At 69.8% G+C, this 56,455-nt stretch carries 48 protein-coding genes (1 of these 48 cut by a window edge); 20 read left to right on the top strand and 28 right to left on the bottom strand.

Going from position 1 to position 56,455, the window contains the following annotated elements; genetic code table 11:
- A protein-coding gene (gene murJ, locus ACT53U_RS15245) for a murein biosynthesis integral membrane protein MurJ (RefSeq protein ID WP_476156464.1) crosses the window boundary here: on the bottom strand, window positions 1-821 show its 5' portion. It extends 790 nt beyond the left edge of the window; only the first 821 of its 1,611 coding nucleotides appear in the window; it begins with the start codon at window positions 819-821; the stop codon falls past the left edge of the window.
- A 23-nt stretch (window positions 822-844) separates the two neighbouring features.
- On the bottom strand, window positions 845-3,634 hold the full coding sequence (locus ACT53U_RS15240; protein ID WP_476156462.1) for a [protein-PII] uridylyltransferase: 2,790 nt from the start codon (window positions 3,632-3,634) through the stop codon (window positions 845-847).
- A gap of 281 nt (window positions 3,635-3,915) precedes the next feature.
- Between ACT53U_RS15240 and ACT53U_RS15235 the strand changes: the two genes are divergently transcribed.
- Entirely contained in the window at window positions 3,916-4,098 is a 183-nt protein-coding gene (locus tag ACT53U_RS15235) for a hypothetical protein (RefSeq protein WP_476156461.1), read from the top strand.
- 60 nt (window positions 4,099-4,158) lie between these two features.
- Here ACT53U_RS15235 and ACT53U_RS15230 read toward each other — a convergent pair whose 3' ends face one another.
- A complete protein-coding gene (locus ACT53U_RS15230) occupies window positions 4,159-5,085 on the bottom strand; it encodes a hypothetical protein (RefSeq protein WP_476156460.1) in 927 nt (308 codons plus the stop codon).
- Between the two features lie 178 nt (window positions 5,086-5,263).
- Complete coding sequence (locus ACT53U_RS15225) at window positions 5,264-7,549, bottom strand: NADP-dependent malic enzyme (RefSeq protein WP_476156458.1); 2,286 nt, start codon at window positions 7,547-7,549, stop codon at window positions 5,264-5,266.
- A gap of 325 nt (window positions 7,550-7,874) precedes the next feature.
- Between ACT53U_RS15225 and mutS the strand changes: the two genes are divergently transcribed.
- Window positions 7,875-10,607, top strand: a complete 2,733-nt coding sequence (gene mutS / locus ACT53U_RS15220; protein ID WP_476156456.1) for a DNA mismatch repair protein MutS — start codon at window positions 7,875-7,877, stop codon at window positions 10,605-10,607.
- A gap of 246 nt (window positions 10,608-10,853) precedes the next feature.
- On the opposite strand, the gene olsB is transcribed toward mutS, so the two are convergent.
- The 7 genes from olsB to rsmI form a co-directional block, all read right to left on the bottom strand.
- Window positions 10,854-11,810, bottom strand: a complete 957-nt coding sequence (gene olsB, locus ACT53U_RS15215) for a l-ornithine N(alpha)-acyltransferase (RefSeq protein WP_476156455.1) — start codon at window positions 11,808-11,810, stop codon at window positions 10,854-10,856.
- Between the two features lie 130 nt (window positions 11,811-11,940).
- Window positions 11,941-13,719 (bottom strand): ATP-binding protein, encoded by a 1,779-nt coding sequence (locus tag ACT53U_RS15210; RefSeq protein WP_476156453.1) that lies wholly within the window; start codon window positions 13,717-13,719, stop codon window positions 11,941-11,943.
- Window positions 13,720-13,996: 277 nt separating this feature from the next.
- Window positions 13,997-15,529 (bottom strand): YifB family Mg chelatase-like AAA ATPase, encoded by a 1,533-nt coding sequence (locus ACT53U_RS15205; RefSeq protein WP_476156451.1) that lies wholly within the window; start codon window positions 15,527-15,529, stop codon window positions 13,997-13,999.
- 114 nt (window positions 15,530-15,643) lie between these two features.
- The gene (locus ACT53U_RS15200; RefSeq protein ID WP_476156449.1) at window positions 15,644-16,597 is read right to left on the bottom strand and encodes a substrate-binding domain-containing protein; all 954 of its coding nucleotides are present in this window, start codon (window positions 16,595-16,597) and stop codon (window positions 15,644-15,646) included.
- A gap of 10 nt (window positions 16,598-16,607) precedes the next feature.
- Complete coding sequence (gshB, locus tag ACT53U_RS15195) at window positions 16,608-17,561, bottom strand: glutathione synthase (RefSeq protein ID WP_476156447.1); 954 nt, start codon at window positions 17,559-17,561, stop codon at window positions 16,608-16,610.
- Window positions 17,562-17,626: 65 nt separating this feature from the next.
- On the bottom strand, window positions 17,627-18,028 hold the full coding sequence (locus ACT53U_RS15190; RefSeq protein ID WP_476156445.1) for a YraN family protein: 402 nt from the start codon (window positions 18,026-18,028) through the stop codon (window positions 17,627-17,629).
- A gap of 5 nt (window positions 18,029-18,033) precedes the next feature.
- A complete protein-coding gene (gene rsmI, locus ACT53U_RS15185; protein ID WP_476156444.1) occupies window positions 18,034-18,963 on the bottom strand; it encodes a 16S rRNA (cytidine(1402)-2'-O)-methyltransferase in 930 nt (309 codons plus the stop codon).
- Window positions 18,964-19,137: 174 nt separating this feature from the next.
- On the opposite strand from rsmI, the gene ACT53U_RS15180 reads away from it, so the two are divergent.
- Window positions 19,138-20,349 carry a penicillin-binding protein activator gene (locus tag ACT53U_RS15180; protein WP_476156442.1) on the top strand — a complete coding sequence of 404 codons (1,212 nt, stop codon included), beginning with the start codon at window positions 19,138-19,140 and terminating at the stop codon, window positions 20,347-20,349.
- A gap of 34 nt (window positions 20,350-20,383) precedes the next feature.
- Here the strand turns inward: ACT53U_RS15180 and hemW are convergent, their stop codons facing one another.
- From hemW to rph, 3 genes are all read right to left on the bottom strand, one after another.
- Window positions 20,384-21,547: a radical SAM family heme chaperone HemW gene (gene hemW, locus ACT53U_RS15175; protein ID WP_476156440.1), complete on the bottom strand. Its 1,164-nt coding sequence runs from the start codon at window positions 21,545-21,547 to the stop codon at window positions 20,384-20,386.
- A 79-nt stretch (window positions 21,548-21,626) separates the two neighbouring features.
- Window positions 21,627-22,250, bottom strand: coding sequence for an RdgB/HAM1 family non-canonical purine NTP pyrophosphatase (gene rdgB, locus ACT53U_RS15170; RefSeq protein WP_476156438.1), 624 nt, complete (start codon window positions 22,248-22,250; stop codon window positions 21,627-21,629).
- A gap of 35 nt (window positions 22,251-22,285) precedes the next feature.
- Entirely contained in the window at window positions 22,286-22,999 is a 714-nt protein-coding gene (gene rph, locus ACT53U_RS15165) for a ribonuclease PH (protein WP_476156436.1), read from the bottom strand.
- A gap of 153 nt (window positions 23,000-23,152) precedes the next feature.
- On the opposite strand from rph, the gene hrcA reads away from it, so the two are divergent.
- The 4 genes from hrcA to hslU all read left to right on the top strand — a co-directional run bounded on the left by hrcA (window position 23,153) and on the right by hslU (window position 27,414).
- On the top strand, window positions 23,153-24,244 hold the full coding sequence (hrcA, locus tag ACT53U_RS15160) for a heat-inducible transcriptional repressor HrcA (RefSeq protein ID WP_476133883.1): 1,092 nt from the start codon (window positions 23,153-23,155) through the stop codon (window positions 24,242-24,244).
- A gap of 242 nt (window positions 24,245-24,486) precedes the next feature.
- Window positions 24,487-25,041, top strand: a complete 555-nt coding sequence (gene hslV / locus ACT53U_RS15155; protein ID WP_476156434.1) for an ATP-dependent protease subunit HslV — start codon at window positions 24,487-24,489, stop codon at window positions 25,039-25,041.
- 1 nt (window position 25,042) lies between these two features.
- Window positions 25,043-26,107, top strand: coding sequence for a hypothetical protein (locus ACT53U_RS15150; protein WP_476156432.1), 1,065 nt, complete (start codon window positions 25,043-25,045; stop codon window positions 26,105-26,107).
- Entirely contained in the window at window positions 26,104-27,414 is a 1,311-nt protein-coding gene (gene hslU / locus ACT53U_RS15145; protein ID WP_476156429.1) for an ATP-dependent protease ATPase subunit HslU, read from the top strand. The genes ACT53U_RS15150 and hslU overlap by 4 nt, the downstream gene beginning before the upstream one ends.
- A 52-nt stretch (window positions 27,415-27,466) precedes the next feature.
- Here hslU and ACT53U_RS15140 read toward each other — a convergent pair whose 3' ends face one another.
- The 4 genes from ACT53U_RS15140 to ACT53U_RS15125 are packed head-to-tail and all read right to left on the bottom strand — an operon-like array spanning window position 27,467 to window position 30,388.
- Entirely contained in the window at window positions 27,467-27,838 is a 372-nt protein-coding gene (locus tag ACT53U_RS15140) for a helix-turn-helix domain-containing protein (protein WP_476156428.1), read from the bottom strand.
- Window positions 27,835-28,524, bottom strand: coding sequence for a Smr/MutS family protein (locus ACT53U_RS15135; RefSeq protein ID WP_476156426.1), 690 nt, complete (start codon window positions 28,522-28,524; stop codon window positions 27,835-27,837). The genes ACT53U_RS15140 and ACT53U_RS15135 overlap by 4 nt, the downstream gene beginning before the upstream one ends.
- Entirely contained in the window at window positions 28,521-29,636 is a 1,116-nt protein-coding gene (mltA, locus tag ACT53U_RS15130; RefSeq protein ID WP_476156424.1) for a murein transglycosylase A, read from the bottom strand. The genes ACT53U_RS15135 and mltA overlap by 4 nt, the downstream gene beginning before the upstream one ends.
- 44 nt (window positions 29,637-29,680) lie before the next feature.
- Window positions 29,681-30,388 (bottom strand): Tim44/TimA family putative adaptor protein, encoded by a 708-nt coding sequence (locus tag ACT53U_RS15125; protein ID WP_476156422.1) that lies wholly within the window; start codon window positions 30,386-30,388, stop codon window positions 29,681-29,683.
- Between the two features lie 209 nt (window positions 30,389-30,597).
- Here ACT53U_RS15125 and secB point away from each other — a divergent pair, with 209 nt between their 5' ends.
- Window positions 30,598-31,065, top strand: a complete 468-nt coding sequence (gene secB / locus ACT53U_RS15120) for a protein-export chaperone SecB (RefSeq protein WP_476156420.1) — start codon at window positions 30,598-30,600, stop codon at window positions 31,063-31,065.
- Between the two features lie 84 nt (window positions 31,066-31,149).
- Here secB and dnaQ read toward each other — a convergent pair whose 3' ends face one another.
- From dnaQ to ACT53U_RS15095, 5 genes are read right to left on the bottom strand one after another with little or no spacing between them, the layout of a single operon-like run.
- On the bottom strand, window positions 31,150-31,881 hold the full coding sequence (dnaQ, locus tag ACT53U_RS15115) for a DNA polymerase III subunit epsilon (RefSeq protein ID WP_476156419.1): 732 nt from the start codon (window positions 31,879-31,881) through the stop codon (window positions 31,150-31,152).
- A gap of 30 nt (window positions 31,882-31,911) precedes the next feature.
- A complete protein-coding gene (gene coaE / locus ACT53U_RS15110) occupies window positions 31,912-32,541 on the bottom strand; it encodes a dephospho-CoA kinase (RefSeq protein WP_476156417.1) in 630 nt (209 codons plus the stop codon).
- Complete coding sequence (locus tag ACT53U_RS15105) at window positions 32,538-33,383, bottom strand: shikimate dehydrogenase (protein WP_476156415.1); 846 nt, start codon at window positions 33,381-33,383, stop codon at window positions 32,538-32,540. Before ACT53U_RS15105 ends, coaE begins: the two co-directional genes overlap by 4 nt.
- Entirely contained in the window at window positions 33,380-33,979 is a 600-nt protein-coding gene (locus tag ACT53U_RS15100; protein ID WP_476156413.1) for a Maf family protein, read from the bottom strand. Before ACT53U_RS15100 ends, ACT53U_RS15105 begins: the two co-directional genes overlap by 4 nt.
- A gap of 11 nt (window positions 33,980-33,990) precedes the next feature.
- Window positions 33,991-34,818 carry a pyruvate, water dikinase regulatory protein gene (locus tag ACT53U_RS15095; protein WP_476156411.1) on the bottom strand — a complete coding sequence of 276 codons (828 nt, stop codon included), beginning with the start codon at window positions 34,816-34,818 and terminating at the stop codon, window positions 33,991-33,993.
- 419 nt (window positions 34,819-35,237) lie between these two features.
- Here ACT53U_RS15095 and hemE point away from each other — a divergent pair, with 419 nt between their 5' ends.
- The 3 genes from hemE to rho all read left to right on the top strand — a co-directional run bounded on the left by hemE (window position 35,238) and on the right by rho (window position 38,358).
- On the top strand, window positions 35,238-36,269 hold the full coding sequence (gene hemE, locus ACT53U_RS15090; protein ID WP_476156409.1) for a uroporphyrinogen decarboxylase: 1,032 nt from the start codon (window positions 35,238-35,240) through the stop codon (window positions 36,267-36,269).
- A gap of 9 nt (window positions 36,270-36,278) precedes the next feature.
- Entirely contained in the window at window positions 36,279-36,809 is a 531-nt protein-coding gene (gene hemJ / locus ACT53U_RS15085) for a protoporphyrinogen oxidase HemJ (RefSeq protein ID WP_476156407.1), read from the top strand.
- Between the two features lie 283 nt (window positions 36,810-37,092).
- Window positions 37,093-38,358, top strand: a complete 1,266-nt coding sequence (gene rho / locus ACT53U_RS15080) for a transcription termination factor Rho (protein WP_476156405.1) — start codon at window positions 37,093-37,095, stop codon at window positions 38,356-38,358.
- Window positions 38,359-38,482: 124 nt separating this feature from the next.
- Here the strand turns inward: rho and ACT53U_RS15075 are convergent, their stop codons facing one another.
- Window positions 38,483-40,513 carry a thioredoxin domain-containing protein gene (locus ACT53U_RS15075; protein ID WP_476156403.1) on the bottom strand — a complete coding sequence of 677 codons (2,031 nt, stop codon included), beginning with the start codon at window positions 40,511-40,513 and terminating at the stop codon, window positions 38,483-38,485.
- A 74-nt stretch (window positions 40,514-40,587) separates the two neighbouring features.
- Between ACT53U_RS15075 and mnmE the strand changes: the two genes are divergently transcribed.
- The 5 genes from mnmE to ACT53U_RS15050 all read left to right on the top strand — a co-directional run bounded on the left by mnmE (window position 40,588) and on the right by ACT53U_RS15050 (window position 46,279).
- Entirely contained in the window at window positions 40,588-41,907 is a 1,320-nt protein-coding gene (gene mnmE, locus ACT53U_RS15070) for a tRNA uridine-5-carboxymethylaminomethyl(34) synthesis GTPase MnmE (RefSeq protein ID WP_476156401.1), read from the top strand.
- Between the two features lie 71 nt (window positions 41,908-41,978).
- Window positions 41,979-43,841 (top strand): tRNA uridine-5-carboxymethylaminomethyl(34) synthesis enzyme MnmG, encoded by a 1,863-nt coding sequence (mnmG, locus tag ACT53U_RS15065; RefSeq protein WP_476156399.1) that lies wholly within the window; start codon window positions 41,979-41,981, stop codon window positions 43,839-43,841.
- A 37-nt stretch (window positions 43,842-43,878) separates the two neighbouring features.
- Window positions 43,879-44,538 carry a 16S rRNA (guanine(527)-N(7))-methyltransferase RsmG gene (gene rsmG, locus ACT53U_RS15060; RefSeq protein WP_476156397.1) on the top strand — a complete coding sequence of 220 codons (660 nt, stop codon included), beginning with the start codon at window positions 43,879-43,881 and terminating at the stop codon, window positions 44,536-44,538.
- Window positions 44,535-45,362 carry a ParA family protein gene (locus ACT53U_RS15055; protein WP_476156395.1) on the top strand — a complete coding sequence of 276 codons (828 nt, stop codon included), beginning with the start codon at window positions 44,535-44,537 and terminating at the stop codon, window positions 45,360-45,362. The genes rsmG and ACT53U_RS15055 overlap by 4 nt, the downstream gene beginning before the upstream one ends.
- Window positions 45,363-45,409: 47 nt before the next feature.
- Window positions 45,410-46,279: a ParB/RepB/Spo0J family partition protein gene (locus ACT53U_RS15050; protein WP_476156393.1), complete on the top strand. Its 870-nt coding sequence runs from the start codon at window positions 45,410-45,412 to the stop codon at window positions 46,277-46,279.
- Window positions 46,280-46,353: 74 nt separating this feature from the next.
- Here the strand turns inward: ACT53U_RS15050 and holA are convergent, their stop codons facing one another.
- From holA to leuS, 3 genes are read right to left on the bottom strand one after another with little or no spacing between them, the layout of a single operon-like run.
- Window positions 46,354-47,388 (bottom strand): DNA polymerase III subunit delta, encoded by a 1,035-nt coding sequence (gene holA / locus ACT53U_RS15045; protein WP_476156391.1) that lies wholly within the window; start codon window positions 47,386-47,388, stop codon window positions 46,354-46,356.
- A gap of 28 nt (window positions 47,389-47,416) precedes the next feature.
- Window positions 47,417-47,950, bottom strand: a complete 534-nt coding sequence (lptE, locus tag ACT53U_RS15040; RefSeq protein ID WP_476156389.1) for an LPS assembly lipoprotein LptE — start codon at window positions 47,948-47,950, stop codon at window positions 47,417-47,419.
- The gene (leuS, locus tag ACT53U_RS15035; RefSeq protein WP_476156387.1) at window positions 47,937-50,555 is read right to left on the bottom strand and encodes a leucine--tRNA ligase; all 2,619 of its coding nucleotides are present in this window, start codon (window positions 50,553-50,555) and stop codon (window positions 47,937-47,939) included. Before leuS ends, lptE begins: the two co-directional genes overlap by 14 nt.
- 261 nt (window positions 50,556-50,816) lie before the next feature.
- On the opposite strand from leuS, the gene ACT53U_RS15030 reads away from it, so the two are divergent.
- Complete coding sequence (locus ACT53U_RS15030; RefSeq protein ID WP_476156385.1) at window positions 50,817-51,488, top strand: YggS family pyridoxal phosphate-dependent enzyme; 672 nt, start codon at window positions 50,817-50,819, stop codon at window positions 51,486-51,488.
- A gap of 279 nt (window positions 51,489-51,767) precedes the next feature.
- Here the strand turns inward: ACT53U_RS15030 and ACT53U_RS15025 are convergent, their stop codons facing one another.
- Window positions 51,768-52,316, bottom strand: coding sequence for a L,D-transpeptidase family protein (locus ACT53U_RS15025; protein WP_476156383.1), 549 nt, complete (start codon window positions 52,314-52,316; stop codon window positions 51,768-51,770).
- Window positions 52,317-52,503: 187 nt separating this feature from the next.
- Between ACT53U_RS15025 and ACT53U_RS15020 the strand changes: the two genes are divergently transcribed.
- The 3 genes from ACT53U_RS15020 (at window position 52,504) to ACT53U_RS15010 (ending at window position 56,314) form a co-directional block, all read left to right on the top strand.
- A complete protein-coding gene (locus ACT53U_RS15020; RefSeq protein WP_476156381.1) occupies window positions 52,504-53,004 on the top strand; it encodes a rubrerythrin family protein in 501 nt (166 codons plus the stop codon).
- A gap of 83 nt (window positions 53,005-53,087) precedes the next feature.
- Entirely contained in the window at window positions 53,088-54,020 is a 933-nt protein-coding gene (locus ACT53U_RS15015; RefSeq protein ID WP_476156379.1) for a malate dehydrogenase, read from the top strand.
- A 209-nt stretch (window positions 54,021-54,229) separates the two neighbouring features.
- Window positions 54,230-56,314: a methyl-accepting chemotaxis protein gene (locus tag ACT53U_RS15010; RefSeq protein ID WP_476156377.1), complete on the top strand. Its 2,085-nt coding sequence runs from the start codon at window positions 54,230-54,232 to the stop codon at window positions 56,312-56,314.
- The last annotated feature ends 141 nt before the right edge of the window (window positions 56,315-56,455 follow it).

Raw genomic sequence — 56,455 nt, 5'->3', positions numbered from 1 at the left:
AGCCGATCGGCATAGTAGAGCCAAGAGACGGCGCCGGGTTCGCCCGAGGCGATCATCGTGCCGACGACGATGCCGATCTCGGCGAAGCCGCCGGCGACGAGGCCCGGCGCGAAGGCGCGGGCGAGCCGTCGCATCGCCGGATCGGCCCGCGGCCGCGCCGGCAGCGGCAGGGCCCCGGCCCGTGCGGCGGCGGTGACGAGGAATGCCGCCTGGGCGAGGCCGGCGACCGCCACCGTGGCGGCGAGCAGCCGGCCGGCGAAGACGGCATCGTTGCGGCCGACCACCAGCACGACGATCATCGCGACGAGCAGCAGCAGGTTGAAGAGGATCGGCGCGAAGGCCGCCGCCATGAAGCGCCGGTCGGCCGCCAGAATGCCGCCGAGCAGGGCGACGACGGTGATGCCGACGAGATAGGGGAAGGCGAGGCGGGTCAGCGTCACCGTCAGGGCGAGCTTGTCGGCATCGGCGCCGTAGCCGGGGGCGAGCAGCCGCACCACCGGTTCGGTGAAGACCCAGACCACGACGGTGATCGCCGCCACGGTGGCGACCAGCAGGAGCGCCGCGGCGCCGGCGAAGCGGCGGGCGGCCTCGCGGCCCTCGGCCTCGCGCACGGCGATGTAGCCCGGCACGAAGGCGGCGGCGAAGGCGCCTTCGGCGAAGAGCCGGCGGAAGAGATTGGGCAGGCGCAGCGCCACCACGAAGGCGTCGGCGACCGGCCCGGAGCCGAGCACCGCCGCCAACATCCCGTCGCGCAGGAAGCCGAGGATCCGGCTCGCCAGCGTCGCGGCGCCGACGCCGAGGGCATTGCGCAGCAGTCTCATGCTCGGCACCCCGGATGCCGACGTCAGGCGGCGGGCTTGCGGCTGGTCTCCCGGGGCGTACCGTCGAAGGCGCGCACGAGGTGTTCGCGGATGGTCTTCTCGCGCGACCGGTTCTCGACCTTGTGGCCGAAGAGGTCGGTCACGTAGAAGACGTCGACCGCGCGCTCGCCGAAGGTCGCCACATGCGCCGAGGCGATGTTGAGATTGAGATCCGAGATCGCCCGCGTCAGGTCGAAGAGCAGGCCCGGCCGGTCGAGGCCGGAGACCTCGATGACGGTGAAGCGGTCCGACCAGGCGTTGTTGACCATGACGTCGGTCGGGATCTGGAAGGCCTTGAGGCGACCCTTGGCGGCGCCCTTCTTCTGCTCGACCTGTTCGGGCAGGCGCTCGGCGCCGGTCAGCGTCTTCTCGATCAGCGCGGTGATGCGCTGGCCGCGGCGGCGCTCGTCGACGTCGTCGGTGAACTCGCGGCCGACGAAGATCGTGTCGAGCGCCAGACCGTCGGTCGTCGTGTAGATCTGCGCGTCGACGATGTTGGCGCCGGCGACCGCGCAGGCGCCGGCGATGGCCGAGAGCAGGCGGGGATGGTCGTCGGCGAGCACGGTGATCTCGGTGACGCCCTCGAAGACGTGCGGCATGACCGAGGTGGCGAGGTGCTTGCGCCCCTGCGTCGCCTCGCGGATGAAGTTGGCGTGCTCGACCTTGCGGGAGACGTCGACGCGCAGCCAGTAGGGCGCGTAGTGGCGCTCGACATAGGCCTGTTTCTCGACCTCGCTCCAGCCGACGAGACGGTCGCAGAGCTCGCGCTTGGCGGCGGCGACGCGCTGGTCGCGGGTGATCTGCGAATGGCCGCCGGCGAGATAGGGCTCGGTCTCGTAGTAGAGCGTCCTGAGGAGCTGCCCCTTCCAGCCGTTGAAGACGCCCGGGCCGACGGCGCGGATGTCGGCGACGGTCAGGCACAGGAGCAGCCGCAGGCGCTCGGGGCTCTGGACGATCTCGGCGAAGGTCTCGATGGTGCGGCGATCGTTGAGATCGCGCCCCTGCGCGACCGAGCTCATCACCAGATGGTTCTCGACCAGCCAGGCGACGGTCTCGGTCTCCGCGGCGGAGAGGCCGAAGCGCGGGCCGACCTTGCGGGCGATCTTGGCGCCGTAGAGCGAGTGGTCTTCCGGCCGACCCTTGGCGATGTCGTGCAGAAAGGTCGCGAGGTAGATCACCTTGCGGTTCTGGATGCCGGGGAAGAGCTCGGTGGCGAGCGGGCATTCCTCGGCCAGCGTGCCGTTCTCCAGCGACGAGAGCTCGCCCAGCGTCCGCAGCAGGTGCTCGTCGACGGTATAGTGGTGATACATGTTGAACTGCATCATCGCCACGACCTTGCCGAACTCCGGCACGAAGCGGCCGAGCACGCCGGTCTCGTTCATCCGCCGCAGAATGCGTTCGGGCGAATGGCGCGAGGCGACGATGTCGATGAAGAGGCGATTGGCGGTCTCGTCGGCGCGGACGGCCTCGTCGATCAGCGTCAGCGACCGCGTCAGCAGGCGCAGCGCGTCCGGATGGAAGTCGAGGTTGTTGCGGTCGGCCTCGTGGAAGATGCGGATCAGGTTGACCGGATCGCGGGCGAAGACGCCGTCGTCGGCGACGTTGATGCGGCGGTTGTCGACCGCGAAGGGCTCGCCGTCGCCGGTCTTGGGCTTGCGGCGGCGGGTGAAGCGGCCGAGCAGGCGGTTGAGCGCCGGGGTCTGCTTGACGTGTTCCTCCTCCAGCGCCGAACAGAAGATCAGCGTCAGGTCGCCGACGTCCTTGGCCACCAGGAAGTAGTGCTTCATGAAGCGCTCGACGGCGCGCATGCCGCCCTTGTCGACATAGCCGAGGCGGCCGGCGATCTCGCGCTGGAGGTCGAAGGAGAGGCGCTCCTCGGCCCGGTTGGTGGCGAAGTGCATGTGGCAGCGGATGCCCCACAGAAAGTCGTCGCAGCGCTCGAAGCGGCGGTACTCCGACTGCGAGAAGACGCCCTCGCCGACCAGTTCGCGGGCGTCCTTGACGCGGTAGAAGTACTTGGCGATCCAGAACAGCGTCTGCAGATCGCGCAGCCCCCCCTTGCCTTCCTTGATGTTGGGCTCGACGAGATAGCGGCTCATGCCCTGGCGCTTGTGGCGGTCGTCGCGCTCGGCGAGCTTCGCCGCGATGTAGTCGCGGCCGGTGCCCTGCACCACCTCGGCATCGAAGCGCTTCTCGAGATCGTCGTAGAGCGGCCGGTCACCCCAGATCCAGCGCGCCTCGAGGATCGCCGTGCGGATCGTCAGGTCGGAGCGCGAAAGGCGGATGCATTCGTCGACGTTGCGGGTGGCGTGGCCGACCTTCAGGCCGAGATCCCACAGCATGTAGAGGATGTATTCGACGACGCTCTCGCCCCAGGGCGTCTGCTTGTAGGGCAGCAGGAACAGGAGATCGATGTCGGAGCCCGGCGCCAGCGTGGCGCGGCCGTAGCCGCCGACCGCGGCGACCGACAGGCGCTCGGCCGAGGACGGGTTCTTGACCGGATAGACGTGGGTGACGGCGAAGTCGTAGACGACGCGGATCAGTTCGTCCTGGACGTGCGAGATCCGCTCGGCGCAGAGCACGCCGCGGCGGTCCTCCATCAGCAGCGTCTGGATCTTCGCGCGCGACTCGAGCCGCGCCTCCTTGAGGATCGCCAGGACCTTGGAACGGACCTGCGGATTGCCGCCGTCGGCGCCGTCGGCGACCAGCGCGGTGAGACGGCGGCGCAGGTCGGCGGAATCGATCAGGCCCTCGAACATCCTCGATGCGGTCATCGGCAGGCGGCGCTCCTCGTGTCGACGCGAAGCGACCGCCTCGCGGCCCTCGTCGATGTGACACCTTTGCCACGGCGCGCGAGGCATTTCCATCGCCGATCACACCGGAATGCCTCGTTGCGCGGCATGCGACATCGGAAGGGGTTTACGTCCAACTACGTATTACTCTATCTAGGCGCGCCCTACGGGTTTCCACCGAGGGCGCGAGACGGGGACCGGGCGCGATCGTCCGAATGGTCTACCCGCTCTCGCCCATCGTCGCATCCCGTGGAGGATTTTTCGTGCTTCAGCTCTTCATCGGCGCCGTCGTCGCCGTGCTCGTCTGGATCGTCGCCACCGCGATCTTCGGTTATCCGGCCCTCATCATCGGCGCGCTCTCCGGCGTCGCCGTCATGTTCGCCTTCGTGATCGGGCTGACCAGCAGCGGCCTGTTCGGCTCGAAGAGCAGCTCGGCCGGTCACTGAGCGGCGCGACGCACGATCGTTTCGAGAGGCGGCCTTCGGGTCGCCTCTTTCGTTTTCGGCTCACCCCCCGCGGCGAACCGCCGCGAGGGCGTCCTCGAGCTCCGGATCGCCGAGCGGGCGCGTCGTGTCGGAGACCGTCAGCATGAAGGCGAAGAAGATCGCCGCCCAGCGGTCGTAGGCGGCGGTGAGGGCGGGCGTGACCGTCGCACGGCCGGCGGTGTCGCGAACGAGGAAGCCGTTCTCGACGGCCAGCGTCACGACGTTGGCGACCTGCGACTTGGTCAGGCCGTAGGTCTCGGCGAGGACGCCGAGGGTCGGCAGCGGCTGATCTTCGCGGGCATGGGCGACGACCGTGTTGAGGACCGGCCAGCCGCATTCGTGGTGGAAGAAGCAGGCGAGTTCCGGCACCCGGCCGGTCAGCGGTTCGCCGGCGAGGAAGGCCTCGCCCATGGCGACGGCGACGTGTTCGACGAAACCGGGTTCGCCGGCGAAGCGCTCGGCGCGACGCGCGCCCGGCTCGAGCCGGTCGAGATGGGTCATCACCCCGGCGAGCCAGGCCCGCACCGTCGCCATCAGCAGCGGGGTCGGCACGAAGATCGAGACGCGGCGATCGGCGCGACCGGCCTCGACGTCGACGAGGCCCATTCGGCGCATCATGTCGAGCGTGGTGCGCACCACGCGCGGGCTGCCGCCGAGGGTGCGGCGGGTGGCCTCGACCATCTCGCCGAAGGAGGCGCCGCGTTCCGACCCGGCGAGGATGCCGCGGACGTGGAGGCAGAAGCAGAGGTTGACCACCCGAAACCGGATGTCGCGGCCGAGCAGCTTGTTGAGCGGCCCCCGACCTTCGCGGCGGAAGCGGTTCATCGAGACGGTGAAGGCGGCGACGGCTTCGGGGAAGGCCGGGTCGGCGAGAAGCGCGTGCGCCCGTTCCGCCAAATGATCTTCGCCGGCGATCGCCACGTCGGCGCAAACGACCGATCGGTCCATGTCGAAACCCGTCCCCGTCCGACCGGCCTCGGCCGGATGCACCGGTAGACATCCGTCACGGCCGGCGTCGGCGACGTTATCAACGCCGATTTCGAACCGTCAAGGCGAATGGATACAGATCGGACACAATAATGGATACGACGGACGTCCCGGCGCGTCACCGCGCCGGGACCGTCTCTCACCCATTGATGTCGTACGCCGCGAGCGCCGCCATGTTGACGAGGTCGCTGTCGCGGGCGCCCAGCGGCACGATCTGCACCGACTTGTCGAGACCGACCAGCAGCGGGCCGATCACCGTCGAGCCGCCGAGGATGCGCAGCATGCCGGTGACGATGGTCGCGGCATGGATCGCCGGCATGACCAGCACGTTGGCCGGGCCCTTCAGGCGACAGAAGGGATAGGCCGCCATCTTGGCCGGGTCGAGCGCCACGTCGGCCGACATCTCGCCCTCGTACTCGAAGTCGACGCGGCGGCGATCGAGGATCTCGACCGCCCCCTTGACCGACGCCGTGCGCACGCCCGGCGGCTGGCCGAAGTTCGAATAGGCGAGGAAGGCGACGCGCGGCTCGTAGCCGAGACGACGGGCGGCACCCGCCGCCTCCTCGGCGATGTCCGCCAGTTCCTCGCCGGTCGGCAGCTCGGTGATCGAGGTGTCGGCGATCATCACGGTGCGGCCGCGGGCGAGCACCAGCGACAGGCCGATGGCGCGATGGTTCGGCCGCGCGTCGATGACGCGGCGGACGTCGTTGAGCACCGTGGTGAAGTGGCGCGTCGTGCCCGACACCATGGCGTCGGCATCGCCCAGCGCCACCATCGACGAGGCGAAGTAGTTGCGGTCGAGGATGACCCGGGCGCAGTCGCGCTGGAGGAAGCCCGAGCGCTGCTGCCGCTCGTAGAGGTGATCGGTATAGGCCTTGATGCGCGGCGAGGTCGCGACGTTGACGATCTCGACGCCGTCCGGCAGTTCGAGGCCGGCGGTCGCCGCCGTCTCGGCGATGCGGTCCTCGCGGCCGACCAGGATGGCGGTGCCGAGACCCTGGTTGACGAAGGAGGCGGCGGCGCGGATCACCGGCTCCTCCTCGCCCTCGGCAAAGACCACCCGCTTCGGCTTGGCCTTGATCTTCGAGAAGATGCGCTGGAGCGTGCCGGCGACCGGGTCGCGGCGCGCCGAGAGCTGCTGGCGATAGGCGACCATGTCGACGATCGGCCGACGGGCGACGCCCGATTCCATCGCCGCCTGCGCCACCGCCACCGGGATCTCGGAGATCAGGCGCGGGTCGAAGGGCACCGGGATGATGTACTGCGGGCCGAACTTCGGTCGCACGCCGCGATAGGCGGCGGCCACCTCGTCCGGCACGTCCTCGCGGGCGAGCTGGGCGATCGCCTTGGCGGCGGCGATCTTCATCTCCTCGTTGATCGTCCGCGCCCGCACGTCGAGGGCGCCGCGGAAGATGTAGGGGAAGCCGAGGACGTTGTTGACCTGGTTGGGATAGTCCGACCGGCCGGTGGCGACGATCGCGTCGTCGCGCACCGCCGCCACCTCTTCCGGGGTGATCTCCGGGTCGGGGTTGGCCATGGCGAAGATGATCGGGTTCGGCGCCATCGAGGCGACCATCTCGGGGGTCAGCGCGCCCTTGGCGGACAGGCCGAAGAAGATGTCGGCACCGGCGACCGCCTCGGCGAGCGACCGCTTGTCGGTCTCCACCGCATGGGCCGACTTCCACTGGTTCATGCCCTCGGTGCGGCCCTTCCAGACCACACCCTTGGTGTCGCAGAGGATGACGTTCTCGTGGCGGAAGCCCATCGCCTTGATCAGCTCGATGCAGGCAATGCCGGCGGCGCCGGCGCCGTTGCAGACGAGGACCGCTTCGGAAATGTCGCGACCGGTCAGGTGCAGGGCGTTGATGATGCCCGCGGACGAGATGATCGCCGTGCCGTGCTGGTCGTCGTGGAAGACCGGGATGTCCATCAGCTCGCGCAGACGGCTCTCGATCATGAAGCACTCGGGCGCCTTGATGTCCTCGAGGTTGATGCCGCCGAAGGAGGGGCCGAGGTAGCGCACCGCGGCGATGAATTCCTCGACGTCTTCGGTCGCCACCTCGAGGTCGATCGAATCGACGTCGGCGAAGCGCTTGAACAGGACCGCCTTGCCCTCCATCACCGGCTTCGACGCCAGCGCGCCGAGATTGCCGAGGCCGAGGATCGCCGTGCCGTTGGAGATGACGGCGACGAGATTGCCCTTGGAGGTGTAGTCGTAGGCCTTGGAGGGATCGTCGGCGATGGCGCGCACCGGCACCGCGACGCCGGGCGAGTAGGCGAGCGCGAGGTCGCGCTGGGTCGCCATCGGCTTGGTGGGTACGATCTCGAGCTTGCCCGGCTTGCCCTGTGCGTGGAACTGCAGGGCTTCCTGATCGGTGACGGCGAGGCGACCGGTCTTGGTCGCGGGCTTCTCGTTCGAGTCCATCTGTCACTCCGGGGGCGGGTCGAGGCGCCGCCTCTTGCTTCGGTGCGGGTTCCACGTGAAACCCTCGGGACGACCGGTCCCGTCGGGCTCCGCGCAAAAGTCGGGGGACGGCGACCTTATCCCCCGACGGAACCGCGTCAAGGCGGCGCAGGGGCGAAAACACCCCGCTTTTCGTCGTGATCGCCGCAAAAATCGGTTGTTTTCGCGATGCGGCGGTGGACAGCCTCGGCCGGCGGCGGCGAAGCGGTCGCGGCGAGGGATCGCATCGGCTATCTTCGCCCGATCCTCGCCCGTCGCCCTCCCCTGCCGCCGAGCTCTCAGCGCCATGACCGACACCTCGTCCCGCGATGCCGACCAGCGCCCGACGCCCGTCATGGAGCAGTTTCTGGAGATCAAGGCGGCCAATCCGGACAGCCTGCTGTTCTACCGGATGGGCGACTTCTACGAGCTGTTCTTCGGCGACGCCGAGGAGGCCTCCCGCGCGCTCGGCATCGTGCTGACCAAGCGCGGCAAGCACCTCGGCGAGGACATCCCGATGTGCGGCGTGCCGATCCACCGCGCCGACGAGTATCTCCAGCGCCTGATCGCGCTCGGCTTCCGCGTCGCGGTCTGCGAGCAGCTCGAGGACCCGGCGGAGGCGAAGAAGCGCGGCGCCAAGTCGGTCGTCCGGCGCGACGTCGTCCGCCTCGTGACCCCCGGCACGATCACCGAGGACAGCCTGCTCGACGCCGGCACCGCCAACCATCTCCTCGCCATCGCCCGCACCGGCGGCGACGCCGAGACCGCGCGTTGGGGGCTCGCCCGCGTCGACATCTCGTCGGGCTCGTTCCGCGTGACCTGCGTCGACACCGGCCGGCTCGCCGCCGAGATCGCCCGCATCGACCCGCGCGAGATCGTGCTGGCCGAGAAGCTGTTCGAGGACGAGACGCTGAAGCCGCTGATCCGGCGCGAGAAGATCGCGCTGACGCCGGTCTCGGCGGCGCTCTTCGACGCGGCGACGGCGGAGGCGCGCATCGCCGCCTATTTCGAGGTCGCCGCCCTCGACGGTTTCGGCCGGTTCGAACGCGCCGAACTCTCGGCCGTTTCCGGCGTCGTCGCCTATGTCGAGAAGACCCAGGTCGGCATGAAGGCGCGGCTCGAGCCGCCGCGGCGCGAGGAGGATGCCGGCGGGATCCTCGCGATCGACCCCGGCACGCGGGCCAATCTCGAGATCATGCGCACGCTTGCGGGCGAGCGGCGCGGCTCGCTCATCGCCGCCATCGACCGCACCGTGACGCCGAACGGCCAGCGCCTCCTCGCCGAACGGCTGGCGGGTCCCTCGACCGCAGTCGCCGTCATCGGCCGGCGGGCCGACGCGGTCGCCTTCCTGGTCGACGACGCGACCTTCCGCCGCCAGCTGCGCGAAGCGCTCGCGACCGCCCCCGACATGCTGCGGCCGCTCGGCCGGCTGGCCCTGCAGCGCGGCGGTCCGCGCGACCTCGCCGCCATCGGCCGCGGCCTCGTCGCCGCCGGAACGATCGGCGGGGCGCTCGCCCGGCTCGCCGTTCTGCCCGAGGAACTCGCCCGCGCCCGCGACGCCGCCCTCGAGGCGCCGCAGGATCTCGCCGACGTGCTGGCGACGGCGCTGTTCGACGAGCCGCCGCTGCTGAAGCGCGACGGCGGCTTCGTGCGGACCGGCTGGTCGATCCCGCTCGACGAGGCGCGCGAACTCTCCGCCGACAGCCGGCGGCTGATCGCCCGCCTCGAGGGCGACTACGTCGCCTCGACCGGCATCAAGTCCCTGAAGATCCGCCACAACAACGTCCTCGGCTTCTTCGTCGACACCACCCCCGCCCATGCCGAGAAGCTGACGCAGCCGCCGCATGTCGAGCGCTTCGTCCATCGCCAGACGCTGGCCAACGCGGTGCGCTTCTCGACCGTCGAACTCTCCGGCCTCGAGGCGAAGATCGCGTCGGCCGGCGAGCGGGCGCTCGGCATCGAGGGCGAGATCTTCGAGGACCTGACGCGGCGGGTGCTCGCCGCCGAGCCGGCGATCCGCGCGGCGGCGGAAGCGCTGGCGATCCTCGACGTCGCGGCCGGTCTCGCCGAGATCGCCGATGCCGAAGGCTGGGTGCGGCCGGTGGTCGAGGAGAGCCTCGCCTTCCGCATCGAGGGCGGCCGCCATCCGGTGGTCGAACAGGCACTCAGGGCGACGACCGGCGAGCCCTTCGTCGCCAACGATTGCGACCTCGGCCCGCGCGCCTCCGAGGGCGAGGGGCGGCTGACGATCGTCACCGGCCCCAACATGGGCGGCAAGTCGACCTTCCTGCGCCAGAACGCGCTGATCGTGCTGCTCGCCCAGATCGGTGCCTTCGTGCCGGCACGGGCCGCGCGGATCGGCGTCGTCGACAAGCTCTTCAGCCGCGTCGGCGCCGCCGACGACCTGGCGCGCGGTCGTTCGACCTTCATGGTCGAGATGGTCGAGACCGCCGCGATCCTCAATCAGGCCGGCCGCAACGCCCTCGTCATCCTCGACGAGATCGGCCGCGGCACCGCCACCTTCGACGGCCTGTCGATCGCCTGGGCGACGATCGAGCATCTGAACGCGGTCAACCGCTGCCGCGCCCTCTTCGCCACCCACTATCACGAGCTGACGACCCTGGCCGAGCGCCTGCCGCGCATCGCCAACGTCACCTCGGCAGTGCGCGAGTGGAAAGGCGACGTCGTCTTCCTGCACGAGATCGTCGCCGGCGCCGCCGATCGCTCCTACGGCATCCAGGTGGCGCGGCTCGCCGGCCTGCCGCCGAAGGTGATCGAGCGCGCCAAGGCGGTGCTGCGTCAGCTGGAGGAGCAGGATCGCCGCGGAAGGCGCGACGCCTTTGTCGACGAGTTGCCGCTGTTCTCGGCGATGAAGCCGGCCCTCGCGCCGGAACCCGAACCCGCGCCGGACGACGGGCGGCTCGCGGCGCTGCTCGAGGCGATCGCCGCGATCGATCCCGACGACCTCACCCCGCGCGCCGCGCTCGACGCGCTCTATCGGCTGAAGGCGCGGGCGAAGGAGATCGAGGCCGAGGGCTGAGCGCCCTCGCCTTTCCCAGGCGGTGCCGATGTTTCACGTCGAACACGCCGAATGGCAGCTCAGCCCCTTGCGGAGGCCCTTCATCCTGAGGTGCTCGGCAAAGCCGAGCCTCGAAGGGCGAAGGGCCGAGTAGTACGGCCCGTCGTGGCTTCGTGTTTCGAGGCCCGACCTCCGGTCGGGCACCTCAACATGAAGCCGAACGATGGATCACGAGACGAAACGGCCGCCGTTCGATCCGCAAAGGTCTCACGCCGCCGGCTGGGCGACGTCGAAGAAGTCGACCCAGCGCTTGGCGATCTCGGCCACCGGCATGATGACGAAGACGTCCGTCGTGCCGAACTGGTGGTCGATCACCGCGCCCTCGCCGATCTTGGCGCCGAGCTTGAGGTAGCCCTTGAGCAGCGGCGGCAGCGAGCGCATGGCGCCGCGCGGGTCGATCGCCTCCTTCGACAGGCGGTCCATCGTCACGTAGCGCTCGGGCAGGGCGCGGACGGCCCAGTCGGCGCCGGCTGCGAAGTGGTGATGCAGGAAGGACAGCGGCAGGGCGAGGCGCGACGGGTCGGTGCCCTCGAGGCTGGCACAACCGATCATCGCGTCGATGCGGTGACGGCGGACATAGACCCAGATCGCCTGCCACAGCAGTTCGAGCGTCCGCTTGGCGCGCCACTGCGGCAGCACGCAGGAGCGGCCGAGCTCCAGGAACTCGAGATCGGCACGGGCGTCGAGCAGCGGCTGAACGTCGAATTCGCCGGCCGAATAGAAGCCGTCGTGGCGCTCGGCGACCGAGCGGCGCAGGACGCGGTAGGTGCCGACGATGCGCGGGCGGGTCTTGCCGAAGGGCTTGGATTCCGGCGCGTCGTGGTCGAGCACCAGGATGTGGTCGCAGATCGCGTCGAAGTCGTCGGCATCGCGGCGGGTCATCGACGTCCACATGTCGGGCACCGCCGACATTTCTTCGTAGAAGACGCGGTAGCGCAGTTCCTGCGCCCGCTTGACCTCGCCGACGGTGCGGGCGAGGCGCGCCTCGAGGCTGCCGATACGACCGAGCGGCGCCTGGCCGCGCATGCCGCCGAGAGGGCCGACCGGCAGCCGCAGACCGATGCCCGGCAGCACGTCGATGCGACCGGCGGGCAGGCGGCGGGGAGCGCCGATGCGGCCGAGCAGCGGAATGGGCGAAGCCGTGGAGGCGGAGGCGCGGAACATGGGCGACCCTATCGAGACGGAGCATGCCCGACGTCGACCGGCGCGCGCCGGTCCGTCGGCATGTTGTCGTCTGACCACGCCGGGGCAACACCGGCGTGACGGTTCCGCGAAGGATCGATGACGGTCCGGCTCAGCCGGCGGCGCGACGGCCGGCGAGGCAGTCGGCGCGACGGGCGAACAGGGCGGCGAGCCGATCGCGATCGATCGGCTTGACCATGGTGGCGTCGGCGCCGGCGGCGGCGGCGCGTTCGGCGGCGGCCGGGGTGGCGTCGGCGGTCAGCGCCACGACGAGGGCGCGCGGGCCCTCCTCCGGTTCGCCGGCGCGCAGCGCGCGGATGGCGGCGAAACCGTCGAGGCCGGGCATGTGGAGGTCCATCAGCACGACGTCGAAGGGGTGCCCCTCGGCGCGGGCGCGTTCGGCCCGCTCGACGGCGGCGGCACCCTCGCCGGCGACGGCGACGCGGTGGCCGGCGTGTTCGAGCGCGGCGCGACCGAGCAGCGCGTTGATCTCGTTGTCGTCGACCAGCAGCACGTCGAAGCCGGAGGTCGCTGGCGCGGCCGGACGCACGATCGTGCGGCCGCGGTCCTCGACGGCGAGGGCGACGACGCGGACGAGCGAGGCGGCGCGGACCGGGCGGACGAGATGGGCGGCGAAGCCGGCGGCCCGAAGCGAGGGCAGCGCCGAACGACCGGTCGGCGGCACCATGACCACCGCGGGAGCGGCGATGCCGCTCGCCCGCAGGTCGTCCAGCACGGCGGCGGGATCGACCCCGCCGTGGCCATCGATCAGCACGACGTCGAAACCGTCGCGACCGCCGAGCGCGGCGACGTCCTCGACCAGCCAGGCCTCGGCGCCGAGCGCATGGAGCCGGCGCACCAGCAGCGGCGGCTCGACGCCGGCGCGCGAGACGAGGGCGACGCGGCGGCCGCGCAGCGGTCGTTCGGGCTCGGCGGCGGGACCGACGGCGGGGAGATCGAGTACGAAGGAGAAGGTCGAGCCTTCGCCGGGTCTGGAAGCGAGCGCGATGCGGCCGCCCATGCCGTCGACGATGCCGCGGGCGATGGCGAGACCGAGACCGGTGCCGCCGCGGGCGGGTTCGCCCTCGGCCTCGACCCGGGCCCAGGCGTCGAAGATGCGCGAGGCCTCGGCCGGATCGATGCCGATGCCGGTGTCGCGGACGCGGAACAGCACGCCTTTCTCGACCCGTTCGACCTCGATGGCGACGCCGCCGGTCTCGGTGAACTTCACCGCGTTGCCGGCGAGGTTGATCAGCACCTGGCGCAGCAGCAGCGGATCGACGGCGACGGGGGCGGAGGCGGAAGACGCGACATGGCCGACCAGTTCCAGCCCCTTGGCCTGACAGGGCGGCGCCAGCAGCTCGACCACCTCCTCGACCACCGCCTCGAGCGCGGTCGGCACCGGGCGCGGCTCGACATGGCCGGCCTCGAGACGGGAGAGGTCGAGATAGCCGTCGACGAGCCCGAGCAGCGCGGTGCCGGAGGAGCGCAGCGCACGGACATAGGCCGTCTGTTCGGCGGTGAGGCTCGTCTCGCCGAGCAGGTCGGCGAGACCGAGGATGCCGGTCAGCGGCGTGCGGATCTCGTGGGCGGCGAGCGTCAGGAAATGGGCGCGGGCGTCGGCATCGACCGGGTCGGCGGACGGCGTCGCGGGCGCGGCGGCACCCTCGGCAGGCGTCTCGGCGACCGGGTTGAGGCGGTCGACGATCACCGCCAGTGCCGCGGCGACGGCGGCGACGATGACCAGATCGCGGGCGAATTCGGCATCGGCGACGGCGGCGACGGTCGCCAGCGCGATCGCCAGGAGCACGAAGCCGGCGTGACGGAGATGGCCGTGGCGGAATTTCGGCGAGGCGTCGGCTCGGGCCGATCCGGGAGGGGTGTCGATCATCGCTGGTCCGCCGCGAAGAGGGTCGAGGTCGGGTCCCACACGACCGCGGAAGAGAACCGCGGGCGCGTCGTCGCGCGACGGGCGCGCCGCCGTCTTCGGCGTGCCTGCCGCGATCATCGCCGGCAGGCGTTGCGAAAGGTTTGACGCGCGGGCGGGCGCGGCGGTTTTCCACCGGCGGCGGGGGTTTTCCACGAGCAAATCGGCCCCGGCGCGGCGGGGAGCCGAGTCGAGGGGCCGATCCGATCGATCGGCGGCGGCTTCGTCGTGCGGCGGCGCCTCAGGCGGCGCCGGCCAGACGCTCGCCGGCGCGGCGATAGGCGAAGCCTTCGGCGAGATGCAGCCGGGTGACGCGCGGCGCGTCCTCGAGATCGGCGAGGGTGCGAGCGACCTTGAGGACGCGATGACAGGCGCGGGCCGAGAGCCGCAGACCGTCCGTCGCCTCGGTCAGCAGCCGACGGGCGCCGGGTTCGAGATCGACCAGCTCTTCCACCAGGGCGGCGGGGATGTCGGCATTGGTGCGCAGACCGTCGAGGCCGCGCGCGGCGAACCGCGACAGCTGGCGCTCCCGCGCCCGGGCGACGCGGGCGGCGACGTCGCGCGAGCCCTCGCGCGACGCCGGCAGGAAGAGATCGGCGGCGGAGACGGCACCGACCTCGACCCGCATGTCCATGCGATCGAGCAGCGGTCCGGAGAGGCGGGCCTGATAGTCCTCGGCGCAGCGCGCGCCGCGGCGACAGGTATGGCCGGGTTCGCCGGCGTGGCCGCAGCGGCAGGGGTTCATCGCCGCGATCAGCTGGATGCGCGCGGGATAGGCGACGCGATGGTTGGCGCGCGCGATCACCACTTCCCCCGTCTCCAGCGGTTGGCGCAGGCCGTCGAGCACCTGCGGCGCGAACTCCGGCAACTCGTCGAGGAAGAGCACGCCGTTGTGGGCGAGCGAGATCTCGCCCGGCCGCGCCCGGATGCCGCCGCCGACCAGCGCCGCCATCGAGGCGGAATGGTGGGGCGCGCGGAAGGGCCGACGGTCGGTCAGCCGACCGTCGGCGAGTTCGCCGGCGATCGAGGCGATCATCGACACTTCGAGCAGTTCGCGGGGGGCGAGCGGCGGCAGGATCGAGGGCAGGCGGGCGGCGAGCATCGACTTGCCGGAGCCGGGCGGACCGACCATCAGCAGGTTGTGGCCGCCGGCGGCGGCGACCTCGAGCGCCCGTTTGGCGCTCTCCTGGCCGCGGACGTCGGCGAGGTCGGGCAGATCGGTCGCCGGCTCGCGCACCTTGGGGGCGGGGCGGGAGAGGACCTGGGTTCCCTTGAAGTGGTTGGCGAGCTGGGCGAGGCTGCGGCCGGCGACGATGGCGAGATCGGGGCTCGCCCAGGCGGCCTCCGAGCCGCTCTCGGCCGGGCAGATCAGCCCCTTGCCCAGCGCGCTGGCGGCGATCGCCGCGGGCAGGACGCCGTTGACCGTGGCGATGGTGCCGTCGAGCGCCAGTTCGCCGAGGGCGACGTGCTCGCCGAGCTGATCGCCGGGCATGGCGCCGATCGCCGACATGATGGCGAGCGCGATCGGCAGATCGTAGTGGCTGCCCTCCTTGGGCAGGTCGGCGGGGGCGAGATTGACGGTGATGCGCCGCTGCGGCAGGGCGAGGCCGGCGGCGAAGAGGGCGGCGCGGATGCGCTCGCGGCTCTCGCCCACCGTCTTGTCGGGCAGACCGACCAGCGCGAAGGTCGGATTGCCCGCCGTGATCTGGACCTGGACGTCGACCGGAACGGCCTCGACGCCCTGAAACGCGACGGTGGTGACTCTCGCGACCATGTTCCGCTCCTTGCACGAGAAGCATGGAACATTTCGCGAACGATTGCAACCCGTCGACGATCGCCACGTCTCCCAGGTTGTTTCATGCGAACATCGCCGGAACGGAGCCGGCGATCAGTCGGGCTTGGCCAGAAGGTCGCGGCGGGTGAAGACGTCGAAGCCGACATAGACCACTTCGGCGATCGGCTTGCCCTTGCGGCGGGCGGCGAGCATCTCGGCGATGCGCGCGCCCATCTCGGCCGGGCGCTGGCCGACGAGGACATGGGCGAGTCCGTCGCGCACCAACCGCTTCTCCAGCGGCAGCGCGTCGGCGACGACCAGGATCGGCTTGGCGCGGTCGAGACGATCCTTGTGACGGCCGGCGATCTCGCGCCACACTGCCTCGTCGAGCAGCGGCCAGGCGCCGATCGAGACCACCGCGTCGAGTTCGGGATGTTCGAGGATCACGCGGTCGACCGCCTGGGCGGCGACGCGGGCCTCGGCCGCGGTGGCGATCGGCGAGGCCGGGATCTCGCGCCAGTCGCCGCCGAGCGCGTCGCGTACGCCGGCGAGGCGATCGACCAGCACCGGCGAGGCGGCGTCGCCGGTGATCACGGCATAGAGGCCGCCGGTCGGCCGCCAGCGCTTCAACGAGGCGCCCAGCGCGCGGCCGAAGTCGCGGGCATCCGACCCGACGAAGGCGTCGCGGGTCGCGGCCGGCAGGTCGGCATCGTAGGCGACGACCGGGACGCCGGCGGCGCGCGCCGCGACGACCGCAGGCTGGACGTCGGAGAGCGAGGCGGGCGACACGGCGATGCCGGCGACCTTCTCGGCGACGAGATCGGCGATGATCCGGCCCTGACTGCGCGGCTCGTTCGGGCCCGGCGCCAGCATGGTGCATTCGGCACCGCCGAGCTTCGCCGCCGCGACCCGGCAGCCCTCCGCGACCGCCTCGTGGAACTCGCTGCCCGCCGTCGGGGCGATGATCACGAAGCGATCGGCCGCCGCCGCGGCATGCCCGCCGGCGAGGAGGCCGAGGGCGAGCGATGCGGCGAACAGGCGGGACGACGGGCGGGCTGCGGGCGGCAAGGGGCTCTCCTCAGGCGCGGGCGGCGGCGATCTTGGCCTCGATCCGGTCCCAGACCAGGGCCGCGATGTCGGGGCCGCCGAGGCGACGGATGGCGCGGATGCCGGTCGGCGAGGTGACGTTGATCTCGGTGAGCCAGTCGCCGATCACGTCGATGCCGACGAAGATCAGGCCGCGCTCGCGCAAGGCCGGCCCGATCCGCTCGCAGATCTCGCGTTCGCGCGGGGTCAGATCGGTCGCCGCCGCCTGACCGCCGCGCACCATGTTGGAGCGCAGATCGTCGGCGGCCGGGACGCGATTGACGGCGCCGGCGAACTCGCCGTCGACCAGGATGATGCGCTTGTCGCCCTGGCGGACCTCGTTCTGATAGCGCTGGATCACCCAGGCCTCGCGCCAGGTGGTGGCGAACATGTCCATCAGCGAACCGAAGTTCTCGTCCTCGCGTTTCACGCGAAACACCGCCGAACCGCCGTGGCCGTAGAGCGGCTTCATCACGATGTCGCCGTGCTCGGCGCGGAAGGCGCGGATCTCCTCGGCATCTCGGGTGATCAGCGTCGGCGGCATCAGGTCGGGGAATTCGGTGACGAAGATCTTCTCCGGCGCGTTGCGGACGGAGGCCGGATCGTTGACCACCAGCGTCTTCGGATGCACGCGCTCCAGCATGTGCGTCGTGGTGACGTAGTTGAGGTCGAAGGGCGGATCCTGGCGCAGCAGGATCGTGTCGAAGCGGGAGAGATCGACCCGTTCGACGGCGCCGAGCGTGTAGTGGTCTCCGGCCACGTCGCGGACCTCGAGACGCTCGACCCCGGCGGAGACGCGGCCGTCGCGCAGCGCGAGGCGATCGGGGGTGTAGTGCCACAGGCGATGCCCGCGCGCCTGGGCTTCGAGCAGCAGGGCGAAGGTGGAATCGCCGGCGACGCGAATCGTGGCGATGTGGTCCATCTGGACGGCGACGTCGAGAGACATGCGGCTCGGTATCCTTCCGGGTGAGCGCGGGGCCGACCGAGTTCTAGCGCGGTGGCGGGGACGTGTCATCGCCGACGACGGGGGAGGTCGAGGTCGTCGGCGCGGAACGCATCGCTGACATGGGTCGGCCAACGGCCGGGGACAACCGCGACGATGTCGAATCTACGGTCGAGATCGGCGTGATGCGGGTGGGCGACGACCCAGAGATCGGCGGCGGCGAGGATGCGGGCCCGCGCCGTCGGGCCGACGGCGTCGATCGCGGCTGCGACCGATCCGCGCGCCTTGACCTCGACGAAGACCAGCGTGCGGCCGCGTTTCGCCACCAGATCGATCTCGCCGAGGCGGCAGCGCCAGCGGCGGGCGAGGATGGCGTGGAGCTTCAGCCGCAACAGCCAGGCGGCGCGGGCCTCGGCGGAAAGGCCGAGGCCATAGGCCTGCCTGCGCTCCTCGGTGCCGCGCCGCGCCATGGGCGTCAGCCCTCCGCCTTGATCGCCATGGCGCGTTCGTAGAGCGCCTTGCGGTCGGCGCCGGTCAGCCGCGCCACCTCGGCCACCGCCTTGCCGGGGGCCTGACGGGCGAGGGCGGCGCGCAGCATGGCGTCGACGTCGGCCTCGGTCGCCTCTTCCGCCGCCGGTGGACCGACGAGAACGACGACCTCGCCCTTGACGGTGCGGGCGGCGAAGGTCTCGGCCAGTTCGCCGAGCGGCGCGCGCACCACTTCCTCGAAGGTCTTGGTCAGCTCGCGCGCCATGACGCCGGCACGCGCCGGGCCGAAGACGGCGGCGGCGTCCGCCAGGCATTCGGCGAGGCGGTGGGGGCTCTCGTAGAAGACCAGCGTCGCCGGCACGCGGGCGAGTTCCTCGAAACGATGGCGGCGGGCCTCGCGTTTCGGCGACGGGAAGCCGGCGAAGAGGAAGGCGTCCGACGGCAGGCCGCTCGCCACCAGCGCGGTCAGCAGTGCCGAGGCACCGGGCACCGGGATCACCCGATGGCCGGCGGCGATCGTCTCGGCGACCAGCTTGTAGCCGGGGTCGGAGACCAGTGGCGTACCGGCGTCGGAGACCAGCGCCACCACCTTGCCCTCCTCGAGGGCGGCGAGGATGCGCGGGCGGCGCTCGGCGGCATTGTGGTCGTTGTAGGAGACGAGATGCGCGCGGATGCCGTAGCGGTCGAGCAGCACGCGGGTGACCCGGGTGTCCTCGCAGACCACGAGATCGGCGGCGGCGAGCGTCTCGAGGGCGCGCAGCGTCACGTCGACGAGGCGGCCGATGGGGGTCGCCACCACGTGCAGGCCGGGCGTCGGACGGGTCGCGGGAAAGACGGTGGCGTCGATGCGGAAGGAGGCGGTCCCGCGCGGCGCGTCGGCGCGATCGTCGGGCGGGAATTCGTCGTCGGTGGTCATGGGGTGATCCGGACAGAAACGGGGAAAAAACGGGCGGAGACGCGGCCCAAACGCGCGGTCGGCAGGAAATCGCGTGGTGACGCTTTGACTTGTGCCGCTCGCGAGGCCAAAATTCGCCGCGATCGCGTGCCATGCGTCGAGTGGCCGACATCGACCGACGAGAGGTGTTCCTCCTTGCCGCGCAATGCCCCCTTCCTCGCGACCCGCCGAGGCTTCGTCACCGCCGCCGTCGGCGGTGCTTCCGCGTTCGCGCTCACCGGCTGCGGTTCCAACCTCTCCGGTGGTACCGGCGGGGGCGGTTTCGCCGAAGCTACACCGGGCGCGGCCCTGCCCGCCAGTGGCGACATGATCGGCACCGGCTCCGTCCGCATCGGCCTGATCCTGCCGAAGTCGGCCGGCGGCCAGTCGGCGCAGATCGCCGGCCAGCTGCGCAACGCCGCCGAACTGGCGCTGAAGGACTTTCCGGGCGCCGACATCACCATCCTGATCAAGGACGACGCGGGCACCACCGAGGGCGGCAAGGCCGCCGCCTCGGAGGCGATCTCGCAGGGCGCCCAGCTGTTGATCGGCCCGCTCAACGCGGTCGCCGCGCGCGGCGCGAGCGAGCCGGCGCGGGCGGCCGGCGTGCCGATCGTCACCTTCACCACCGACACGACGGTGGCGACGCGCGGCGTCTACCTGATCGGCTTCCTGCCGTCGGCCGACGTCGAGCGCATCGTCTCCTATGCCGGCGCGCAGAACCGCAAGTCGATGGCGGCGATCGTCCCCGACGACGCCTACGGCGTGGTGGTCGAGGCGGCGTTCCGCGAACAGGCGGCGCGCTCGGGCATCCGCGTCATGGCGGTCGAGCGCTACAAGGGCGATCCGGCCGACATGCAGGTGAAGGCGGCGACCATCGCCAAGCTCGGCCAGCAGATCGATTCCGTCTTCGTCCCCGATGCCGGCTCCAACGCCGCCACCGTGATCCAGGCGATGGTCTCGGCCGGTCTCGACCGGTCGCGCGTCAAGTTCCTCGGCTCGGGCCGCTGGAACGACCCGGCGAGCCTCGCCGCCCCGGCGCTCGCCGGCGGCTGGTTCCCGGCGGTCGATCCGCAGTCGGCCGACGGTTTCCGCGCGCGCTATCAGGCCGCCTACGGCTCGCCCGGCCCGCTCGCCATCCTCGGCTACGAGGCGGTGTTCCTGGCGGCCGGTCTGGTGCGCAACGCCGGCTCGCGCCCCTTCCGCGACGACGTGCTGCTGTCGCGCAACGGCTTCCTCGGCGTGACCGGCCTCTTCCGTTTCCGTGCCGACGGCACCTCGGAGCGCGGCCTCGCGGTGATGGAGGTCGGCGGCGGCACCGCCCGCGCGATCTCGCCCGCCCCGAAGCAGTTCGCGCCGGGGACGTGAGGACGCGCCGGGCGACGCCCGGCAGCCCACGCTCTCAAGCCGCCAGATCGGCCACCACCGCGTCGAGAACCGCCGCGCCGTCCTTCGTCGCGCGGACGCGGCGGGCGTTGCCGAGGGTGATCTGTTCGACCATGCCGTGGGCCTCGAGGTCGGCGAGACGCGCCGGATCGAGCACGCGGCCGGAGATGTCCTCCCAGCGGTCGAGATCGATGCCTTCGGTCAGGCGCAGGCCCATCAGCAGATATTCGTCGCCCTGTTCCTCGCGGGTCAGCAGCTCGTCGGTGTCGAGCGCGTTGCCGTGGGCTTCCACCAGACGCAACCACTTCTCCGGGTTCTTCTCGGTCGCGGTGGCGCGGCGTTCGCCCGCCTCGACGATGCGGCCGTGGGCACCGGCGCCGACGCCGACATATTCGCCGTAGCGCCAGTAGACCAGGTTGTGCCGGCTCTCGGCGCCTGGACGGGCGTGGTTGGAGGTCTCGTAGGCCGGCATGCCCGCGGCTTCCAGCGTCTCGCGGGTCGCTTCCCAGAGATCGGCGGCGAGGTCCATGTCGGGCAGGATCAGCTTTCCGGCACGGTGGAGATCGGCGAAGCGCGTCTCCTCCTCGATGGTCAGCTGGTAGACCGAGAGATGGTCGACGGCGAGATCGAGCGCCGCCTTCAGCTCCTCGCGCCACGCCTCGACCGTCTGATCGGGCCGGGCGTAGATCATGTCGAAGGACATGCGCGGGAAATGGGCGCGGGCGAGCGCGATGGCGTCGAGCGCCTCGGCGACGTCGTGGAGGCGGCCCAGACGCTTGAGATCACGGTCGTCGAGCGCCTGGACGCCGAGCGACAGACGGTTGACGCCGGCCGTCGCGTAAGCCGCGAAATTGGCGGCATCGGCCGAGTTCGGATTGGCCTCGAGGGTGATCTCGGCGTCGGTGTCGACGCTCCACAGCCGGGCGATCGCGCCGAGCACGGTCTCGACCGTCTTCGGCTCCATCAACGACGGCGTGCCGCCGCCGAAGAACACCGAGGAGACGCGGCGACCGGGGGTGCGGGCGGCGAAATGCTCGAGTTCGCGCACCAGCGCCCGACCGTAACGCGCCTGATCGACGCCACCGAGGCGGACGTGGCTGTTGAAGTCGCAATAGGGGCACTTGGATGCGCAGAAGGGCCAGTGCACGTAGATGCCGAAGCCCTGATCGAGACCCGCCATTCCCGTCTCCTTCGGCAGCCCGTCACGAAAGCGAATCGCTCTCCGTCCTGCCGCCGCGCGATGATTGCCCGGCAGCTCGTCAGAGACAACGCGCGGCGAAGGCGGAAAAGGCGCGTGCCCGGTGCGAAAGCCCGGTCTCGCCCGGCTTCAGCCCGTGCTTCTCCTCGGCCGACATCTCGCCGAAGGTACGGCTCTCGCCCTCGGGCAGGAACATCGGGTCGTAACCGAAGCCGGCGTCGCCCCGCGGCGGCCAGACCAGCGTGCCGTGGACCTCGCCGCGCACCGTCTCGGTGTGACCGTCGGGCCAGGCGAGGCAGAGGGCTGCGACGAAATGCGCGGCGCGATCGGTGCTGCCCGACTGCGCCAGCATCTCTTCGATGTTGCGCATGGCGCGGGCGAAGTCCTTGTCCTCGCCGGCCCAGCGCGCCGAGAAGATGCCCGGCTGACCGCCGAGCGCGGCGACGCAGAGGCCACTGTCGTCGGCGAGCGCCGGCAGGCCCGAGGCGAGGGCCGCCGACAGCGCCTTCAGGGCCGCGTTGGCCTCGAAGGTCTCGCCGGTCTCCTCCGGCTCGGGCAGGTCGAGCTCGCCCGCCGACACGGCATCGATGCCGTGCGGGGCGAGCAGATCGCGGATCTCGGCGAGCTTGCCCTTGTTGTGGGTGGCGACGACGATCCGGCCGCCTTCGAGACGACGTGGGGTCATGGACGATCCTCCCTCTCCGGGCCGAGCGATCGCGCTCAGCCGATGATGGTCTTCTGCAGGGCGACGAGCTCGCCGACGCCCTTTTCGGCGAGGCCGAGCAGCGCGTCGAGCTCGGCGCGGGTGAAGGGCTTGCCCTCCGCCGTGCCCTGGATCTCGACGATGCCGCCGGCGCCGGTGATGACGAAGTTGGCGTCGGTCTCGGCGTTGGAATCCTCGGCATAGTCGAGGTCGAGCACCGGGGTGCCGCGATAGATGCCGCAGGAGATCGCCGCGATGTGGTCCTTGAGGACCTCGCCCTTGACCATGTCGCGCGCCTTCATCCAGGCGAGACAGTCGTGCAGCGCGATCCAGGCACCGGTGATCGAGGCGGTGCGGGTGCCGCCGTCGGCCTGGATGACGTCGCAGTCGACGGTGATCTGGCGCTCGCCGAGCGCCTGGAGATCGACCACGGCACGCAGGCTGCGGCCGATCAGGCGCTGGATCTCGTGGGTGCGGCCCGAGGGCTTGCCGGCATTGACCTCACGACGCATGCGGTCGTGGGTGGCGCGCGGCAGCATGCCGTATTCGGCGGTGACCCAGCCGCGGCGCTGGCCGCGCAGCCAGCCCGGCACGTTGTCCTCGAGGCTGGCGGTGCAGAGCACGTGGGTGTCGCCGAACTTCACCAGGCAGGAGCCCTCGGCGTGTTTGGCGACGCCGCGCTCGAGGCTGACGGAGCGCAGTTCGTCGGCGGCGCGTTTGGACGGGCGCATGATCTTCTTTCGTTCGTTCGTCGTTTCGTAGGTCTCCCGTATCCCGCCGGGGGGCAGAGGTAAAGGCCGATCGGGATCGCGGGACGATTGATCGGCCGCCACCGTGATGTACGATCGAGGCCACGGCCCGATCGACGGGTCGACGGATTCAGCATGGCCCAGCCGCCGTTCCTCACCCAACCGCCGATCGCCGCCGGTGCCGGCAGCCTCGCCCAGCTCGACGAGCGCTCGCGCGAGATCTTCCGACGCATCGTCGAGGGCTATCTCGACACCGGCGAACCGGTCGGCTCGCGCAACATCTCGAAACTGCTGCCGATGGCGCTGTCGCCGGCCTCGGTGCGCAACGTCATGGCCGATCTCGAACAGGCCGGCCTGATCTTCGCCCCGCACACCTCGGCCGGCCGGCTGCCGACCGAGAGCGGGCTGCGCTTCTTCGTCGATGCGATGCTCGAGATCGGCGATCTCGGCGAGGGCGAACGCCGCCGCATCGAGGCCGAGATCCGCGCCGCCGGCCGCACGCCGGAAGAGGTGCTGACCGAGGCGAGCCAGATGCTCTCCGGCCTCACGCGCGGCGCCGGTCTGGTGCTCGCCCACAAGGCCGATCTCAGACTGAAGCACATCGAATTCGTCCGGCTCGAGCCGACGCGCGGCCTCGTCGTGCTGGTCGGCGAGGACGGATCAGTCGAAAACCGCGTCGTCGAGCTGCCGCTCGGCCTGCCGCCCTCGGCGCTGGTCGAGGCGACCAACTATCTCAACCGTACCATCCGCGGCCGGACGCTCACCGAGGCGCGGGCCGAACTCGAACGCCTCCAGGGCGAACGGCAGGCGGAACTCGACGACCTGACCGCCCGCGTCGTCGAGGACGGGCTCGCCACCTGGGGCGAGGCGGCGGAGGGCCGGCCGCAGCAGCTGATCGTGCGCGGTCGCGCCAATCTGCTCGACGATCTCCGCGCCGCCGAAGACCTCGAGCGCATCCGCTCGCTCTTCGACGACCTCGAGCGCAACCGCGACCTGATCGAGCTGCTCGGCGACGCCGAGCGCGGCGAGGGCGTGCGCATCTTCATCGGCTCGGAGGCGAAGCTGCATTCGCTGTCGGGGTCGTCGCTGGTGCTGGCGCCCTATCGCGACGCCGAGGCCCGCGTCGTCGGCGTGCTCGGCGTCATCGGCCCGACGCGGCTCCACTACGGCCGCATCGTGCCGATGGTCGACTACACCGCCAAGCTGGTCAGCCGGCTGATCGGGTGAGATCGATTCGGCGCCGTTCGAATCGGATGCGAGACGATCTGGTTCATCGTTCATCCATTTGGTTTCATTGACTTTTCTCAGCATGTGAGAAACCGCGGGCGTCGATTTGGGGCGGGCATCCGAGGGCCCGCAGCCACCGCCCGCCCGAGCCGTCTCGTGCCCCCATTTGCATTGTCCGCCGGGACGCCTACATGAGACGAACCGCGACGCGATCCGCGCCCCCGAGACCCCCGGAGCCCCCCATGACCACGCCCACCGCTTCCTCCCCCGAGAGCTGGCACGGAACCACCATCGTCGCCGTCCGCAAGGGCGCCAAGGTCGTGGTCGCCGGCGACGGGCAGGTGACGCTCGGGGCGACCGTGATCAAACACACCGCCCGCAAGGTGCGCCGGATCGGCCGCGGCGACGTGATCGGCGGCTTCGCCGGCGCCACTGCCGATGCCTTCACCCTGTTCGAGCGGCTGGAGAAGAAGCTCGAGCAATATCCCGGTCAGCTGACCCGCGCCTGCGTCGAGCTCGCCAAGGACTGGCGCACCGATCGCTATCTGCGCCGGCTGGAAGCCATGATGATCGTCGCGGACGCCACCACGACGCTGGTGCTGACCGGCAACGGCGACGTGCTGGAGCCGGAAGGCGGCGTCGCCGGCATCGGCTCGGGCGGCACCTATGCTCTGGCGGCGGCGCGGGCGCTGATCGATCAGGATCTCGATGCCGAAGTGATCGCGCGCAAGGCGATGGCGATCGCCGCCGAGATCTGCGTCTACACCAACACCAACGTCGTCGTGGAGACGATCTGACATGAGCGACGGCGGCATTCGGCCCGACGATCCCGCGTTCTCCATCGGTCCGGCCGATCTCGATGCGGCGGTCGCCGCCGGCGTGATCGGGGCCGACACCGCGACGGCGCTCGCCGCCTTCGCCACGGCGCGCGGACGGGAGCTGCCCGCCGCCGACGAGGAGGCCGTGCGCTTCGTCACCTCGTTCAACGACGTCTTCGTCACCCTCGGCATCGCGCTCCTCACCGGCGCGGTCGTCGTCCTCGGCTTCCAGTTCGCGCCGATCGCGACCGGCCCGGCCGTCGCCGTGCTCGCCTGGGGTCTCGCCGAGATCTTCACCGCGCGCCGGCGCATGGCTTTCCCCAGCATCGTGCTGGTCGCCCTCTTCGTCGCGGCCTGCGGCGGCAGCGTCATGATCGCGGGCGACGCCCGCGGACCCTTCGTGGCGCTCGGCGCCGGCCTCGCCATGCTGATCGGCGGCTATGTCCACTGGCGCCGCTTCGGCGTGCCGATCTCGGTCGCTGCGGCAGCGGCCGGCGCCATCGCGATGATGGTCGGTCTCCTCGCCGGCGTGGCGCGACCGTTCCTCGATGCGCATTTCGGCGAGATCTGTCTCGTCCTCGGCCTCGGCGTCTTCGCCCTGGCGATGAAATGGGACCTCTCCGACCGCGAGAGGCGGACGCGGCGCACCGACACGGCCTTCTGGCTGCACGTGCTGGCCGCCCCGCTGATCGTCCATCCGCTCGCCGCGCTGCTCGGCGCCGGCTTCGGCACGGTCTCCGGCGCGGCGCCGGCGCTGATCCTGGCGATGTTCGCGGTGATCGCCCTCGTCGCCGTCGTCGTCGACCGCCGCGCCCTGCTCGTCTCTGCGCTCGTCTATTTCGGCGGTTCGATCCTGATGTTGATCCGCGGCGCCGGCTGGACCGGGTCGATCGACGAGGCTCTGACCGTCGGCCTCGTCGGGGCCGTGGTGCTCGGCCTCTCCGTCGCCTGGGCGCCGCTGCGCGCGGCCGTCCTCACATTCGTTCCGGCCGCGGTCCGCGCGGTCGTCCCCGCTCCCCGCGTCCCCCGAGGCCAAGCGTCATGACCAATTTCTCGCCCCGCGAGATCGTCTCCGAACTCGATCGCCACATCGTCGGCCAGAAGGACGCCAAGCGCGCCGTCGCCATCGCGCTGCGCAATCGCTGGCGCCGTCAGCAGCTCGAAGGCGCGCTGCGCGACGAGGTGCTGCCGAAGAACATCCTGATGATCGGCCCGACCGGCGTCGGCAAGACCGAGATCTCGCGTCGCCTCGCCAGGCTCGCCGATGCGCCCTTCCTCAAGGTCGAGGCGACCAAGTTCACCGAGGTCGGCTACGTCGGCCGCGACGTCGATTCGATCGTCCGCGATCTGGTCGAGATCGGCATCGGCATCGTCAAGGCGCGCAAGCGCACCGAGGTTCGCGCCAAGGCCGAGATGGCGGCGGAGGAACGCGTGCTCGACGCGCTGGTCGGCAAGTCGGCCTCTCCCGCCACCCGCGACAGTTTCCGCCGCAAGCTCAGGGCCGGCGAACTGAACGACAAGGAGATCGAGATCGAGGTGGCGGCGCCCGCCGCCATGCCGAATTTCGACCTGCCGGGCATGAGCGGCGGCGGCTCGGTCGGCGTGATGAACCTCGGCGACATCTTCGGCAAGGCCTTCGGCGGCCAGCGCAAGACGCGCAAGGTGACGGTCGCCGAGGCCCATGCGCCGTTGATCGCCGAGGAATCCGACAAGCTCGTCGATCAGGACGGCGTCGTCACCGAAGCAATCCGCGCGGTCGAGGAGAACGGCATCGTCTTCCTCGACGAGATCGACAAGATCTGCGTCCGCGAGGGGCGCGGCGGCGGCGCCGACGTTTCACGTGAAGGCGTGCAGCGCGACCTGCTGCCGCTGATCGAGGGCACGACGGTCTCGACCAAATACGGGCCGGTGAAGACCGACCACGTGCTCTTCATCGCCTCCGGCGCCTTCCACGTGGCGACGCCGGCCGACCTTCTGCCGGAACTCCAGGGCCGCCTGCCGATCCGCGTCGAGCTGAAGCCGCTGACGAAGGAAGACTTCGAGCGCATCCTGACCGAGACCGAGGCGAGCCTGATCAAGCAGTATGTGGCGCTGATGGCGACGGAGGGCGTGACGCTCGAGGTGACCCCGGAGGCGATCTCGGAGATCGCCGGCGTCGCGGTCGAGATCAACGCCACGGTCGAGAACATCGGCGCGCGGCGGCTGCAGACGGTGATGGAGCGGATCCTCGACGAGATCTCCTTCACCGCCCCGGACCGCTCCGGCGAGACCATCGTCATCGACGCCGCCCTGGTCCGCGAGAACGTCGGTGAACTGGCGAAGAACACCGATCTGAGTCGGTTCATTCTCTGAGGCGGAGATCGATTCGGAGCCGATCGATTCGGCTTCGAACCGATCGCCCGCCTCACGCCCCGTCCTTGGCCGCCGCCGCGCGCACGCGGTGGGAGAGGTCCTTCAGCGACGCCTTGGACAGACCGCGGATGCGTTGGGCGAGAAGGTTCGCCAGTTCCGTCGCCTCCGGTGCGAGGCCCGAGGTGTCGACGACGACGCGCGGGTCGGAGGCCTCGGCGAGGCGCTGGAGCTCCTCGGCCTCGTCCCAGATCACGTTGAAATAGGCGATGATGCGCTGGACCAGATACCAGGTCGGCACGCCGCGCTTGCCGTGTTCGAGCGCCGAGAGATAGGAGGCGGAGACGCCGAGGGCGCCCGCCATCTCCTTCAGCGTCACGCCGCGCTCGTCACGCAGTTGCCGGACCTTCGCTCCGAAGGGCGTCATGCCGTCCCCTCCCCGCCCCGCGGGCGCCTCAGCCGCACATAGATCGCGCCGGCGCCGCCATGCGCCAGATGCGCCTCTTCGAAACCGATCACCCAATCGCGCAGAGACGGATCCGACAGCCAGTGCGGCACGGCGCGCCGCAGGATGCCGCGGTCGTGCGGGTCGCTTCCGGGCTTCGGCTTGCCCTTGCCGGTAATGACCAGGACGATGCGTGCGCCGCGCGACCGCGCCAGCGTCAGGAAGCCGCGCAGCGCCGAATGGGCCGCCTCCTGCGTCATGCCATGGAGATCGAGCCGGTCGTCGATCGGCACGGCGCCGTTGCGCAGGCGGCGCTTGGTGCGATGGTCGATGCGTTCGAGCGACGGCGGTGCCACCACTGCGGGCGGCAGGTGCGACGACTCGGCGAAGTGTTTCACGTGAATCACCGGCAGGCGCCCGGACGGCTGGCGACGGGTCGGGCCGGTCGGGCGCAGCGTGATGCGTTCGCGCGCGGGCGTCGGTTCCGGCGCAACCGCCGGGGGCGGCGCGGCGGCAGGTATCTCGGCGGCTTCTTCCGCCGCCTCGGCGAGCGCGCGGGCGGCGGCGCGCGGGTCGAGCGGCTCGACCGTCTCGGCCACCTTGGCCCAGAGGCGGCGCTCGTCATCGCCGAGGAGACGGATGCGGCGACGGCCGCGGCTCGAGCTCACGGGCGGCCTCCGTCTCTCGGCACCAGGGCGACGAAGGCATCGGGAACGTGGCGGATGCGGCCGGCGGTTTCGGCGGCGGCGGGACCGAGGCCGAAGAAGACGTCGCCGCGGGCCGGGCCGACGATGGCCGAGCCGGTGTCCTCGGCGAGCATCAGCCGGCGGAAGGGCTCGATCGCACCGCCCTCGCCGGTCGGTAGATCGGCGGCGAGGAAGATCGGCGTGCCGAAGGTCATCAGCGTCCAGTCGACGGCGAGCGAGACGCCGGGTGTCAGCTGGACGCCGGAGGCGGCGACCGCGCCGAGGTCGTCGTCGAGACCGGTCTGCTCGGCGAAGAAGACGAAGGAGCGGTTCTCGCGCATCAGGGTGCGGCCCTCGGCCGGGTGGTCGGTCAACCAACGGCGCAGGCGCTCGAGCGTCATCTCTTCCGCCGGGATCAAGCCGCGTTCGATCGCCAGCCTGCCGATCGACGTGTAGGGGTGGCCGGCCTTGGCGGCATAGGCGAGGCGCATGACGCCGCCCTCGACGAGGCGGACGCGGACCGAGCCCTGGACGTGGACGAAGAAGGCCTCGACCGGATCGGCGAGATGGACGAGTTCGAGCCCGCGACCGGCGAGTGCACCGTCCTCGATCGCGGCACGATCGGGGTAGGTGGCAAGGGTGCCGTCCTCGGCTCGCCGCGCGAAGGCGTGGGACGCATCGAGATCGGCGGGGCGATTGCTCGCGTCGACGTCGACGAGATCGGCGGGGCGCGCGAGAAGCGGCACCGGGAAGCGCGAGTCGTCGCTGCGGCGGGTACCCTCGACCTCGGGCTCGAAATAGCCGGTGAGGAAGGGTTGCCCCGCGCGCGGCACGATCCGACGGGGAGCGAAGTGCGTTTCGAAGAAGGCGCGGGCGGCAGGCTCGTCGAGCGTTTCCGGCAGATCGAGCGTCAGCGCCGCGACGCGGGCGAGCGCGGCGCCGTCGATGCCGAGGGCGCGGGTCTTCGGCGGCTTCGCCACGCGGTGCGGCGCCGCGCGGCGGAAGGCGGCGAAGGCGGGTGCGAGCGCCACCTCGCCCCAGCCGGGGAGATCGGCGAAGGCGAGGGAAACGAGATCGGCGATCGCTTCGCTCATGTCGGTCGTTCCGCTCGCGGCATCGAGGCGACGGGTTGGGGCGATCAGGCGGCCGCGCGGGTTTCGACCAGACGCCAGTTCGGATCGGACGAGCGGATCTCGCGGGCGAAGGTCCAGACGTCGACCAGATCGGCGAGACGGGCGGCGTCGCCGTCGGCGGCGGTGCCGTCGGCGGCGGTCGTCACCGAGATCACCTTGGCGGCGAAGCGCACCGTCAGACGGGCGACGCCCTCGGCGACCTCGGCCTCGACGATCTCGGTGCGGTCGAGACCGACGAAGGTGAAGTCGACCTTCTCGCCACGCTTCTCGCGGGCGTCGATGCCGGCGGAGAAGCTGTCCATCACCTCCTTGGAGAGGAGGTTCTTCAGCGCCTTGCGATCACCGGCGGCATAGGCGGTGACGACCATCTCGTAGGCGATCTTGGCGCCCTCGACGAAGCGGACCGGATCGAAGGCGCGATCGGACGAGGCGATCATGCGCAGCGCGGCGGAGAGCGGCGTATCGGGGGTGGTGTCGGGCACGGGTTCGACGGCAGGCGCCGAGGCGAGGGGTTCGACGTCGCGGCGGACGGGATCGTTCGGCCGCGGCATCGGGATGACGTTGTCGTTGCCGGCGGTACCGTCGTCGGTGTCGTCGGGCAGTCGGAACGGCGGACGTTCCGACCCGTTCTTCTGACCCAGCACGCCGTAGAGGCGCACGAAGATCACCACCGCAATGGCGAAGAACACGATGGTATAGACATCCAGGCGCATTTCGATCCGATCCTCGGCGACTCGCCGGCAGGAGGCGCGGCGACGGTTCTTTCGACACGTTTCTCCTTATCTAGCAACTCCCAGCCCCATGTTCGAGGGGTAGAGGCGCGGAAGTCGCAGCGTCGCGACTTGTTCGCGCGTTCGCCCCATGCTAGCCAAGCCCCACCCTTTCGGCCCGGACCGGCGTCCGGCCATTCCGGAGACATGCGATGAGCGAAGAAAACGGCGCCGAGGCGCAGGCCCAGGCCCCCTCCCTGAACGTGCTCGTGCAGTACGTCAAGGATCTCTCCTTCGAGAACCCGAACGCCCCGAACTCGCTGGCGCCGCAGCCGGAGGGTCCGCAGATCGAGATCAACGTCAACGTCGGCGCCCAGCCGCTGTCGGCGACCGAGTTCGAGGTCGAGCTGAAGATCGAAGCCACCGGCAAGTCGGGCGAGAACGTGCTCTTCGCCGTCGAGCTGCTCTATGCCGGCCTCTTCCGCATCCAGAACGTGCCGGAAGACCACCTCCATCCCTTCGTGCTGATCGAGTGCCCGCGCCTGCTCTTCCCCTTCGCGCGCCAGATCCTCGCCGAGGCGACCCGCAACGGCGGCTTCCCGCCCCTGCTGCTCGACCCGATCGACTTCGTCGCGCTCTATCAGCAGAACGCGGCCCGCGCCGCCGCCAACGTCAACTGACGTCAGGCGCTCGCGACCGAAATGCACGAAGGCCCCGGAGCGATCCGGGGCCTTCTTCGTTTCGGAACCCGTGTCGGACAGATCTCACGCCTCGCCGGCGGCGGGCAGGTCGAGGTCGGCATATTCCGACCACAGCGCCTTGTCGCCCATCTTGGCGACGAAGGCGCGGTGGGCGGCGTCGGCTTCGGGTTCGAGCCGCGGGGCGAGAGGGACGGGGCGGACGCGCGGGCCGGTCCGCGACGCCCGGCTGCCGTCGGCGCGGCGGTTGCGGCCGGGCTCGTCGGTGACGAGGCCGAGGGCCGCCTGACGGCCGCCGAGCAACTCGACGTAGACCTCGGCCAGAAGCTCGCTGTCGAGCAAAGCGCCGTGTTTCTCGCGGCGGGAGTTGTCGATGCCGTAGCGCGAGCACAGCGCATCGAGCGAGTTGGGGCCGGCGGGATGGCGCCGCTTGGCCAGCGCCAGCGTGTCGACCATGCGATCGGGCCCGAGCGGCGGCAGCCCGAGGCGAGCGAATTCTGCGTTGATGAACTTGAAGTCGAACTCGGCGTTGTGGGCGACGAGGCGGGCGTCGCCGACGAAGGCGAGGAAGTCGTTCGCGATCTCGGCGAACTTCGGCTTGTCGGCGAGGAACTCGTCGGAGAGGCCGTGAACCTCGAAGGCCGAGCGCGGCATCGACCGTTCCGGGTTGATGTAGACGTGGAAGGTCTGGCCCGAGACGATGTGGTTGACCAGTTCGACGCAGCCGATCTCGACGACGCGGTCGCCGGTGCGGGGGTCGAAGCCCGTGGTTTCGGTATCGAAGACGATCTCGCGCAAGGTGGCTCTCCCGGATCGGGCGCCATGGAATCAGCTCGCCGCCGCCGCTTCAAGCCTCGAGGTCGCGATGCTGCCCGTCATCCCCCGGCAAGCGCGCAGGATGCCCTCGACCTGGGCCCGCGCCGGGTCGATGCCGCGGGCGGTGTCGACGAGGAAATGCGAGCGCCGCCGCTTCTCGTCATCGGGAAGCTGGCGGGCGAGGATCTGGTCGAACTTCTCCGGCGTCATGCCGAGGCGGGCGAGAACGCGGGCGCGCTGGGTCTCGGCCGGGGCAGTGACGGTGACGACGGCGTCGACGCGAGCCTCGCCGCCGGTCTCGAAGAGCAGCGGAATGTCGAGGACGACGACGGCGCGGCCCCTGGCCTGCTCGGCGGCGAGAAACCGCAGTTCGGCGGCGCGCACCAACGGGTGGACGATCGCCTCGAGCCGCTTCACCGCCGCGTCGTCGCCGAGAACCCGGGCGCCGAGCGCGGCGCGGTCGACGCGGCCGTCGACCGTGGTGCCGGGGAAGGCCGCCTCGATCGGCGCCACGGCCTCGTTGGCGTAGAGCGTATGGACGGTCGCATCGGCGTCGTGCACGGGGACGCCGGCGGCGCGGAAGAGATCGGCGGTCGTCGACTTGCCCATGCCGATCGAGCCGGTGAGACCGAGGACGATCATACGACCACTCCGAGATCGGCGAGGATCAGACGGCGCAGTTCCGGCGTCACCGTCGGGCGGCGGCCGAACCAGCGTTCGAAGCCGGGGACGGCCTGGTGCAGCAGCATGCCGAGACCGTCGACGATCGGCAGGCCGCGCGCCTGCGCCGCGGCGAGGAGCGGCGTCACCAGCGGCACGTAGACGATGTCGGTGACGAGCGTGCCGTCGGCGAGCGGCGCGAGGTCGATCGTCATGTCGTCCTTGCCGGTCATGCCGAGCGAGGTGGTGTTGACGAGGAGACGCGCCTCGGAAAGGAGCTTCGGCACCTCGTCCCAACCATGCGCGGAGATCTCGCCGCCCAAGCGGGCGGCGAGCGCCTCGGCGCGGGCGAGGGTGCGATTGACCAGGCGGACGCGGAAGCCGCGGTTCTTCAGGCCCCAGGCGACGGCGGAAGCCGCCCCCCCGGCGCCGAGCACGACGGCGTCGCCGGGGCGGGCGTCCCAGCCGGGGGCGCGGTCGTCGAGATTGGCGATGAAGCCGGGGGCGTCGGTGTTGGCGCCGCAGATCCGTCCACTGTCGGTCCACAGGGTGTTCACCGCGCCGGTCGCCTCCGCGACCACATCCCTTTCGGAAGCGATCCGATAGGCGATCTCCTTGTGCGGAACCGTGACATTGCCGCCGACGAAGCCGGAGGTGGGGAGATTCCGCAGGAAGTTCTCCACGTTCTCCGGGGACACGGGGATCTTCTCGTAGGAGCCTTCGAGACCCAGCGTCGCCAGCCAGTGGCCGTGGATCAGCGGCGAGCGCGACTGGGCGATCGGCCAGCCGATGACGAAGGCCTTGGGAGCGGGAGCGTCGATCATGCGGTGAGGTGTCCCGTGCGGCGCAGCTCGGCGAGGAGCGGCAGGAGCGGCAGGCCGAGGATGGTGAAGTAGTCGCCGTCGATCGCCTCGAACAGCGTGATGCCCGGACCCTCCAGCTGATAGCAGCCGACCGAGGAGAGCACGGCGTCGCCGACGGTGGCGCAGTAGCTGTCGAGGAAGGCGTCGGAGAAGGCGCGCATGGTCATGCGAGCGACCGAGACGTGACGCCAGACGACCGTCGACCCGCGGGCGAGCACCAGCGCCGAATGGAGTTCGTGGGTCCGCCCGCGCAGACGTTCGAGCTGGCGGCGGCCTTCGTCGCGGTTCTCCGGCTTGACGAAGCGTTCGCCGTCGAGGCCGAGGGTCTGGTCACAGCCGAGCACCAGATCGGTGGGGCGGCGGGCCGCGACGTCGAGCGCCTTGGCCTCGGCGAGATGCAGCGCGATGGCGCCCGGATCGGCACCGGCGGAAAGCAGCGGCGCCTCCACCGCGCGTTCGTCGACATCGGAGGGTTCGGCGGCGAAGGCGAGGCCGGCGCCGTCGAGAAGGGCGATGCGCGAGCGGCTGCGCGAGGCGAGGACGAGGGTCTCGGTCATGGGATCCGGGTTCAGCCGCGGCGATGGTCGCGCAGCAGATTGATGATGGCGGCGGCGGTCTCTTCGATCGAACGACGGGTGACGTCGATCACCGGCCAGTCGCGATCGGCGCAGAGGCGCCGCATCAGGCCGAGCTCGGCGGCGATCGACGGCCGGTCGACATAGGTCGTGTCGAAGGACTTCGACCCCATCGCCAGCACGCGGTTCTCGCGAATCTGGGCGATGCGGTCGGGGCTGGCGATCAGGCCCACGACCAGCGGCCGGGTGATGGTGAAGAGCGACGGCGGCGGCGGGATCTCCGGCACGATCGGGATGTTGGCGGTCTTGATGCCGCGGTTCGCCAGATAGATCGAGGTCGGGGTCTTCGAGGTGCGCGACACGCCGAGGATGACGACGTCGGCCTCGTCGAGGTCGTGCGGCAGCTGGCCGTCGTCGTGCGCCATGGTGAAGTTCATCGCCTCGATGCGCTTGAAATAATCGGCATCGAGCGAGTGCTGGGCACCGACGCGCGCGCTCTCGGTCACGTTGAGGAACGAGCGGAAGATGTCGAGCACCGGGCTCAGCACCGAGACGCAGGGCAGGCCCTGATCGCGGCAGAAACGCTCGAGCCGGGCGGAGAGCTCCGGGTTCACCAGCGTGTAGAGCACGATGCCGGGAAACTGCTCGATCTCGACCAGCGCCTTGTCGAGGTGGCGGTCGACGCGGATCAGCGGATGGATGTGCTCGATCGGCTCGATCGCCTCGTACTGAGCGGCGGCGGCGCGCGCGACGGTGATCAGCGTCTCGCCGGTTGAATCCGAAATCAGATGCAGATGAAAGAACTTGGAGGATGTGTTCACGCAACTGTCCCCAGGCGGCGGGCAACGGTGGAGAAATCGGCGTCGGCGACCCGGCGCGGGTCACTCTCTCCCCTTCGTGCAATTCGATCAACAGGGACGAACGGCGAGAGCCGAACGGGGGTGTCTGATCGTCGCGGTGGACGAAAGGTCGGTCGGGCGCGGATCGTCGACTCCTCGTCCACAGGCACGATCTTCGAGCGATCTCGTCAACCTTTTGTAAAGACAGATTAACGAAAGGTTAACGAGGCGGTCGGTCGGAATCGCCCTTTCGAGACGGCGGCGCGTCGTCCGAACGGTTGGTTTCACGTGAGTCATTGTGGATCGGGCGAGATCCCGGTAATCCACCGTCAAAGAGTCACAACAATCTTCATTCGAAGAATGATTTGAAGAGTGACGGTGTGGATGGAGAGGACCCCGACATGGGCGATCGGAAGGTGATGGCGGTGCTCTCCGGCGAGAGCGTGTTTCCCCCGCCGATCTGGGTCATGCGGCAGGCGGGTCGCTATCTGCCGGAGTATCGGGCGACGCGGGCGGAAGCCGGTGGCTTCCTCGATCTCTGCTACACCCCGAAACTCGCGACCGAGGTGACGCTCCAGCCGATCCGGCGTTACGGCTTCGACGCGGCGATCCTGTTCTCCGACATCCTGGTCATTCCCGATGCGCTCGGTCGCAAGGTGGCTTTCCAAGAAGGCGAGGGGCCGGTCCTCGAACCTCTCGACTTCTCCCGCGTGGGCGATCTCGATCCCTCGACGATCCACGATCGTCTGGGACCGGTCTACGAAGCGGTCGAGATGATCCGGGCGGCCCTGCCGTCCGAGACCACCTTCCTCGGCTTCTGCGGGGCTCCCTGGACCGTGGCGACCTATATGGTCGCCGGCCGAGGTACGGCGGATCAGGGTCCGGCGCGCAAGGCGGCGCTGTGCGATCCCGTCGCCTTCGGCACGCTGATCGACGTGCTGGTCGAGGCCTCGATCGCCTATCTCGCCCGGCAGATCTCCTGCGGCGCCGACGCCGTGCAGATCTTCGACACCTGGGCCGGCATCCTCGACGAGTACGAGTTCGCCCGTTGGGTGATCGCGCCGACGGCTCGGATCGTCGCCGGCGTTAGGGCGATCCATCCGGGCGCCAAGATCATCGGCTTCCCGAAGGGTTCCCAGGCGCTGCTCGCGCGCTATGTCGTGGAGACTGGCGTCGACGCGGTGGGGATCGACTGGACCATGCCGCATGCCTTTGCCCGCGAGCACATCCAGTCGAAGGTCGCGGTGCAGGGCAATCTCGATCCGATGCGGGTCGTGGTCGGCGGCGAAGCGCTCGACGAAGGCGTCGACCGGGTGCTCGAAGGGCTCGGCCAGGGACGCCTGATCTTCAATCTCGGCCACGGCATCACGCCGGATGCCGATCCGGCCAACATGACGCGGCTCGTCGAACGGGTCCGTGCGGCCAAGCGGTGAGGTGACGGCATGGCGGCGACGCAGAGCGAAGTGATGACCCGAGCGACGCGGGCGATCGTCTTTCTGGCGATCACCGGCGGTGCGCTCGGTCTCTCGGTCTGGGGGATCGGCCCCCGGGGCTACGAGTGGATCAAGTCGCTTCACGTGATCGCCGTCATCTCGTGGATGGCCGGGATGCTCTATCTGCCGCGGCTCTTCGTCTACCACTGCGGCGTCGCGGTCGGGTCCGAGGCGTCGGAGACGTTCAAGGTGATGGAGCGCAAGCTGATGCGCTACATCATCAACCCGGCGATGATCGTCGCCTGGGTGGCGGGTCTGTGGATCGCCATCGTGATGTTCGGCTTCAAGGGCGGCTGGCTTCACGCCAAGCTCGCGCTGGTGCTGGGGCTTTCGGCGGCGCACGGCTATTTCGCCAAGGCGGTCGCTGACTTCGCCCGCGACGAGGGCCGGCGCGATCATCGCTTCTGGCGCTTCATGAACGAGGTGCCGACGCTGATCATGATCGCCGTCGTCATCCTGGTGATCGTCAAGCCGTTCTGACGTCCGGTCGACCCGGGTTTCCGGCCGGGATCCGATGGTCCGAGACGGGGGCTTGTGCGAAGCGGCCGGAATCGCTATTTTCCCGCCACCTTCCTCAGAGACGGTTCTTCACGGCGTACGCGCCGGAAGTTCGGAGGTCCGGCAGAGCCGCTCCCCGTTTCGTTCCCCCCTCTCGCATGCCGCGGACGTCTCGTCCTTCATCGCTGCGGCATCGGACATCAAGCAAGACGTCGCCCGGCATCGTGCCGGCACCGATCGTCCATCCGTCAGAGATCCCCCCTCCATGCAGCAGCTCAAGCTCCAGGACCTCAAGTCCAAGTCGCCGACCGAACTCCTCGCCTTCGCCGAGGAACTCGAGGTCGAGAACGCCTCCACCATGCGCAAGCAGGAGCTGATGTTCGCGATTCTCAAGCAGCTGGCGGCGCGCGAGGTCGAGATCATCGGCGAAGGCGTCGTCGAGGTGCTGCAGGACGGCTTCGGCTTCCTGCGTTCGCCCGACGCCAACTATCTGCCCGGTCCCGACGACATCTACGTGTCGCCCTCGCAGATTCGCCGCTTCTCGCTCAGGACCGGCGACACGGTCGAGGGTCACATCCGATCCCCGAAGGAAGGCGAGCGCTATTTCGCGCTGCTGAAGGTCAACACGATCAACTTCGAGGATCCGGAGCGCGCCCGTCACAAGGTCAACTTCGACAACCTGACGCCGCTCTATCCCGAGAGCCGCTTCAAGATGGAGCCGGAGGAGCCGACGTCCAAGGACATGTCGGCCCGCGTCATCGACATCGTCTCGCCGCTCGGCAAGGGCCAGCGCGCGCTGATCGTCGCCCCGCCGCGCACCGGTAAGACGGTGCTCCTCCAGAACATCGCCCGCTCGATCACGTCCAATCATCCGGAATGCTTCCTGATCGTCCTGCTGATCGACGAGCGTCCGGAAGAAGTGACCGACATGCAGCGCACGGTGAAGGGCGAGGTCGTCTCCTCGACCTTCGACGAGCCGGCCTCGCGTCACGTCCAGGTCGCCGAGATGGTGATCGAGAAGGCCAAGCGTCTGGTCGAACACGGCCGTGACGTCGTCATCCTGCTCGACTCGATCACCCGCCTCGGCCGCGCCTACAACACCGTCGTTCCGTCCTCGGGCAAGGTGCTGACCGGCGGTGTCGACGCCAACGCTCTGCAGCGGCCGAAGCGCTTCTTCGGCGCGGCGCGCAACATCGAGAACGGCGGTTCGCTGACCATCATCGCCACGGCGCTGATCGAGACCGGCAGCCGCATGGACGAAGTGATCTTCGAAGAGTTCAAGGGCACCGGCAACTCCGAGATCATTCTCGACCGCAAGGTGGCCGACAAGCGCGTCTTCCCGTCGATCGACATCACGCGCTCCGGCACCCGCAAGGAAGAGCTGCTGGTCCCGGCCGACGTGCTCAAGAAGACCTATGTGCTGCGCCGCATCCTCACGCCGATGGGCACGGTCGACGCGATCGAGTTCCTGCTCGACAAGCTGCGTCAGACCAAGCGCAACGCCGACTTCTTCGATTCGATGAACACCTGATCGAATCGGCAGCGTATCGAACGACGAAGGCCCCGGAGCGATCCGGGGCCTTCTGCGTTTGGCACCGTGTTTCACGTGAATCCGTGTGACACGGTCGAATCGGTTTCAATCCGACGAAAGGTGATCAGACGTAGCGCCCGGTTTCGAGCAGTGTCCGGAGCGGCCCCGGTTCGGTCAGCGGCAGACCGCACGATCCTTCGCGGCAGACCCAGGCGGTCGGCAGACCGTCGATCGCCGGCTTGCCGTGCGCCGGGTGGGATGCGGGGAGGCCGGCGGTCGATTCGGTTTCGAACAGAATGATCCGGGGGTCGGTCGATTCGAAGACGACACGACGCAGCGGCGCTGCGTCCGTTCCATGTGGCACGACCAGAACCACCTCGACCGCGCCGATGGCGAAATCGAGCGCGGTCGACAGCGAGGCCGTCGACCAGATGTCGGCGAGCATGGTGGTCGAGAGCCTGGTCAGGACCGTCTCGGCGCGCTCGTGCCACCGTGCCTCGCCGGTCAGCGTCGCCAGCCGGATGCAGTTGTCGAGCGCGACCGACATCGGGTTCGGCGTCGCGTCGTCCTTGGTCGGGGCAGGGCGCACCACCAGAGCTTCGGCATCGTCGGCGGTGAGGAACCAGCCGCCGGCCGGATCGGCGTGGTGTCGGTCGAGTGCCTCCATCCAGCGCACCGCATCGGCCAGCCACGGATCGCGGCCGAGCGTCTCGGCGAGGATGACTGCGGCGCGCGCCATGTGGGCGAGGTCGGAGGCGAGGCCGGGGAAGACGTCGCGGCCGTCGCGATGGGCATGGGCGAGGCGATCGCCGCGGCTCATGGAATCGGCGACGAAACGATAGGCGCCGATCGCGAGCTCGATCCAGTCCGGCCGATCGAGCCGACGGCCGACCTCGACCAGGGCATGGATGGTCGCGCCGTTCCAGTCGGCGAGGACCTTGTCGTCGAGGGCCGGACGGATACGGGTCTCACGGCGGGCGAAGAGCTTCGCCCGCGCCGCAGCCAAGCGCGCCTCGCGGTCGCGGTCCCAGCGGCCGGTGTCCTCGAGGCGGGAGAGGACGACCTTGCCTTCCCAGTTGCCCTGCGGCGAGACGTCGTAGGCAGCGGCGAACTCGGCAGCGTCGGGGCCGAGGATCTCGCGGATCTCGGCATCGCTCCAGACGTAGAACTTGCCTTCCTCGTGTTCGCTGTCGGCGTCGAGCGCCGAGGCGAAGGCGCCGCCGGGGAGACGCATCTCGCGGGCGAGCCAGCCGACAGTCTCTTCGATTCGGGCGCGGAACGACGGGTGGCCGGTCGAGGTCCAGGCCCGGCCGAGCAGCGGCAGCAGCTGGGCGTTGTCGTAGAGCATCTTCTCGAAATGCGGGACGAGCCAGCGTTCGTCGGTCGAGTAGCGGGCGAAGCCGCCGCCGAGGTGGTCATAGATGCCACCGCGCCCCATGCGCTCGAGCGTCAGGGTGACCGCATCGGCCGCCTGCCGTCCGGCGCGTCGCCGCGAGGCCGACCAGAAGAAGTCGAGGATCGGCGTCTGCGGGAACTTCGGCGCAGAGCCGACACCGCCGTTGACCGGGTCGACCATGCCGAGCAGACGATCGGCGACGGCATTGAGGAAGTCGACACCCAGCGACGGCGTCGGTCCGGTCGCCGCGCGCGCCGCCAGACGGCGATGGACCGCGCCGGCGTTCTTGTCGCATTTGTCGGGTTCCTCGCGCCACAGGCGTGCCATTTCCTCGAGCACCGGAATGATGCCGGGATGGCCCCATTTGGCTTCACGTGGGAAATAGGTGCCGCCCCAATAGGGCCGGCCGGCGGGATCGAGGAACATGGTCAGCGGCCAGCCGCCGCGCTCGTTGAAGGCGTGGAGCGCCGTCATGTAGATGTGGTCGATGTCGGGGCGCTCCTCGCGATCGACCTTGATGTTCACGAAATGCCGGTTCATCACCGCCGCGACATCGGGGTCCTCGAAGGACTCGTGCGCCATCACGTGGCACCAATGGCAGGCGGCATAGCCGATCGACAGCAGAATCGGCTTGTTCTTCTCCGCCGCTTCGGCCAAGGCTTCCGGGCCCCAGGGGCGCCAATGGACCGGATTGTCGGCATGGGCGATCAGATAGGGGCTGGCGGTGTCGGCGAGCAGGTTGCGATCGGGCAGGGGCAAGGTCGTCTCCGCGCGGATGGGCCGTGATGAAACTGGCGCGCCGGAGCGCGTCGGCAAGGAGCCGTGAACGAGGAATGAGCACGATCTATGCCATGGCGAGTGGTGGCTTGCCGAGCGGCGTCGCGGTCATGCGGGTCAGCGGACCGGCCTGCCGCGTCGTGCTCGAGGCGACGATCGGCCGTGTGCCGGCGCCGCGCATGGCGACGCTCGCATCGATTCGGGACCGATCCGGTTCGCCGATCGATCGCGGCTTGGTGCTGTGGTTCCCGGCGCCGGGCTCCTTCACCGGCGAGGACGTGATCGAGTTCCAGGTCCACGGCTCGCGCGCCGTGGTCCGTGCGCTCGCCGATCTGCTCGGCTCGTTCGACGACGTGCGCCCGGCCGAGGCCGGCGAGTTCACACGACGCGCCTTCCTCTCCGGCCGACTGGATCTGACCGAGGTCGAAGGCCTCGCCGATCTCCTCGCCGCCGAGACCGAGGCGCAGCGTCGGCAGGCGCTGGCCCAGAGCGAGGGCTCGCTGCGGCGGCTCTACGACGGTTGGCGCTCCGACCTGATCGATGCGCGCGCGGCGATCGAGGCCGATCTCGATTTCGCCGACGAGGACGACATCCCGGATTCGATCGCCGATCGCGCCTTCGCCATCGCCGAGACGACGATGGAATCGGTTTCGAAACATCTCGGCGACGCCCGGCGCGGCGAGCGGCTGCGCGACGGGTTGCAGGTGGTGATCGTCGGCCCGCCCAATGCCGGCAAATCGAGCCTGCTCAACCATCTCGCCCGGCGCGACGTCGCCATCGTCTCGGAGGAGGCGGGGACGACGCGCGACGTGCTCGAGGTGCATCTCGATCTCGCCGGCTGTCCGGTGACGCTGGTCGACACGGCGGGTCTGCGTGAGGCCTCGAACCAGGTCGAGCGAGAGGGTATAAGGCGTGCGCTCGAGCGGGCGCGGTCGGCGGATCTGATCCTGTCGGTCGGTGCACCCGATGCGAAACACGAGGTGACCGATGGTGTCGATGCGCCGACCTGGCTGATCGACGCCAAGAGCGATCTCGGCATCGGTGTCGCTGTAGCCGTCGATCCGACCACCGCGCGTTTCGCGGTGTCGACGGTGACCGGCGAGGGCGTCGATGCGCTGGTCGCGGCGCTCGGTGTCTTCGCGACGGAAGCCCTGTCGGGGAGTGGCGCCGAGGCGGTTCCGACCCGGGAGCGGCATCGCGTTCTTCTCGGCGGCGTGGTGAAAAGCCTCGACCGAGCGATTCAGACTCGAAACGATCTCGTTCTGGCAGCGGAACATCTGCGGCGTGCGACCGACGCTCTGGGGCGGCTCACGGGGCGGGTGGACGTCGAAGATCTGCTGGATCGCGTGTTCTCCAGCTTCTGCATCGGCAAATGATCGGTGTGTTTCACGTGAATCAGTCGATTCGATTCCGTTTCGAATCCGATGAATGACATGACGGGTACGACATGACGAATGGCACGGTGATCGTGATCGGTGGCGGACATGCGGGCGTCGAGGCGGCGGCCGCGGCGGCGCGGGCGGGGGCGGCGACGCGGCTCGTCACCCATCGCTTCGAGACGATCGGCGCGATGTCCTGCAACCCGGCGATCGGCGGGCTCGGCAAGGGTCATCTCGTCCGCGAGATCGACGCGCTTGGCGGCGTCATGGGTCGAGCGGCCGATCTCGGCGGCATCCAGTTCCGCCTGCTCAATCGCCGCAAGGGTCCGGCGGTGCGCGGCCCACGGGCGCAGATGGATCGGCGACTCTATGCCCGCGCCGTCCAGGCGGCGGTGACGGCGACCGAGGGGCTCGAGGTGATCGAGGGCGAAGCGGCGTCGCTGGCCTTCGAGGGAACCCGCGTCGTCGGCGTTCGGCTCGCCGACGGGCGGGTGCTCGCGGCCGATGCGGTCGTCGTCGCATCCGGCACCTTCCTCAACGGGCTGATGCACGTCGGTCACGACAAGACCTCCGGCGGCCGGGTCGGCGATCCGGCGGTCGTCGGCTTCTCCGATGCGTTGACGGCGGCGGGTCTGACGCTCGGTCGGCTCAAGACCGGCACGCCGGCGCGGCTCGACGGTCGGACCATCGCCTGGGATCGGGTCGAGATGCAGGAGGGCGACGACGTCCCCTCGACCTTCTCGATGCTGACCGACCAGATCGAGACGCCGCAGATCCGTTGCGGCATCACCCGGACGACCGACGCGACCCATGCGGTGATCCGCGCCAATCTCGACCGCTCGGCGATGTACGGCGGTCAGATCGACAGTCGCGGTCCGCGCTACTGTCCGTCGATCGAGGACAAGATCGTCCGCTTCGGCGATCGCGAAGGCCATCAGATCTTCCTCGAGCCCGAGGGGCTCGACGATCCGACGGTCTATCCCAACGGGCTTTCGACTTCCCTGCCGGCCGACGCGCAGATCGCGCTGCTCCGGACCATTCCCGGGCTCGAGGCGGTCGAGATCTTTCGCCCCGGCTATGCCATCGAATACGACCACGTCGACCCACGCGGGCTCGAGCCGACGCTGGAAGCCAAGGGCATGGCCGGCCTGTTCCTCGCCGGGCAGATCAACGGTACCACCGGCTACGAGGAAGCGGCGGCACAGGGGCTGGTCGCCGGCGTCAATGCGGCGCGGCGGGCGCGTGGGCGCGACGGGGTGACCTTCTCGCGGGCCGAGAGCTACATCGGCGTGATGATCGACGATCTCGTCACCCGCGGCATCACCGAGCCCTATCGCATGTTCACCTCGCGCGCCGAGTTCCGCCTGAGCCTGCGCGCCGACAATGCCGATCGCCGTCTGACCCCGCTCGGGATTGAACTGGGGCTGGTCGACGACGAGCGGCGGCGGCGGTTCGAGGCCAAGGCTGCGGCGATCGCCGATGTCGAGGCGCGGCTCGAAGGATTGTCGCTGACGCCGAACGAGGCGGAGAAGGTCGGGCTCGCGGTCAATCAGGACGGACGGCGGCGCTCGGCCTTCGAGATCCTGGCGCATCCGGAGGTCGACTTCGCGCGGCTGGCGACGATCTGGCCGGATCTCGCCGACGTCGCCGACGCGGTCGCCGAGCAGGTCGAGATCGACGCGAAATATGCCGTCTATCTCGATCGCCAGGCCGACGACATGGCGCGGCTGAAGCGCGACGAGGCGGTGGCGCTGCCGGCCGAGCTCGACTACGCCACCATGGCCGGGCTCTCCAACGAGATCCGCCAGAAGCTGCAGTCGGCACGGCCGGGAACGCTCGGTCAGGCGGCACGGATCGACGGTGTGACACCGGCGGCATTGACGCTCGTTCTGGCGCATGTACGCAAATTGCAGGCGGCGAAATCGGCCTGAACGATTCGAAACGGGACATGGATTCGGAACCGATACGATGACCGGCGACCCCTTTGTGCTCCTTCGGGACATCATGCCCGTTTCACGTGAAACAGAGGAACGACTCGCCGTCTATGTCGAGCTGGTCCGCAAATGGCAGAAGAGCCAGAACCTCGTCGCGCCCTCGACGCTGCCCGACATCTGGCGGCGACACGTCGCCGATTCCGTCCAGACGCTCGCGGCGGTGCCGGATGCGAAGACCTGGATCGACTTCGGATCCGGCGCCGGATTTCCCGGTCTGGTGACGGCGATCCTGCTCGCCGACGTGGAGGGCGCGCGCGTCCACCTCGTCGAGAGCAACAAGGGCAAGGCCGCGTTCCTGCGGACGGTGGCCCGCGAGACCGGCGCGCCCGCTACGGTCCACGCCGAGCGGATCGAGGATTTTCAGGAAAACTTCGCCGAATCGGTCGATGCGGTGTCGGCGCGAGCGCTTGCGCCGCTCGTCACGCTCGTCGGTTGGGCGGCACCGCATGTGGCGCGCGGGGCCGTCGCCGTTTTCCACAAGGGACAAGATTTTGCGGCTGAAGTGCGCGAAGCCACTCTATCTTGGAATCTGGACGTGGTAGAACAGATCAGTCGGATCGATCCCGCGGGGCGGTTGATCCTCATCCGACGGATCGTTCCGAAAGACCCGGGTTCCAGGAGCATCGATCGATGACCGACCTGACGAAGTCGCCGCGCGTTCTCGCCCTCGCCAACCAGAAGGGCGGCGTCGGCAAGACCACGACCGCGATCAATCTCGGCACGGCCCTGGCGGCGATCGGCGAGGAGGTTCTGATCCTCGACCTCGATCCCCAGGGCAATGCCTCGACCGGCCTCGGCATCGCCCGGCGCGAGCGCAAGCGTTCGACCTACGACGTGCTGGTCGGCGACTGCGGTCTCGACGACGTGCTGATCGAGACCGCCGTGCCGCGGCTGTGGGTCGCGCCGTCGACCCTTGATCTGCTCGGCGTCGAGCTGGAGATCGCCTCCCATGCCGACCGCGCCTTCCGGCTGCGTCGCGCGCTCGCCGACTACATCGCTTCCGCCGGCGCCGATCGGCCGCATTTCTCCTACGTGCTGGTCGACTGCCCGCCGTCGTTGAACCTGCTGACGATCAACGCCATGTGCGCGTCGCATTCGGTGCTGGTGCCGCTGCAGTGCGAGTTCTTCGCGCTCGAGGGCCTGTCGCAGCTCCTGTCGACGGTCGAGCAGGTCAAGACGACGCTCAACCCGCAGTTGTCGATTCACGGCATCGTGCTGACCATGTACGACGCTCGCAACAATCTCTCGGGTCAGGTGGTCGCCGACGTGCGCGAGCACATGGGCGATACGGTCTACGAGACGGTCATTCCGCGCAACGTGCGCATTTCCGAGGCGCCGTCCTACGGCAAGCCGGCGCTGCTCTACGACCTCAAGTCGGCGGGCAGCCAAGCCTATCTGCGGCTCGCCTCCGAGATCATCCAGCGCGAGCGCCGCTTCAAGGCCGACGCGGCGGCGTGAGGCCGTCCGAGACGAGATCCGAACCGATCGACAGACGGGAGACGACGATGGAAGAGCGCAAGCGTCTGGGGCGTGGTCTGGCGGCCCTGCTCGGCGACATGGCCGAACCGGAGACGATGAGCGAGCAGGCGCGCGCCGGCTCCAAGCGCGTGCCGATCGATCTGGTCCATCCCAATCCGCGCAATCCGCGCCGTCATTTCGGCGAGGACGAACTCGCGGATCTGGCGCAGTCGATCAAGGAGAAGGGCGTCGTCCAGCCGATCCTGGTGCGATCGGCGCCGGGGCGGGCGAACCACTTCGAGATCATCGCCGGCGAGCGTCGCTGGCGGGCGTCGCAGAAGGCGGGGCAGCACGACATTCCGGTGATCGTGCAGGAGGTCTCCGACAAGGAGGCGCTCGAGCTCGCGATCATCGAGAACGTCCAGCGCTCCGATCTCAACGCGATCGAAGAGGCCGTCGGCTACGAGCAGCTGATCGCCGAATTCGCCTATACGCAGCAGGATCTCGGCCAGGTCATCGGCAAGAGCCGCAGCCATGTCGCCAACACGCTGCGCCTGCTCAAGCTGCCCGATCCGGTCAAGGAGCATCTGCGCGAGGGTCGGCTGACCGCCGGTCACGCCCGTGCGCTGATCACCGCGGCCGATCCGGTGGGTCTCGCCGAGCGGATCGTCGAGGAAGGCCTGACGGTGCGCGACGCCGAGCAGCTGGCGCAGGCGCCGGCGGTGGGCGAGGCGAAGCCGGCCAAGCCGAAGAAGGCCAAGGACGCCGACACGCTGGCGCTGGAGGCCTCGCTCACCGAGCTTCTCGGGCTCGCCGTGGCGATCGACCACAAGGCCGACGGTTCGGGCCGGGTCGAGATCAAGTATCGCAGCCTCGAGCAGCTCGACGACATCGTGCGTCGCCTGAAGGACGGCTGAGGCCGGTCCGGTGATCGGGAAAGAGGGCGGCTTCGGCCGCCTTTTTTGTTGCCTGTGCGGCATCGTGAGGGGCTTCAGCGCCGGTCGGCGGCGCGGGCGGCCCGTGCCAGCGTGAGCGCCACGTCGGAGACGACGGCTTCGGCGAGCGTCGGCATGGTGCGGCTGCGCAGCAGGCCCTCGTCGAGCAGGCGGGCGGCGCGCTCGAGGCGTTCGCGGTTCCACAGGCCGAGCTGGCGGACGAAGGCGTCGCGGCGGCGGAAGAAGATCGGCGGCTGGACGCCGGCGACGACGGTCGCGGCGCTGCGGCCCTGGCCGATCTCGGCACGCAGGCGCTCGAGCAGCTGGAAATGCCGCATCAGGGCGGAGGCGGCGACCGAGACGTGGGTTCCGGAACTCGCCAGCCGCGTCAGCAGCCGATCGGCGCCGACGGGGTCGCCACCGGCGACGGCGTCGATGAACTCGTCCATCGCCAGTGCCGAGGCGTCGCCGACGATCGCCTCGACGTCGGCGAGCGTCACCTTCTTCTGCCCGTGAGCATAGAGGCAGAGTTTGCGGATCTCGCCGCGCGAGGCGAGACGGTCGCCGCCGAGATTGGCCTCGAGCATCTCACGGGCGTCGCGATCGATCGAGAGGCCGGCCTCCTGCAGTTCGCGATCGACGAGGCGGGCGATGTCCTGGGCGCCGTCGGCATAGCAGGCGATGGCGAGCGCCGAGGCACTGTCCTCGATCTTCTTGCGCAGCGGCGCCGTCTTCTTCAGGTCGCCGGCCTCGAGCACCACGAGGCTGCCCTTGGCGGGTTCGTCGAGCAGCGGCTGGACGGCCGGAAGGATCGCTCGGGCGCCGCAGTCGCGGACCCAGACGACGCGGCGCGAGCCGAAGAGCGAGATGGTGCGGGCCTCGTCGACGAGGCGGGCGGGGTCGGAGACGAGTTCCGCGCCGTCGAGGCGGACGAGGGAGAACGGGTCGTCGCCCGGGCTCGCGGCGCGGACGATCGCCGTGGCGCGTTCGGTGACGAGCCCGTCGTCGGGCCCGTGGACGAGGACGACGCCCCAGCGCTCGCCGGGAGCCTTCAGGAAGGCGTCGACCTCGTGGGCCTTGAGGACCGTCATCGCGCCCGCTCCACGACGTGAGCGCCCATCAGGGCGCCGGATGCTCGGCGAACCAGACGGCGATCTTGGTACGGATGTCGAGGGCGATCGCCTGAGCGGCGCGGTTCTCGGCATCGCGCTTGGCGCGGACGTCGGCGAAACGCTGCTGCGAATAGTCGTAGGCGGCGTTGGCGAAGGACGTGCCGGTGACCAGGGTCTTGTTGGAGCCGGCCTCGGTCAGCACCCAGTTGGCGGAGATCTGGTCGATGTGGCCGGTCGCGAGATTGGCGTAACGGTCGACGCCGACGGCGGTGTCGACGTCGGTAACCGCGATCTCGAGCCGCCAGCGCGTCGTCGTCGGCTCGCCGGCGCCGCCGGAGAAGCCGAAGACCAGATCGTTGCGGATCTGCTGGCCGATCCGGCCCGAGGTCTTGACGTCGACGTCCTTCAGCGCGGCGGTCGTGCCGCCCGAGGAGCCGTAGAGCGGTCGGATGCCCGTCGTCGTGCAGCCCGAGAGGGCGAGGCCGGCGACGAGGAGGCCCGCGACGGCGAGCGGGCGAAGGCCACGGTCAGGCGACGACATTGACGATTCTCCCGGGTACCACGATGACCTTCTTCGGCGGATTGCCGCCGAGCGCGGCGGCGACCGCCTCGAGGGCGAGGGTCGCTTCGCGCACGGCAGCTTCGTCCGCATCGCGGGCGATCGTCAACTCCGCGCGCTTCTTGCCGTTGACCTGCACCGGCAGGGTGACGGTGTCGTCGACGACGAGGGCACGATCGACGCTCGGCCAGGCGGCGTCGGCGACGAGGCCGGTGCGGCCGAGCGCGGTCCAGCACTCTTCGGCGAGATGCGGCATCATCGGGGCGATCATGCGCACCAGTGCGTCGACCGCCTCCTCGATCGCCGCGGCGAGGCTGGCGTCGGCCTTGACGGCATCGGGCTGGGCCAGAACGCGGCCGATGGCGTTGGCGAACTCGTAGAGGCGGGCGACGGCGCGGTTGAAGCCGAGCTTCTCGATGTCGTCCTCGACCGCAGCGACGGTCTTGTGGGTGGCCTTGGCGAGCGCCAGGGCGGTCGCAGAGCGGTCACCGGTGCCGGCACCGCCGATCAGCTCGACGGCGTCGCCCACGAGCCTCCAGACGCGCTGGACGAAGCGATGGGCGCCCTCGACGCCGGCCTCGGTCCAGATCACGTCGCGATCCGGCGGGCTGTCGGAGAGGACGAACCAGCGCGCCGTGTCGGCGCCCCAAGTGGCGATGATGTCGGAAGGATCGACGGTGTTCTTCTTCGACTTCGACATCTTCTCGATCGAGCCGATGGCGACCGCGCCCGAGCCGTCCTTCATGCGGGCGGTGCGGCCGGCGTCGGTCTCGTCGATGACGATGTCGGCCGGCGAGACCCAGTGGCCGTCGGGGCCCTTGTAGGTCTCGTGGACGACCATTCCTTGTGTGAACAGGCCGGCGAAGGGCTCGTCGAGGCCGACGTGGCCGGTCGCCTTCATGGCGCGGGTGAAGAAACGCGAATAGAGCAGGTGCAGGATCGCGTGCTCGATGCCGCCGATGTACTGGTCGACCGGCAGCCAGCGGTCGGCGACCGCGCGGGTGGTCGGGCCTTCGGTGTTCCACGGGTCGGTGAAGCGGGCGAAGTACCAGGACGAATCGACGAACGTGTCCATCGTGTCCGTCTCACGGCGCGCCGGCTTGCCGCACTTGGGGCAGGCGACGTGCTTCCAGGTCGGATGATGGTCGAGCGGGTTGCCCGGCTTGTCGAAGCTGGCGTCGTCGGGCAGCAGCACCGGCAGCTGCTCCTTCGGCACCGGCACGGTGCGGCAGTCGTCGCAGTGGACGACCGGGATCGGGCAGCCCCAGTAACGCTGACGCGAGATCAGCCAGTCACGCAGGCGGAAGTTGACCTTGCGTTCGCCCTGCGGCGCGCCGTCGACGATCGTGCCCTCGAGGCGCTTGGCCACCGTGTCGAAGGCGGTGTCGACGTCGAGACCGTCGAGGAAGTCGGAGTTGAAGATCGAACCGTCGTCGACGAAAGCGACGTCGGCGACCGCGAAAGTCGCCGGATCGGCGTCCTTCGGCAGAACCACCGGCGTGACTTCGAGCCCGTACTTGCGGGCGAAGTCGAGGTCGCGCTGGTCATGGGCCGGGCAGCCGAAGATGGCGCCGGTGCCGTAGTCCATCAGGATGAAGTTGGCGACCCAGAGCGGCACCGTCTTGCCGGGGATGAAGGGATGCTTCACCCGCAGTCCGGTGTCGAAACCCTCCTTCTCGGCGGTCTCGAGCACGGCCACCGAGGTGCCCATGCGGCGGCACTTCTCCTGGAAGGCGGCGAGTTCGGCGTTGTTCTCGCCGAGGCTCTTGGCCAGCGGATGATCCGGCGACAGTGCGACGAAGGAGGCGCCGAACAGCGTGTCGGGGCGGGTGGTGAAGACCTTCACGGTCTTCTCGCCCTGCGGACCCGGCGTGGCGAGCTCGAAGCGGACCTCGAGGCCCTCCGACTTGCCGATCCAGTTGCGCTGCATCAGGCGCACCTTGTCCGGCCAGCGGTCGAGACCGTCGAGCGCCTTCAAGAGGTCATCGGAGAAGGCGGTGATGCGGAAGTTCCACTGCACCAGCTCCTTCTGCTCGACCAGAGCACCGGAGCGCCAGCCGCGGCCGTCGATCACCTGCTCGTTGGCGAGCACGGTCATGTCGACCGGGTCCCAGTTGACCTTGGAGGTGCGGCGATAGGCGAGGCCGGCGTCGAACATGTCGACGAACATCGCCTGCTGATGGCGGTAGTAGCCGGGGTGGCAGGTGGCGATCTCGCGATCCCAGTCGAGCGACAGGCCCATGGCCTTCAACTGGCCGCGCATGTAGGCGATGTTCTCGTAGGTCCACTTGGCGGGATGGACCTTCTTCTCGATGGCGGCGTTCTCGGCCGGCAGGCCGAAGGCGTCCCAGCCCATCGGATGGAGCACCGCGAAACCCTTGGCGCGCTTGTAGCGGGCCACCACGTCGCCCATCGTGTAGTTGCGCACGTGGCCCATGTGGATACGCCCCGACGGGTAGGGGAACATCTCGAGGACGTAGTACTTCGGCCGGGTGTCGTCGTTCCTGGTGGCGAAGACGGACTCGTCGGCCCAGGTCTTCTGCCATTTCGGTTCGGTCGTGCGGGGATTGTAGCGTTCAACGGCCATGGAGGGTTCGAAGTCCGTATCCGGGGATGGGGCGCGGGGCCTCGGCGCGCGGGCGCGAAGCGGCGCGAAATGCTCGGCCCGACCTTCAACAGAAAGCACCCCCTCGGTCAATGGTTCGAAGCCGCGCGGGGGCGGATTTCGGCGCGCGGGGGACGCTCCGCGACACCGATCGGAGGGGCGGCGCCGTCGTCGCGGCGGATGACGCGGGGCGATCGGGCGTGATATGCGGGCAACGACCCGCCCGACCACCCGGAGAGCCCCATGACCGCCGCCGACCGTCTCGCCGACATCCGCCGCCGCATCGTCCGCGCCGAAAGGTCGTCCGGTCGTCCGGACGGCGCCACGACGCTGGTCGCCGTCTCCAAGACCTTCGGCGTCGAGGACATCCGTCCGGTGATCGCGGCCGGTCAGCGGATCTTCGGCGAGAACCGGGTGCAGGAGGCCGCCGCCAAGTGGCCGATCCTGCGCGGCGAGACCGAGGGCATCGAGCTGCACCTGATCGGACCGCTGCAGTCCAACAAGGCGGCCGAGGCGGTGGCGCTGTTCGACGTGATCCACACGGTCGACCGCGACAAGATCGCCGCGGCGATCGCGGCGGAGGCGGTGAAGCAGGGACGCAAGCCGCGGCTCTTCGTTCAGGTCAACACCGGCGCCGAACCGCAGAAGGCCGGCATCGATCCGCGCGAGACGGTCGCCTTCGTCGAGCGCTGCCGCGGCGTGCATGGCCTCGCCATCGAGGGGCTGATGTGCATCCCGCCGGTCGAGGACGCGCCGGGTCCGCATTTCGCGCTGCTGGCGAAACTCGCGCGCGACTGCGGCGTCGGCGGTCTGTCGATGGGCATGTCGTCCGACTTCGAGATCGCCGTCGGTCTCGGCGCCAGCCACGTGCGGGTCGGCAGCGCGCTCTTCGGCGGTCGGTCGTATCCGGTCTGAGGTCGATGCACGGAAGACGAGTCGGCGTAATCGCTGCGACTCCGAGATGATTTCGCTTCCGAAATGATCGACCTCGAGCGAGACTCGTGGACGGGCATTCTCGAAGTGCGACGAGGGGTTGGGGCGGAGAACCCGGCGCGGCCGTCCTCGGCCTTGCCTGCGAATCCTGGAGGGGGTCGCTTTCGAATTCGATTCGCGATCGATCCGATTGCATCCGAAACGAGTCTGCGGGACGGGATGCACCGATGGCGAGTCTCGCGGCGGCGCGACGATCGTCGATCAGCCGATCACCATGACCGTGCGTCGGCCGAGGCGCGGCAGCAGGCGACGCATGTCGGCGGGGGCGAGGGCGACACAGCCGGCGGTGGGTTCATAGCCCGGGCGCGCGCAATGGAAGAAGATGGCGCTGCCGCGACCGATCGACCGCTGCCGGACATTGGCGTCGAGCACGATGACGATGTCGTAGAGCCCGTCGTCGCGCCGCATCACCTCGTGCGAGCGGGCGAAGGGCAGGTGGACCAGACGATTGTAGCGGCCGTCGCCGATGTCGTCGCACCAGCCGTCTTCCGGCCGGATCGGCACCAGCGGGAAGGGCGCCGCGACCGGCAGGCCGCGATCGTTGCGCAGGTAGCCGTGGAGCAGCGCGAAGCGGCCGATGGGTGTGGCGCCGTCGCCTTCCCGTTTCATCCGCGTGATACCGGAACGGCCAAGCGCACAGGGCAGCGTCAGGCCGGCGCCGGTCAGGATGCCGCGGGTCGGTCGGCCGGGCAGCGGGCGCACGCGCAGGACGATCGGCGGGCGAGGGGGGAAGGCGGTGCGGCGGGGCATGGCGGGCTTGCGAATCCGGTGGAGGCGCGATCCTCGCACCCCGGCCGGTCGGCGTCGAGCGCAGGGCTCGTCTGCCTACGGGTTTCGGCCGATGCCGACGGCGGCGAGCGAATCCTAGAATGCTTCGATCTTCACCGGAACCTGCGGCAGGACCGTCCCGGTCGGCCGCCACGAGAGGACGACCTCCATGTCGACGACCGACGATCTCGCATATGCCTTTGCCGGCGAATCGCAGGCCAATCGCAAGTATCTCGCCTGGGCCGAGAAGGCCGACGACGAAGGCATGCCCGGCGTCGCCAAGCTCTTCCGTGCGGTGGCGGCGGCCGAGACGGTCCATGCGCTCGCCCATCTCAAGGCAATGGGCGGCGTCGAGGCGACGGCGGCCAATCTCGAGAAGGCGATCGCCGGCGAGCACGAGGAGTTCACCGAGATGTATCCGCCGATGGTCGAGCGTGCCGAGGCGGAAGGAAACCGCAAGGCGGCGCGCTCGATGCGCTTCGCGCTCGAGGTCGAGAAGGTCCATCACGAGCTCTTCCAGGCGGCGCTCGCGGCGGTGAAGGCCGGGCGCGACCTCGGCGAGATCGAGCTGCACGTCTGCCCGGTCTGCGGTCACACGGTGATCGGCAAGGCGCCGGACGCCTGCCCGGTCTGCGGTGCGCGCGGCGAGTTCTACGACGCCGTGGACTGAGACGAGACCCGCTCCGCCCTGCCCGGGGGCTCGACCCTCGGCCGGGCGGAGCGGCCGATGCCGGACGGGGCAGGAGGCGATCCATGAAGATCACCGTGGTGGGAATGGGCGCGGTCGGCACCGAGGTGGTCGGCCATCTCTTGAACGCCGGCGTGGCGACGGAGATCGTCGCGATCGACAAGGCGATCGACAAGGCGCGGGCGGAGATCTGGGACTTCTCCCACATCACCTCCTTCATCTATGCGCAGAACCCGCGGCTGGTGGTCGGCGACTTCGACGACGCCAAGGACAGCGACATCGTGGTGATGACCGCCGGCGCCAACATCAAGCCGGGCCAGACCCGCGACATGCTGGTGAAGATCAACACCGCGATCATGCGCGAGGTCGTCGCCGAGGTGGAGCGGACCTCGCCGAACGCCATCGTGCTGACGGTGACCAACCCGGTCGACATCCTGACCCAGGTGGCGCTGCGCCATTCGTCGTTCCCGAAGGAGCGGGTGATCAGCCTCGGTACGATCATCGACACGGCGCGCTTCATGCGCATCGTCTCCGACCACGTCGGCATCGATCCGAAGAACATCTTCGGCTGGGTGATCGGCGATCATTCCGAGACGAGCTTCATCCCCTGGAGCCTGTGCAACGTCTGCGGCCTCGACATCGAGACCTATTGCGCACTGAACGGCGTGGCGCCGATCGACCGCGACGGCGTGCGGCAGCGGGTGATCCAGATCGGCCTCGACATCCTGGCGGGCAAGGGCAACACCAACCACGGCATCGCGGCGAGCGTCTATCGCATCATCCGGGCGATCGCCGGCGACGAACATTCGGTTCTGCCGGTCGGCACCCTGCTCGAGGGCGAATACGGCGTGCGCGATGCCGTGATGAGCGTTCCTTGTGTGATCGGCCGACAGGGGCGCGAACGCGTCGTCGCCTGCCGTTTCACGGACGAGGAACAGGTCGCCTTCGACACCTCGCACGCCCATGTCCTGTCGCTGCTCGCCAGCGCCGAGACGTGAGGGCCGTCGGCGAGGAACCCCTGTCGGAATTACTGTATTACGTAACGTAATTATTGGTGATCCTGTAACATTCTACAGGGGTCCGATCGACGATCCGTCGATGTTTCCTCGGAAACGTCGGTAAATTCATCGAACGTTAGTCATTCTCGCATTGGCTTTCCGGAGGATACGCGCGACCGCGCGTCGTCACGATGCCGGAGGCTCCGCCGATGCGGATGAAGACACTCTTCCTGCTGATCATCGCGATGATCGGTGTGGTGACCACCTTGACCAGCGGTTGGATCGCCCGCGACGCGTGGCTCCGACGGTCCGACGCCGTGGTCGCCCGGTCTCTCGTCGACGTGATGGCGGCAACCGCGCTCCTCAACGAGCGCATCGCGCTGGAGCGCGGACCCTACAACGTCCTCCTGAACAGCGACGCGATGCCGTCTGCGAAGGGGCTGGAAGAGGCGAAGAGCAAGCGGGCGGGCAACGACGCGGCGCTCGCCGCGCTCGCCGCCGCGGTCGAGGCCCTGCCGCGCGATCTGGCGGAGAGCTACCGGACCTACGCGAAGGAGGCGACGGCCAATCTCGCCAAGGCGCGCGGGATCGCCGATGTGGCTCTGGCCCGGCCGAAGGCGGATCGCGGCGAGGATGCCTTCCGCACCTTCCCCGATCTGCTGATCGCCATGACCGAGGCCGGCACGCGGGTGCTCGCCCGCCTTGAGACCGACATCCTGCACCGCGACCCCGACATCGGCCGCACCGTGCCGGTCATCGCGGTGGCGATGGAACTGCGCGACGTCGCGGGCACGCGGTCGTCCTGGCTCACCAGCTACGTCACCACGGGCAAGGCCTTCAGCCCGGAAACGTCTGCGCGGATGTGGGAATTCGACGGTCGCATCGATCAGGTGTGGAACCGTCTGGTCCGCAGCGTCGATCAGGCCGGCCGCGAGGGCGGTCTCGGTGCCGCGCTCGACAAGACGCGCGTCGAATTCGTCGAAAAGGCCGGCAAGCACTATGCCGAGATGGCGCGTCGTGCCCGCGAAGGGCGTGAACCCGGCGAGGACGTCTCGGTGTGGCGGCCCTGGACGACGACGGCGATGACCCACATCGTCGACCTGCGCGACGCGGCGCTCGCCCGCATCGTCGCCGATTCCGACGCGGACATCGGCAATGCCACGCGCGACTTCGCCCTGGCCGTGATCGCCTGGTTCGTGGCGACGACACTGGCCTTCGCCGCGGGACTGCTCGCCGATCGACGGGTCATCCGGCCGCTCGGCCATCTTTCGTCGGCCATCCGCTCGATCGCCGCGGGCGATCGCGAGGTCGCCCTGCCGGAGGTGCGGCGGGCGGACGAGATCGGCGAGATCGTCGGCGCCGTCGCGGTGCTGCGTGCGGCGAGCCTCGAAGCCGATCGGCTGCGCGCCGAGCAGGCCGGCGAGCGCGAACGGGCGGCGCGCGAACGTCAGGCGGCGACGGAGGAAGTCGCGGCGCGGCTGCAACAGACCATCGGCACGGTGATCGGTGCCGTCTCGGGTGCCGCCCGTCTGCTCGAGGGCGAGGCGCAGGGGATGAGCGAGACGGCAGCGACGTCGGTCGTCCATACCCGCGAGGCGGCGGCGCTGTCGGCCGACGTCGCCGGCAACGTGGCGACCGTCGCCGCGGCGGCCGAGGAGCTCTCGGCCTCGATCGACGAGATCGGCGCCCGCGTCGCCGACAGCTCCAACATCGCCCGCTCGGCCGTCGAGGAGGTCGACCGTGCCTCCGGCAAGATGCAGGGCCTCGAGGAGGCGAGCCGGCGCATCGCCGAGATCCTCGGCCTGATCGCCGACATCGCCGGCCAGACCAATCTCCTGGCGCTGAACGCCACCATCGAGGCGGCGCGTGCCGGCGAGGCGGGCCGGGGCTTCGCGGTGGTGGCGAGCGAGGTGAAGAACCTCGCCGGACAGACCGCCAAGGCGACGGAGGAGATCTCGCACCAGATCGCCGCCGTACAGAAGGCCAAGACCGAGGTCGCCGACGCGATCGCCGCGGTGGTCGGAACGATCCGGTCGATCGACGACCTGACGACGGCGATCGCCGCCACCGTCGAGGAACAATCGGCGACGACCCGCGACATCGCCGCCAACATCACCCGCGCCGCCGACCGCACCGAGACCGTCGTCCACGAGGTGGCCGACGTCGAGACCGCGGTCGAGGCGACGGGTGCCGCCGCCGGCAAGGTGCTCGACTCGGCGAGCGATCTCACCGCCCAGTCGTCGATCCTGTCGGAGGCGCTCGCCGACCTGATGCGTCAGATCCGGGCGGCGTGACGCCGTCGCCCCGTCCGAACGAGAACGCCCGCGGATCGGTCCGCGGGCGTTCTCGTCGTAAAACGGGGAAGCGGGACCCTTTCGGGGGAGGTCCGGTCGCGGTTTTGCCGGCCCGCGATCGGTCCCGTCGGATCCCGCTTC

Source organism: Pinisolibacter sp. DMC19, from assembly GCF_056313985.1.
Note: the sequence above shows the minus strand (reverse complement) of the source record. Positions and strands in the feature narration are given on the sequence as shown.

What these genes read in the sequence shown, in the direction of transcription:
- ACT53U_RS15240 (WP_476156462.1), bottom strand. Translation starts at nt 3,634, where the DNA reads ATGACCGCATCGAGGATGTTCGAGGGCCTGATCGATTCCGCCGACCTG.
- ACT53U_RS15230 (WP_476156460.1), bottom strand. Translation starts at nt 5,085, where the DNA reads ATGGACCGATCGGTCGTTTGCGCCGACGTGGCGATCGCCGGCGAAGAT.
- ACT53U_RS15225 (WP_476156458.1), bottom strand. Translation starts at nt 7,549, where the DNA reads ATGGACTCGAACGAGAAGCCCGCGACCAAGACCGGTCGCCTCGCCGTC.
- mutS (WP_476156456.1), top strand. Translation starts at nt 7,875, where the DNA reads ATGACCGACACCTCGTCCCGCGATGCCGACCAGCGCCCGACGCCCGTC.
- olsB (WP_476156455.1), bottom strand. Translation starts at nt 11,810, where the DNA reads ATGTTCCGCGCCTCCGCCTCCACGGCTTCGCCCATTCCGCTGCTCGGC.
- ACT53U_RS15210 (WP_476156453.1), bottom strand. Translation starts at nt 13,719, where the DNA reads ATGATCGACACCCCTCCCGGATCGGCCCGAGCCGACGCCTCGCCGAAA.
- ACT53U_RS15205 (WP_476156451.1), bottom strand. Translation starts at nt 15,529, where the DNA reads ATGGTCGCGAGAGTCACCACCGTCGCGTTTCAGGGCGTCGAGGCCGTT.
- gshB (WP_476156447.1), bottom strand. Translation starts at nt 17,561, where the DNA reads ATGTCTCTCGACGTCGCCGTCCAGATGGACCACATCGCCACGATTCGC.
- ACT53U_RS15190 (WP_476156445.1), bottom strand. Translation starts at nt 18,028, where the DNA reads ATGGCGCGGCGCGGCACCGAGGAGCGCAGGCAGGCCTATGGCCTCGGC.
- rsmI (WP_476156444.1), bottom strand. Translation starts at nt 18,963, where the DNA reads ATGACCACCGACGACGAATTCCCGCCCGACGATCGCGCCGACGCGCCG.
- hemW (WP_476156440.1), bottom strand. Translation starts at nt 21,547, where the DNA reads ATGGCGGGTCTCGATCAGGGCTTCGGCATCTACGTGCACTGGCCCTTC.
- rdgB (WP_476156438.1), bottom strand. Translation starts at nt 22,250, where the DNA reads ATGACCCCACGTCGTCTCGAAGGCGGCCGGATCGTCGTCGCCACCCAC.
- rph (WP_476156436.1), bottom strand. Translation starts at nt 22,999, where the DNA reads ATGCGCCCGTCCAAACGCGCCGCCGACGAACTGCGCTCCGTCAGCCTC.
- hrcA (WP_476133883.1), top strand. Translation starts at nt 23,153, where the DNA reads ATGGCCCAGCCGCCGTTCCTCACCCAACCGCCGATCGCCGCCGGTGCC.
- hslV (WP_476156434.1), top strand. Translation starts at nt 24,487, where the DNA reads ATGACCACGCCCACCGCTTCCTCCCCCGAGAGCTGGCACGGAACCACC.
- ACT53U_RS15150 (WP_476156432.1), top strand. Translation starts at nt 25,043, where the DNA reads ATGAGCGACGGCGGCATTCGGCCCGACGATCCCGCGTTCTCCATCGGT.
- hslU (WP_476156429.1), top strand. Translation starts at nt 26,104, where the DNA reads ATGACCAATTTCTCGCCCCGCGAGATCGTCTCCGAACTCGATCGCCAC.
- ACT53U_RS15140 (WP_476156428.1), bottom strand. Translation starts at nt 27,838, where the DNA reads ATGACGCCCTTCGGAGCGAAGGTCCGGCAACTGCGTGACGAGCGCGGC.
- mltA (WP_476156424.1), bottom strand. Translation starts at nt 29,636, where the DNA reads ATGAGCGAAGCGATCGCCGATCTCGTTTCCCTCGCCTTCGCCGATCTC.
- ACT53U_RS15125 (WP_476156422.1), bottom strand. Translation starts at nt 30,388, where the DNA reads ATGCGCCTGGATGTCTATACCATCGTGTTCTTCGCCATTGCGGTGGTG.
- secB (WP_476156420.1), top strand. Translation starts at nt 30,598, where the DNA reads ATGAGCGAAGAAAACGGCGCCGAGGCGCAGGCCCAGGCCCCCTCCCTG.
- coaE (WP_476156417.1), bottom strand. Translation starts at nt 32,541, where the DNA reads ATGATCGTCCTCGGTCTCACCGGCTCGATCGGCATGGGCAAGTCGACG.
- ACT53U_RS15105 (WP_476156415.1), bottom strand. Translation starts at nt 33,383, where the DNA reads ATGATCGACGCTCCCGCTCCCAAGGCCTTCGTCATCGGCTGGCCGATC.
- ACT53U_RS15100 (WP_476156413.1), bottom strand. Translation starts at nt 33,979, where the DNA reads ATGACCGAGACCCTCGTCCTCGCCTCGCGCAGCCGCTCGCGCATCGCC.
- hemE (WP_476156409.1), top strand. Translation starts at nt 35,238, where the DNA reads ATGGGCGATCGGAAGGTGATGGCGGTGCTCTCCGGCGAGAGCGTGTTT.
- hemJ (WP_476156407.1), top strand. Translation starts at nt 36,279, where the DNA reads ATGGCGGCGACGCAGAGCGAAGTGATGACCCGAGCGACGCGGGCGATC.
- rho (WP_476156405.1), top strand. Translation starts at nt 37,093, where the DNA reads ATGCAGCAGCTCAAGCTCCAGGACCTCAAGTCCAAGTCGCCGACCGAA.
- mnmE (WP_476156401.1), top strand. Translation starts at nt 40,588, where the DNA reads ATGAGCACGATCTATGCCATGGCGAGTGGTGGCTTGCCGAGCGGCGTC.
- mnmG (WP_476156399.1), top strand. Translation starts at nt 41,979, where the DNA reads ATGACGAATGGCACGGTGATCGTGATCGGTGGCGGACATGCGGGCGTC.
- rsmG (WP_476156397.1), top strand. Translation starts at nt 43,879, where the DNA reads ATGACCGGCGACCCCTTTGTGCTCCTTCGGGACATCATGCCCGTTTCA.
- ACT53U_RS15055 (WP_476156395.1), top strand. Translation starts at nt 44,535, where the DNA reads ATGACCGACCTGACGAAGTCGCCGCGCGTTCTCGCCCTCGCCAACCAG.
- ACT53U_RS15050 (WP_476156393.1), top strand. Translation starts at nt 45,410, where the DNA reads ATGGAAGAGCGCAAGCGTCTGGGGCGTGGTCTGGCGGCCCTGCTCGGC.
- holA (WP_476156391.1), bottom strand. Translation starts at nt 47,388, where the DNA reads ATGACGGTCCTCAAGGCCCACGAGGTCGACGCCTTCCTGAAGGCTCCC.
- lptE (WP_476156389.1), bottom strand. Translation starts at nt 47,950, where the DNA reads ATGTCGTCGCCTGACCGTGGCCTTCGCCCGCTCGCCGTCGCGGGCCTC.
- leuS (WP_476156387.1), bottom strand. Translation starts at nt 50,555, where the DNA reads ATGGCCGTTGAACGCTACAATCCCCGCACGACCGAACCGAAATGGCAG.
- ACT53U_RS15030 (WP_476156385.1), top strand. Translation starts at nt 50,817, where the DNA reads ATGACCGCCGCCGACCGTCTCGCCGACATCCGCCGCCGCATCGTCCGC.
- ACT53U_RS15025 (WP_476156383.1), bottom strand. Translation starts at nt 52,316, where the DNA reads ATGCCCCGCCGCACCGCCTTCCCCCCTCGCCCGCCGATCGTCCTGCGC.
- ACT53U_RS15020 (WP_476156381.1), top strand. Translation starts at nt 52,504, where the DNA reads ATGTCGACGACCGACGATCTCGCATATGCCTTTGCCGGCGAATCGCAG.
- ACT53U_RS15015 (WP_476156379.1), top strand. Translation starts at nt 53,088, where the DNA reads ATGAAGATCACCGTGGTGGGAATGGGCGCGGTCGGCACCGAGGTGGTC.
- ACT53U_RS15010 (WP_476156377.1), top strand. Translation starts at nt 54,230, where the DNA reads ATGCGGATGAAGACACTCTTCCTGCTGATCATCGCGATGATCGGTGTG.